Below are 57,671 nucleotides of genomic sequence, written 5' to 3' on the forward strand. Positions count from 1 at the left end.
CCAACAATAAAAACTTAAATGAAAATTCCTGATACTTCACGAAAGTACCTTTCTGCACTATCGATAATACATGAATAAAAATAATTGTTGCCGTAAAAAACAGCCCAATCAAGTATGCGATTATTGGGATACCAATAACGGTATAAGACAGTAAATAAAATACCATCAATACAACAAAAGGAATTAAGAATTTCAAGAAATGAAAATACATCCCAAATGTGTTGGTTTTTCTCTCACCTTTAAAAAAACTACCGCTAACATCTAAAATTGATAGAAAAGGAATAGCCAATGCAGCTATTCTAATACTTGACTCAACATCTGGCTTTTGATACATTTTTGCAATTAAAGGTGCCATAAAAAATAAAATAGTACCAACAATAATCGAACTAACAAGAATTAGCTTTATAGACTTAAAATATATATATTTTTTTTGCGATATTTCAGTTGTACTAGCAATCCATTTAACAATGGAGGTTTCGACGCCTAATTTGGCAATCATTGCTCCTATTGATAAAAATAAGAATGCTATTGAAAACACCCCTTGGACTTTTGCACCATACTTATTAGCTAAAATCCAAGTAAACAAAAAACCAAATCCATAACCAAAAACTCGGATAGAAAACACCTTTAAACCTTTATCTAAAATTTCCTTTTTATTTGAGTTTAAGCTGATCATTTTTAGTGTTTCTAAAATAGTTTGTTAAAGGTTTTGAACTTATAAACTAAAAATTTAACTCCTTGATTATTAATTTTTTACCAATTATCCCATTAAACTCGTCCTTATTTACTAAAAATAATTTAATCGTTTTGAATTCTTTAATTTGAGTATTCTTTTGAAAAGTTAATAAAATATATTGTTTACCATTATAAGTAATAAAATCAACGTAACTTTTATCTGAAATGAAATTTGAGTTTTTCTTTTTAAATCTCTCCGGCCTTAGTTCAAAATCTTTTTCAAATACAACTTTATGTATTCCAAAGGCTTTATCATCTAAAATCTCCTTATTAAATCCTTCTTCACATTCAAAAATCACAAAATCGTTCTTATTGTTTGAAAATAAAGTAAGTCCATTAATTGGTAAACCATTTAAAAATTCATGTCTTTTCTTTAAAGAGTTTCCTTGTTTTAAAATACTTATAACCAATTCTTCTTGATTTTGGATTGGAAAAGAGTTTGCTAACTTTATATGCTTTTTTAAAAATGTATTATCTTTTAAAGTTTCTATTTCATTTAGCCAAACTTGTTCATTAGACCTATCATCAAATGTATAGTTAGAATTAATATAATTAGCTAAAAAATTACTTGCCTTTACACTACCCACTATATTTAAATGCCCAGGATCCTTAAAATCATCCAAGTTTAAATTTAATTCTTTATAGTACTCATTAAGATTAAGGAAAGGAATATCTAATTGATTGCAAAACATATTTAACTCATCAAACAAATTATAATAATTATAATTAGATCTTAAATCTGGAGAAGAAATAATTAAGACTTTAATGTTATTTTTATTGGCTATTTCAATAAAATCTAATAGTTCTTTTTTAGAACTGTTAGATAACATAGTTTTCGTGGAGTCTCTTTTAATTTTTTGTTTCGTAAAATTCTTATATTTTAACCTTCCTTTACTTTTGCTAATAATATTATTGTAACCCAAAAACCCTGAATAATAAAGACCTTTATCTGTATCGATTTCCTCTCTTTTATCATAACTAAAAAAATCAACAGAGGACCATTCTTTATGGTTTCTAAACAACGGAAACAAAACTCCTAAATACTCACTTTTGTTGTAAATTTTACTGATTTCAGAATATTTGGAGAAATTAAAATTTGAAACAAAATCTAAAGCTCTAAGCTGATAGCCTTTTGCCTTATCTGTAGATGGAAAGGTCAATGATCCGCCATAAACTTCTAATATAACTAACTTTGGCTTTGTATACTTGAGCGATTCTTCTAAAACTAAATCAGTCAATGATAATCGCAAACCATCTGAACCCAAATTATAACTAATAACATTACATTTTTCATTAATAATATGAGGATTATAAGCTGTGTATGCATGGGAACTACCATAAAATATAATATCAATATCTGTTTTCTTTGCAAGTATTTTAAAATCCTCTGTAGTATTAACAAAATGATTTTTAGACGCGAAAACTTTATTAAAATGATTAAAAGTAATTAAGAATAATACTACAAGTATAGCAAATGATATAACAAATTTTTTCATATTCTAAAATTGAAAATAAATAAATTCTGAAACACTATCTTCACCATAGATTCCAAAAATTAATATGACAAAAATAATAGTCAGGTAAACACTATAGCGAAAAACGACCCCTTCTTTATTTAAAAGAGCAAAAATACTTTGTTTTTTATGATAATAATCAAAACCTATTAAACTAATAATCGATAAGATTGCAATTATAATTTCTCCTTGACTTAAACCTAATTCTACAATACTATGCTCATTTTTTGTACTCGCAGAATTACTTATTATATATATCGCATCTTTAAAACTATTTGCCCTAAAAAACACCCAAGCAAAGCAAACAGTAAAAAAAGTAATAGTCATAAATAACATATTTGAGCCAATACTTTTTAAGTTGAAATTAATAGATTTTAAAAAGTTATGAAGCTTTGGTTTAAAAGCTTTTTCAAGAACGATAATGATTCCGTGAATTGCACCCCAAATAACGAAGGTCATTGCGGCTCCGTGCCATAATCCACTCACAAAGAAAACAATAAACAGGTTTAAATAGGTTCTGTATTTTCCGTTTCGGCTTCCTCCCAAAGGAATGTACACATAATCTCTAAACCATGTTGATAGTGAGATATGCCAACGCCTCCAAAACTCTGTAATAGATTTTGAAAAATAAGGACTATCAAAATTCTTCATTAAATCAAAACCCATAGTTCTGGCTAACCCAATGGCAATATCAGAATAACCTGAAAAATCACAATAGATTTGGAAAGCAAAAAATACAGTCGCGATAATTAAGTCTAAACCACCATGATCTGTAGGATTATTATAAACCTGATTTACCAAAATAGCCAAACGGTCTGCAATTACCATTTTTTTAAACAGCCCAAAAGCTACTAGTAATAAGCCAGACTTTACCTGATAATAATTAAACTTATATGTTTTATAAAATTGAGGTAATAAATGAGAAGCTCTTTCTATTGGCCCAGCAACTAATTGTGGAAAAAACGCAACAAACGTAAAGAAGGATAAAGCATCTTTTGTTGGTTTTAATTGTTTTCGATAAATATCAATAGTATAACTTAACGTTTGAAACGTATAAAAACTAATACCAACTGGTAGTATAATATTTAATGTTGAAACTTCTAAATTGTCTCCAAAAAGTTTAAAAGAAGATACAAATGTATCAATGAAAAAGTTGGTGTATTTAAAATAAACTAAAAACCCCAAGTTAACCAATAAACTGACTAATAACAATCGTTTTCTTTTAGCATTTCCTTCAGTTTTATTAAGTTGTTTACCAACATAATAATCAACAAAAGAACTAAAGGCTATTAAAAAAAGAAATCGCCAATCCCACCAGCCATAAAAAAAATAACTAGCAACCAATAAAAATACGTTTCTTAATTTAAGATTATCGGAAACAAGCCAATATATAACAAAAAATATTGGAAAAAAGACAGCAAAATCTATAGAGTTAAATAGCATTATTTTTATCTATTTAATTAAACAATCATTCCAGCAGCAACCGTTTCATTGGTGGCATCATCAACTAAAATAATACTTCCTGTAGTTCTGTTTTCTCTGTAGGAATCGATCATTAATGGTTTAGTTGTGCGGATTCTAACTTTGGCAATATCATTCATATTAAGTTCAGAGTCTCCCGAAATACGATCTAAAGTATTTATGTCATATTTGTAAACCACCTCTTTTATCATAGCTGTTTGTTCATTAGATGTGTGTCTAATAGAATATTTGGCGCGCGGTTTTGCGGAACTATTATTTAACCAACATAACATAACTTCTATGTCTTGAGAAGGTTCTGGCTTGTTATTAGAGCGAACAATCATATCCCCACGACTAATATCAATATCATCCTCTAATGTTATGGAAACAGACATAGGCGCATAAGCCTCATCAAGCTCTTTATCATGAAGGTTTATGCTTTTTATTTTTGAAGTAAAACCAGAAGGCATAACAGTAATGCCATCTCCTTTTCTCAAAATACCACTGGCTACACGTCCAGCATAACCTCTATAGTCTATAAAACCATCTCGTTGTGGTCTTAAAACAGTTTGAACTGGGAAACGTGCATCTACTTTATTAATATCACTACTAATATGCATGGTTTCCAATGTGTGTAACATAGGAGCACCTTGATACCAAGACATATTTTTTGATTTATTTACCACATTATCACCTAATAAAGCTGACATTGGAATAAAACGAACATCTGTAACAAGCAGTTTAGAAGCTATTTCTTCAAATTCGATAACAATTCGGTTGTAAACATCTTCTGAAAAATCAACCAAATCCATTTTATTTATACACACAATAATATGTGGTATGTTTAATAGAGATGCAATAAAAGCATGTCTTTTAGTTTGTTCTATAACCCCATGCCTAGCATCAATTAATATGGTTGCTACATTGGCTGTTGATGCTCCAGTAACCATATTCCTTGTGTACTGAATATGACCAGGTGTGTCTGCAATAATAAATTTACGCTTGGGTGTTGTAAAATATCTGTAAGCCACATCAATAGTGATGCCTTGTTCGCGTTCGTCACGCAAACCGTCTGTAAACAAGGCTAAATCCACACCTTTATGTCCTTTTTTTCTGCTGGTGTTTTCAATAGCTTCTAACTGATCTTCAAAAATAGATTTTGAATCGTATAATAAACGCCCAATTAGGGTGCTTTTTCCATCATCAACACTTCCTGCTGTTGTAAAACGTAATAATTGATTGTTGTCTAACATGCTTCCTTTTTAAAATTTTTATTTGACCCTAATAAAACTTTAAGGGGTCAAATTGTATAAAAACCTTTCAACTGCGCTTAAGGTGAAATTTAAATATTGATTCCGTATTTTCTAGAAATATCCTTGACGCTTACGGTCTTCCATAGCTGATTCTGAACGCTTATCATCACTTCTGTTTCCGCGTTCGGTGTTACGCATACCAGCTACTTCTATGGCTATTTTTTCTAATGTATCAGCATCGGATTCATCACCTCCAGTAATGGTAATATCACCCAATGTTCTAAAACGTATTTTTTTAGTTACCACTTCTTCGTGATCTTCCAGAATTAAAAATTCGGAATTTGGTATCCATGTACCATCACGTTTAACAACCTCGCGTTCATGTGCAAAATATAAAGAAGGAATTGCAATATTCTCTCTTTTTATATAATTCCAAACATCCATTTCTGTCCAGTTACTAATAGGAAAAGCTCTAAAATGTTCTCCTTGAAAATGCTTCCCATTAAAAATATTCCATAATTCTGGGCGTTGGTTTTTAGGATCCCATTGACCAAAATCATCCCTATGTGAGAAAAAACGTTCTTTAGCACGTGCTTTTTCCTCATCACGACGTCCGCCTCCAATAGCACAATCTATTTTATTAGATTCTATGGCATCTAAAAGCGTTGTAATTTGAAGTGCATTTCTAGTTGCATTTTTACCTTTTTCTTCAGCCACACGACCATCATCAATAGATTCTTGAACAGAGCCTACAATGAGTTCAACGTTTAATTCTTTAATAATATCATCTCTAAATTGAATGGTTTCCGGAAAGTTATGACCCGTATCCACATGCATTAATGCAAACGGAATTTTGGCTGGATAAAATGCTTTTTTAGCTAAATGCGTGACTAATATAGAATCTTTACCGCCAGAAAACAAAATGGCTGGGTTCTCAAATTGTGCCCAAACTTCGCGCAAAATGAAAATAGCCTCGCTTTCTAACTCGTCTAAATAATTTAAATAATATTTACTCATTAAACTTTTTTTTATTTAAATAATATATCTCTAATTCTAAAACTACCTAATTTACCAGAACTCTTGTAATCTCTTCTTTTATAAATATATAGGTCAAGACTATCAAAATAGGTCATATTATTTAATACTTTATTCTCTATTATAAATTTACTATTTCCTATTTCTTTTATCTTAGGATTAAAAGAAAAATGTTGCGGCTTTTCTAATGTCCTATCATAAATAAGAATGGCCATACTATAAGCTAAAACTGTTTCATTTAATGTATCATCATTTAATTTAAAGACAAACCCAATAAGATTATCGTTTGTTTTTTGAATCCCAAATTTTTCAACTTTATAGTTTTCTAAAAAACTTTCGTTTATGTCTCTATAATCTATTAGGGAATCTTCAAAGTTTTCTGTGTCCGAATTAGGTAAAACTAGTTCCGTATTCGTTTTGTTGACCTCAAAATTCTCATTATTTTTATCTGATTTGCAGGCTATAAATGTAATAGTCATAAATAAAATAAAAAGTCCTTTTTTCATAATCTACAATTTTAATTTTAGGGCTATATAATCAACGATTCGTTGGGCCGCTGCTTCAACAGTTTCGTTTTCTGTTTTAATTTCTATTTCTGGGTTATCAGGCGCTTCATAAGGTGCTGAAATTCCAGTCATATTTTTTATTTCTCCTGCACGTGCTTTTTTATAAAGACCTTTTACATCACGACGTTCACATTCTTCTATACTCGTATTTATATAAACTTCGACAAAGTTAACATCTTTAACGATATTTCTAATGTTCTGACGGTCTTTTTTATATGGTGAAACAAAAGCCGCAAGCACCACTAAACCCGCTTCTACCATTAAATTAGCAGTTTCGGCAATTCTACGGATATTTTCTGTCCTATCTTCCGGTGAAAAAGTCAAATCCTTATTGATGCCATTTCTAATATTATCGCCATCTAGGCTATAGGTCTTTATACCTTGTTGAAATAATTTTTGCTCAACCACATTTGCAATAGTTGATTTACCGGAACCTGAAAGCCCTGTAAACCATATTAAAAAGGAGTTATGTCCGTTTTTCTGCCTTCTATCCTCTGTGCTTATTTGATACTCATGTGGTATGATGTTTTCTTTCATAATTAAGGGTTTTTTCTATTCGGTAATCCGTAATTAATTTTATACCAAACACGTTCATGGAAATAGTACAATAGCATCTTAGTAATAACTTCGGCAAATCCTATTTTTAAAGCAGCTAATGGATTGCCGGAAATGATCCAAGCCAACGTCATGGTATCCAATGTACCAACCAATCGCCACGTAACTGTTTTTGCTAAATGTCGTTTTCTGCTCTCAAGCGTTTCACCTTCTTTTGTTAAGTTTATTTTATACCAAACACGTTCATGCATATAATATAAAATAGTTTTGGTAGTAACTTCTGCTAACCCTATTTTTAGTCCTGCATATGGATCTCCTGTAATAATCCACGATAAAATAATGGTATCTATAGTTCCTATAAACCGCCAGGTTACTGTTTTTGCAATATGCCTTTTATAGGATATGTCGCCCATTATTTACTTACTAAAAAATAACTATTAAGTAAATTCTCTTTATTGTAAGCTAAGGGTTTATTGGTTTCTTTTGAAATAACTTTTAGTCCAACAGCGTTACAAATAGCATGGCCCGCAGCCGTATCCCACTCCATAGTTGGTGCATAACGCGGGTAAACATCTGCCTTACCTTCCGCAACTAAACAAAACTTTAAGGAACTCCCTTTTGAAACAATTTCCACTTCTTTTCCGCCTCCTTTTAAGCCATCTACAAAATCCAAAGTATCCTGATTCATGTGTGATCTGCTTCCAACTACCTCCACTATTTTAGAGTTATCACCTTTTGGTTGAAGTGGTTTTGCTAATTCTAAAACCTGATCCACAGTTACATCATGAGATTCTAAATCTGCTTTAAAAGCATCATTAGTTTCCACATTTGCATAGTATATAGTTTTTGTGGCAGGCACATAAATAACACCTAATACAGGTTGTCCATGTTTAACCAATGCAATATTAACGGTGAATTCACCATTACGTTTTATAAATTCTTTGGTGCCATCAACAGGATCTACAACCCAACAGGTTGTCCAATTTTTTCTTTCTGAATAATCTGTTTGTTTATTCTCTTCCGAAATTATGGGAATTTGAGTCGGTATTAAAAATGAATTTATAACATCATTAGCACGTTTATCAGCTTCGGTAAGTGGCGATTTATCATCTTTTATTTCAACTAAAAAAGCCGTGTCATAAACTTCCATAATAACTTTCCCAGCTGCTAATGATGCTGCTATTGCAATCTGTAATTGGCTCACTATCATTTTATTTAAAAATCAATACGCAAAACTAAACAATTTATATAATTGAAGCGGCTTACCTATCATTAATTTAAATATATACTATAAATTTGCAGTATATAAAATCTGCCTTTTTGAAAAAGAAAAACATCTTGTATTTATTGGGTTCTGGTAGAAGTGGTACCACACTATTGGCAACCATACTGAATAGTACCAACGATATAACCACTTCGGGAGAAGTACATCAGTTTTACACTTATTTACAAAACAAATCTACATGTTCCTGTGGTGATGTTGTTTGCGAATGTGATTTTTGGAGTGATGTAATAACCGATTTGAATGTAAGCGAAGATGAGATCCATACGTTTCAAAAAAAACAGAACAACGAGGAAGGACATCGGTATATCCTGTCAATTCTATTAGGTAGAAAGGCTAGTGCCGATTATATCGCATCGCAAGAAAGGCTATTTACTGCTATTTCTAATCACACCAATAAAAATTGGATTTTAGATTCCTCAAAGTATATTGGACGGTTTTTGTTATTAAATCAAATTCCAAGCTTAAAAGTGAAAGGTATTTATGTGGTTAGGGATGTTAGAGGTGTTATAAACTCATTTAATAAACAGGTTCAAACGCCTAAAAAACCCATTAATACTATTTTTTATTATTTACTAACTAATTTCTTTGGGCAATTGGTTTGTTGGATACATAAAGATGTAATTAAACTGAAATATGAAGATTTTATAGATAATCCTCATGATCACACCCAATATATTTACAGTAAACTTTTAGATCAAAATAATGATGATGTAACTCTAAATGATGTTTTTGAGATGCCTCATATTATTGGCGGTAATAGATTAAAGAGTAGTAAAACCATCAAAATAAAAAAGGATACTGCATGGAAAACCACCATTTCCAGACCAAAACAAATATTATATTATCTGCTTTGCTTACCATTTATGCTACTTAACCGTTACAAACTTTAATTTATGACTATTTACATTACATTGGATTATGAATTATTCTTTGGCTCGCAAAGTGGTGGAATTGATGATTGTATCATAAATCCAACCAACGAGCTTCTTAAAATTGTAGATCCATATAATGTGAAAATCGTCTTTTTTGTGGATGTTGGTTACATCGATAAACTAAATGAATTCAAGCAACAATATCCAGAATTACAGGAAGACTATAAAAAAATCACCTCTCAAATTAAGTCCCTTTCAGAAAATGGCCATGGTATAGAATTACATATTCATCCTCATTGGGAAAACACAGTTTATGACGGTGAAAAATGGGTTTTTGATACATCGCAATACAAACTTCAAGATTTTTCAAAAGAAGAAGCCTATGCCATTGTTAACAAATACACAACGCTTTTAAACAGTATTTCTGGTAATAAAGCCATTGCCTATAGAGCTGGCGGTTGGAGTGCGCAACCATTTTCTCATATTTCCGAAGCTTTAAAAGATGCTGGAATTCATATAGATAGTACCACATATCCAAAAGGTTATCATCAATCCAAGCACCAAGCTTACGATTTTAGAAATGTAGCCCAATACAAGACGGAATATAGGTTTGAAAACGATATAACCGTTGAAGATCCTAATGGTCACTTTACCGAATACCCCATTAGTTCTTATAGATTGAGCCCTGTTTTCTTTTGGCGCTTTGCTTTAGAAAAGATTAAAAAGGACAAAAAACATGTTTCTTTTGGTAATGGTTCTGCTATTTCAAAGCCTAAAATAGAAGTGATAAAATTAATGACACGCTTTTCAAATAGTGTCGTGTCTATTGATGGTTACAAAGCTTCTTATATGCCGAAGGCGTTTAAAAAGTACATAAAAAATACGGATAATGCGGGACACTTTGTTCTAATAGGACATCCCAAAGCGTTTACACCTTATTCTTTACAGGAGACGAAAAAATTTATTAAAAACACGTACAAAAACCATACGTTTAGTATTTTTAAGTAAGATTCACGCTATTTTTTCAGGCGCTCTTTAAAAACCAAGTATAAGAATTTAGAATTACCTACTAAATACCGTTTCCACATACGTTGTGGCTCTTGAGCAAATCTGTAGAACCATTCCAATCCGTTATTTTGCATCCATAAAGGTGCTCTTTTTACTAATCCTGAAACCACATCAAAACTTCCACCAACTCCCATGGTAAAGTTAACTTTTGATAAATGTTCTTTGTTTTGATATAAGAAATTTTCCTTTTTAGGCGAACTAATAGCAACAAATAATAATTGGGCTTCACTAGCTTCAATATCTTTGGCTATATCTTGTTCTTCTTCTTTTGAAAAATAACCGTTTCTATAACCAGCAATCAGGTCTTTACTATATTTTTTAGAATAATGATTGACTACTTTCGAGACAATCTCCTCTTTAGCACCTAAAAAGTAAACTTTATAATTTTCTTTATAAGCTAATTCAATCAGGTTCTCCATTAAATCGATACCTGCAACGCGTTCTTTTAAAGGTTTCCCTAAAACTTTAGATGCCCAAACAACAGCCATACCATCTGCGTTTATCAGATCGCAGTTATTAACGCTTTCTCGTAATTCGTCATCTGTTTGCATGGCAACAATTTTACCTGCATTTACAACTACATGTTGCAGTCTGTTACCTTGGGAAATAGATTCGTTTATCAACATAACCGTTTCTTGCATGGTGAAATTATCTACCTGTGTATTCAGAAACTTAACGCGTGTGGACATACTTATTTTTCTATTGAAAAAGGATTATCCAAAATAAGAATAATCCTTGACTATTTATTTAAATTTCGACATTAAGCCATAGCATTACAAAAATCTAAAACCACTTTATTACTATCTAGTTTTAAAGTTTTAAACTCTTTATGAGCTACTAAAAACACAACAATATCAGCCTTTTCTGCTGCTACTTTATAATCCGTTATTTTGAATACTTTGTGTTCTTCAATATTAGGTTCTACAATAAAGTATTCTTCATTATTAGCATTTTGAAGTACTTTTTGAGCAATATATTTTGCAGGCGACTCTCTTAAATCATCAATATTTGGTTTAAAAGCTAGACCCATTAATGCAATACTTGGTTTGCGTCCTTCTTTTAACTCAAATTCCAATTTAGCTGTTTGTACTTTTTCAGCACACCAAAACGATTTGTAGTTATTTATCTCTCGCGCCTTACCAATAATTTGAGATTCCATAGGATATTCAGCAACTATAAAATAGGGATCCACAGCAATACAATGACCTCCAACACCACAACCAGGCTGTAAGATATTAACTCTTGGGTGTTTATTAGCTAACGCAATAAGCTCCCAAACATTAATATCAGCCTTATCACAAATTAGTGATAATTCATTGGCAAACGCAATCTGTACGTCTCGTGATGAATTTTCAACTAGTTTACACATTTCAGCAGTTCGTGCGTTTGTTTTATGTAAATCACCTTCTATAAAATCGCGATAAAAATTAACGGCTTTATCTGTCGATTTTTGATCAACACCACCAATTACACGATCGTTATGAACCAATTCATACATGACATTTCCAGGAAGCACGCGTTCTGGGCAATAGGCAATATTAATTTTACCTTCTAATTCTGGTCTTTCAGAATAGATAAGGTGCATCATTTTCTCTGTAGTTCCAACAGGTGATGTGGATTCAATAATATATAAATCGTCTTCTTTTAATAATGGTAAAACAGCTTTAGTTGCAGCTTCAACAAACGAAATATCTGGTTCATTTTTAGCCTTAAAAGGCGTAGGAACAACAATTAAATATGTATTGGCTTCTACAGGTGTTGTTGCTGCTTTAAGGTAACCATTTGCTACAGCTTCTGCCACAGCAGTATCTAATTCTGGCTCTACAATATGAATTTTTCCAGCATTAATAGTTTCAACAACTTTCGGGTTTATATCAACACCGTGAACGTAGGTTTTATTTTTTGCAATTAATGCTGCTGTTGGTAGGCCAATATACCCTAAACCAATCATTACCACACTGGGAGTTTTACTCATAATTATAACTTTGAAATAAATTCAACAATTCGTTTACAAGCCAAGCCATCTCCATACGGATTATGCAACTTGCTCATTTGTGTATAGGCGTCTTTACTGTTTAACAACCTATTGGCTTCCGTAACAATTTTATTAGTATCTGTACCAACTAATAGTACGGTTCCAGCTTCTACAGCTTCCGGTCTTTCCGTAGTATCTCTCATTACTAGAACAGGTTTACCTAAACTTGGTGCTTCTTCTTGCACACCTCCACTATCCGTAATAATTAAAAAGGATTGACTCATTAACCAAACAAATGATGGGTAAGAAAGTGGTGCAATTAATTTAATGTTTTCAATACCTTCTAAAAGCTCATAAACTGGCTTTTGTACTTTTGGATTTAGGTGAACTGGATAAATAATTTGAACTTCTGGATTTTCTAATGCAATTTGTTTGAGTGCATTGCAAATATTAATAAATCCTTGCCCATGGTTTTCGCGTCTGTGACCAGTAACTAATACTAACCTTTTAGAAGAGTCTACCAGTGTTTTCAATTCTTCAACCTCATCATCAGAATACGATTCTGAAGTCACTTTGTTTGAACTATATTGAAGTGCATCAATTACCGTGTTTCCTGTTACTAAAATGGAAGATTTATTGATGTTCTCGTTTAATAAATTTTGCTCTGAAGTTGTTGTAGGTGCAAAATGATAATCTGAAACTGAACCTGCAATACTTCTATTTATTTCTTCTGGAAAAGGTGATCGTTTATTAAATGTTCGTAAACCAGCTTCTACATGACATACTTTAGCGCCAGAATAAAATGCTGCAATACTCGCTGCCATAGTCGTTGTAGTATCTCCATGAACATAAACATAATCCGGTTTAAATTCTTCTAAAACGGGTTTTAAACTTGTAATAATATCAGCCGTTAAGGTGTATAAATTTTGATTTGGCTTCATTAAATCTAAATCGAAGTCAGGTATAATTTCAAAAAAAGATAAAACCTGATCTAACATTTCCCTGTGTTGAGCCGTAATGCAAACTTTGGTTTCAAAAGTATCCGAGTTTATCAGAAATTCTTTAACTAAAGGAGCCATTTTGATAGCTTCAGGACGTGTTCCAAAAATGATTAGATTTTTCTTCATTCAAAAGACTTATATTAAATTCAATAAAGTTCTTACAGTCAGCAAAAATACCATAATAATTTGTTTATCCTATTTTAGATAACGAAGAATATATTTGATAAAGGGAACACTAAATGTTTTGTAAACAGTTTATTAGGCTAAAAAGCACCGATTTTTCTTCTAATCTTAAATTATGAACTATTTTAGTAGAAGATAACACAGAATATTGCGGTCTTTGAGCTGGAGTCGGATAGCCAGATGTTGGTATCGGTTTTACTGAAATATCATTTTGGGTGAAATTAAAAATGGCTTGTGCAAAGTCAAACCAACTTAAAACACCTTGATTACTGTAATGATATAAGCCGAATTTCTTATTGTGACTTAATATAATTTCCAAAACAACTTCTGCTAAATCTTTGGCATAGGTTGGACTGCCTAATTGGTCATTTACAACATGTAATTCATCTTTTTCAGAACCTAAACGCAACATGGTTTTCACAAAGTTATTTCCAAATTCAGAATATAACCACGACGTTCTAATTATAAAGTGATTCTCTAAAGCAGACTGAACATTCCTTTCGCCTTCCAGTTTAGATGCACCATAAACATTGATAGGATTTGGTGTATCCGTTTCTAAATAAGGTTCACGTTTAGAACCATCAAACACAAAGTCTGTGGAAATATGAATTAGAACAACGCCATATTTTTTGCAAGCTTCAGCTAAATTTTCAGCTCCTGTAGCATTGATTAAAAAGGCTTCCTCTTTTTCTACTTCAGCTTTATCAACTGCTGTATAAGCTGCACAATTTATGCAATAGTTAAAGCTATTAGATTGAAAGTATGTGTCTACTTGCTCTTGATTTGAAATATCTAAAGTAGCTTTAGTTGCAAAGGTAAAATTAAGAGCTTCATAATTATTGGCTTTATTTAACGCGAATAAAGACTTACCAAGCTGACCGTTAGAACCTGTAACTAAAACGTCTGTTTTCATTTGAAAAAAGCTTCAAATGTTGGCAGCAATTTGTCTTTATCTGATAAAAGCAACTCTTGTTCTGGTAGTTGCCAATCAATATTTAACGTTGGATCGTTATAAATAATTCCAGCTTCCGATTCTTTGTTGTAATAATTATCGCATTTATAAGCAAAAATAGCTGTATCACTCAAAACCACAAATCCATGAGCAAAGCCACGTGGTAGAAAAAATTGTTTTTTGTTCTCTTCAGATAATTCTAAAGCTTGAAACTCACCAAATGTATGGGAATCTTGTCGTACATCAACGGCAATGTCCAAAACACGACCTTTTATAACACGCACGAGTTTGGATTGAGCATAATTTCCAGTTTGAAAATGGAGTCCACGTAAAACGCCTTTTGTGGAAAAAGTCTCATTGTCTTGAATAAAATTGACATGTTGACCCGTTGCCTCAAAAAAGTTTTTCTGATTAAAGCTTTCAAAAAAATAGCCTCTTGAATCCTGAAAAATTTGTGGTTCAAGAATAAAGCAATCCTTTAATTTTGTTTCTGTAATTCCCATTATTTATTCAACATACCTAAAAGATTGATGCCATAACCACTTTTTAATAAAGGTTCTGCTAACGCTCTAAATTGATCTTCTGAAATATAACCCATTTCAAAAGCAGCGGCTTCAATGGAGCCGATTTTTAATCCTTGACGTTGTTCTATAACTTCCACAAATTGTGCTGCCTGCAAAAGCGAATCAAACGTACCGGTATCTAACCAAGCTGTTCCTCTATCCAGAATACTAACACTTAATTTTCCTTGTTCTAAATAGGCTTTATTAACGTCCGTTATTTCCAGCTCACCTCGATGACTGGGTTTGATGTTTTTTGCGACTTCAATAACGGAATTATCATAAAAATAAATACCAGGAACGGCATAGTTAGATTTTGGTTTTTCGGGTTTTTCTTCAATAGACATAACTTGTCCATCATCATTAAAATCTACAACGCCATAACGTTCTGGGTCATTCACGCGATACGCATAAATAATACCACCATCCGGATTATTATTACTCTGAAGCAACTTAGCCAAACCAGAACCATAGAAAATATTATCACCAAGAATTAATGCGACTTTATCTTTTTGAATAAAATCCTCAGCTATTAAAAACGCTTCAGCTAATCCATTAGGATGCTCTTGAACGGCATATTCAAAGGTGCAACCAAACCTCTTACCATCGCCTAATAACTCTTGAAATAAGGGTAAATCTTTAGGTGTAGAAATAATGAGAATTTCGTGTATTCCAGCATACATTAAGGTTGATAACGGATAATAAATCATGGGCTTGTCATAAACAGGCATGAGCTGTTTACTAACCGATAACGTTAATGGATGTAACCGTGTTCCTGATCCTCCTGCTAGAATAATCCCTTTCATCTATTTTTTATATTTATCAAAATACCAATTAATTGTTTTCTTAATGCCTGATTCAAAATTTTCATCAGCTTTCCAGCCTAAATTAGATTCAATTTTTGATGCATCTATCGCATAGCGAAAATCATGACCAGGTCTATCAGAAACAAAGGTAATTTGTTCCTTATAAGCTGTGTTTTTTGGTTTTAATTCGTCTAGTGCTTCACAGATAGTATGAGCTATTTCCAAATTATTTCGTTCATTTTTTCCACCAATATTATAGGTTTCTCCGGCTTTTCCGGTTTGATATGCTAGGTAAATTCCTTTGCAGTGATCCAAAACATATAACCAATCACGAATGTTTTTACCATCGCCATAAATTGGAATATTTTCTCCAGCAATAGCTTTTCTAATTATGGTAGGAATCAACTTTTCATCATGCTGTTTTGGCCCGTAATTATTGGAGCAGTTTGTAGTTACGACATTCATTCCATAGGTATGAAAATAACTACGAACAATAAAATCTGACGATGCTTTCGATGCACTGTATGGACTATTTGGTGCATAGGGTGTGGTTTCTGTAAACAAGCCTGTTTTGCCTAATGTTCCGTAAACCTCATCGGTTGAAATATGTAAAAACCTATTATTCTCACAACCTAATTTTAATTGATTTGGACCATTCATCCAGTGCTTTTTGGCAACATCTAATAGATTAAAGGTTCCAAAAACGTTTGTCTCAATAAAGGTATCCGGGTTTTTGATGGAATTATCTACATGAGATTCTGCTGCAAAATGGATAACACCATTAAACTGATGCTCTTGGAATAGTTTTTCAACTAATTCTCTATCACAAATATCACCTTCAACAAAATGGTATTTATCATTATTAGCTATTTCCGTTAAATTAGAAAGCTCACCTGCATAAGTGAGCTTGTCTAAATTTACAATGGATATATCTTGAAAATTCTCAAGCAAATGAACTATAAAATTTGAGCCAATAAACCCAGCACCTCCAGTTATTAATAACGTGTTATGCTTCATAGTTTTTGACATATTTAACGGTTTTTCTTGTTACGTAAATTACACATAATAGTAAAAAACCAAATAATGGAAATAGCAAAGAATATCGGTCAGACCATTTTTTAGTTTTTTCACCTATCTTTTGAAAGTTTGAAATAACATCAAAATAGACATCTTCATCTACTCTTTTCTCTTGTAATTCTTTTAATTGGTTTCTTAAAACAATTTCTTTTTCTAACAACTCATATTCTTTAGTGTTAGACCGATCTTTACCTAATGAAAAGCTTTCGCCTCCCAAATTAAACTCTTTAGCTTTCGATTTTGAATCACTTTCTAATACGTTAATATAAACCTTTTGTAAGGAATCTACTTGAGTTAATTGCGTTACAATGTTGTTCTTTTGAATGGTAAGTAACGAATCTCTCTTTTTCTTTTTCTTAATAGAATAGTCATTAGTAAATGCTCTGTTTACACCACCTTCCAGCTTGGTAAATATATTGTCATGATAGGCAAGCACGGATATTTTAAATAAGTCACCGCTATAAATACTCCTATTATTTATAAATTCTTCATAACTGACATCGTAGCGTCTAACACTATCCAAGGTTTTTAAAAACGCATAATATTCAACCATTTTTTCGTTTTCTGTTTCAGGCCCCGGTTCAATTTCAAAACCTGCTATTTCAGTAGCTTCTTCTTCACTAATTTCAAAAATATCAGCAATAGTTTCATAATTCCGATTACCCAACAGCGCATTGTAATAGCCTACATTAGTAACAAATTGAAACTTAGAATCAAAATAAGGTCTTACCAACATAGATGAACTATATACCGTTGGTCTGCTGCGCTCCAAAACATAACCAAGTATACCGGCTAAAAGCATAACGATAACAATGATTTTAATGTTAACGATAACAGCTTTTAAAGTATAAATAAAAACAGAAAAAATAGCTATAAAAATAGAAGCTATAAATTTAATTAACCTATTAAAAGCATTCCCTATTACATGAAACAACTGCCCTAAGTCAACTTCTTCCGAATCATTATTAGGCTTATTAGAGTTTTGAGGATTCTCGTTCATATCTATCTACTGATTATTAAAAATTTGTTGTAATATTTTTCTAGTTATTAAATAGGTTGGTTTTACACCTGATGTTCCTAATCCGCCTGATGCTAAAGTTCCGCCTGTTTCTAATGGATTATCACTAGCATAATAGGCGTAACGTACTTTAACGTCTGGATTAATCGTTTTTCTTACTTTGGAAGCCGATTGAATTGCCTTTTGATAATGAGCACCTTCCATTTCCAAACCAATAACATGCCACGTGGAATTATAGAAAAACCTCAAAATATCTTTATTTTGTAATGATGTTCCTAAAACCGTTATCATAGAACCTTCAAAAACAGCCAAACCATGACCATCTAAATCTGCCTTTGATAATTCATTTACAAACGGATAATTATCAGCTGTACCTTCAAAAATATGTGCAGAAGGTATCATAATATCGCCTTTTCCACCTTCCAAAATACCTGCTTTACCCATTATTGAAACGGATGCCACATTTAAATGAATACTTTCATTATCAATCTGAGCCGGTTTTAACAACTCATCAATGGTTTCATAGGCTTGCTCTCCGAAAGCATAATCCATAACAAATATAATAGGTTTTTCGGATTTCTTATCGGTTTTAGCTATTTCTAAATCAGTTTTCGATAAATCTAACTTTTCCGTATCAAAAATCTGCACATCTATGTTGGTTCCAGAAGCGTCTGGTATATAAATCATGCCATTTTCTAAAGCTTGCTTCGTTACCTTGTCTCGTAAGGATTCGTTTTCTTTTTTACTTATTTCTTCGTAAACCTGAAAAATGGTTTTTTTATTTAGCAAACTTTTTAATGCTGTAGGGGCATAAAGCGTATTCATAACACTATGCATATTGGCACTAATTATATGAATTGGTCTTTCTAAAAGATTATTTTTATGTAAAATATTTTTAATATTATCTGCCCATATTTCACCATGAATATGATGACCTAAACGCTCTCTTAAAACAGGACTAAACGTAATGGTACGCTTATTATTATTTATAACTTCCTCAATGGCAAGCTTTCCTAACCAATAAACAATATGCAATAAACGTTCTGGTTGTTCTGGCGTTTGAAATTGTTCGTAAACAAAACGCAACTCATCAAATGTTCTTCCTAAAATATTTGCCGTATGTGTTATGGCAATTTCGCGCTCGTTTTGCGTTAGTTTCTTTTTAGCTAAAACAGCTTTTTCTAACTTAATCCAGTCGCGCGTGGTACCACCAGATTCATCAATTAAAACGCGTTTGCTTATTTTATGAGACTCTACAAACAAAAAGGTCAAGTGGGTTAGAATATCATAAATTTCTGAACGACCTCTTGTAATTTCAATATTCATTTGTTCATCGTCAATGCGATAACAATTTCTGCGCCTTTTTGGAGGAATAATAGCTTTAAAATGGGAATTACCATAACCTTCATCACTAGTCAGGTTAATAAACATACACTCTTCAATGCCTTGAGGTAATCTATCAATAACATATAAAAGACCTTCTAATTCTGCTTTTTCATCACCAATAGATCCATAAATTTCAGGGCGCAAAAGTAATAAAGCCTCACGAAGCGTTTCACCCGAAACACCCATAGGCTTATAAAAACCACGATTAAATAAATGTCTCATGGTAATGTACATTCTTTCTATTGCATTTGAGCTTTCTTGAGCTCTCGTTCTAGCATGATGCTTTTTCTTGTTCATAAAAATTGTTTAATTATCAAATATACTATTATTTAATCAAATTCAAATCGTAGATTTTATCCGCAATTTCCCTATCGTTTGATAAGCGTGGTAATTTATTCTGACCGCCTAATTTCCCTATGGATTTCATATAATCTTGAAAACCATTTTTGGTAATCATTGTTATTTTTAACGGCTGTAAAACACCACCTTTTATTAAATCGAAATAATAACTATTTTGATTCTGTAAAGCCGCATCAATTTTAGTAGCCAATTGAGAAACGTCTGCCACGTCATTTTCAAACTCTATAAACCACTCATGAAATGGTAATCCCGATTCTGGCGTAATTTGAGGTGCAACCGTAAATTCGGAAATTTGAAAATTTGTTCCTTCAATGGCTTCTTTTAAAGCTTGTTCCACTTCCTTCCCTATAACATGTTCTCCAAAAGCAGAAATAAAATGCTTTATTCTACCAGAAACAATTACGCGAAAAGGTTTTATTGATGTAAACATAATTGTATCGCCAACATTGTATGCCCAAAGTCCTGCATTTGTTGAAATAATCATCACATAATTAACACCAATTTTCACATCTTTAAGGGTTAATCTGGTTGGATTCGCGTCAAAAAATGTATCAGCTGAAATAAATTCATAAAAGATGCCAGCATTTAAAAGCAATAACATGCCTTTTTCATCTTGCTTATCTTGATAGGCGAAAAACCCTTCGCTTGCTGGATATAATTCAATGCTATCAACTTTTCGGCCAATTAAGTTTTCAAATTTAGCACGATAGGGTTCATAATTTACACCTCCAAAAATAAAAAGGTTGAAGTTTCTAAAAACATCACCCACTTTCTGACCTGTTTTTTCTTGAATTTTCTCAAAATACATTTGAACCCAAGACGGAATTCCAGAAATAACGGTCATATTTTCTGGAAGCGTTTCTTTAACAATGGCTTCCACCTTGGTTTCCCAATCTTCAATACAATTGGTTTCCCATGAAGGCATGCGATTTTTCTGAAGATATTCCGGTACAAAATGTGCTACAATTCCTGATAGTCGACCTAATTGAACACCGTTCTGCTCATGTAAAACAGGACTTCCTTGTAGAAATATCATTTTTCCAGATACGAATTGTGAATTTCCCGTTTCATGAATGTAGGATAAAATAGCATTTCGAGCAGCCGTAACGTGGGTTGGCATACTTTCTTTGGTTAATGGAATATATTTAGCACCCGATGTGGTTCCAGATGTTTTGGCAAAATACAAGGGTTTTCCTATCCATAATACATTTGATTCTCCTGCAACAACACGTTCTACGTAAGGTTTTAAGTCTTCATAATCGCGAATAGGTACACGTTTTATAAAATCGGTATGATTGTTAATGCTTATAAAATCATGATCAGCTCCAAAGGCTGTGGAAGTCGCTTGACTTATGAGTTCCTGAAACACCTGTTCTTGGGTTTCAATAGGATTATCAATCCACTTTTTCTCTTTTCTAATAATATAACTTGCGAATGGCTTCGCCAATAAAGCTTTTAGTGAAAACATTATTTGAAATCTATAAAATTAGTCGGATTAATAGGGTATCCATCACTCCATAATTCAAAATGCAAATGTGGCCCAGTAGTAATTGAACCTGTATTGCCAGTTGTGGCTATCACTTCGCCTGCCGTTACAACATCACCTTGTACTTTAGTAAGCATGGTATTATGTTTATAAACCGAAATTAAACTTTGGCTATGTTCTAAAATAATAACGTAACCAGCTTCGGTTGTCCAATCGGCAAAAATTACCGTTCCATCAGCAGTTGCTTTAACTGGTGTACCTTTTTCAGCTACAATATCCACAGCAAAATGTTTTTCTTCCACATTGTATTCTTGAGAAATAGTTCCAGAAACAGGTGGAAATAGTATAAAGCTGGAATTGAGTTTTGCCGATTCAAATAAATTGTATTTATCTTCTTTTTTTACTTTTTCTCGTAAAATAGAATCCTCTTTCGTTGGCGATAAATCTATAGTTTTAGCCTCTTGTCTTGTAGCTTCAATAATAGAATCTTTGTTAAAATCTACTTTATCAACTTCACCATACAACACCTTTTTTATAGATGAAAAATACTGCTCATTTATTGCAATAACTTGTTGTAGCGAATCGGTTTTATAATTTAACTCTGTTGCACGTTTTTTAAGTGCCACAGATGAGTAACCAGGAATATATTCTCGAAGTGGTGTAAAAGCAATTAAGATGGTCGTGGCAACAATTAAAAAAATGGCCGATAATGATAATAGAACAAACACATTCAGTCGTGTTAATTTTAAGGAAATACGCTCTTCAAAAGTGTCCTCGTTTAAAATAACCAAACGATACTTATTAAGTAGTTTCTTGGTAAACTTTCTGGATTTCTTCTTTTTATTAGCCATAGGTTCCACAAAATTACTTAAAAATATGGCACTATCGTATTTAGTTCATGCTAAAGTTGGTGTTAAAACGTTTATATTAAACTTTAATTATTAACTTTGTACTTTAAAATAACATACGATGATTTCATTAAGTATATTTTTAGCCCCAGGACCATGGCAAATAGTTTTAATTGTCGTGATTGTTTTACTACTTTTTGGTGGTAAAAAAATCCCTGAATTAATGCGTGGTCTAGGTAGCGGAATTAAAGAATTTAAGGACGCAAGCAAAGAAGAAGAAACTGATAAAAAAGAGTAATCTTTTTTAGTACATACGAAAAAACCCAACCTGTTATCAAGTTGGGTTTTTTTGTATCTTATTGTGATTGTATTTTAATTAAATTTTATAGATTTAATTATAGCTTCCAACTCAAACATATAATCCCGTTTACTAACCGATGGTGCAAAAGCAAAACCTTCAACCACTAGAAGTCGGTTGTTAGCTTTATCATCAATTATATAGTTAACAAATGGTCCAGACATAAAGGCATTTTTAACATCCCAAATACCTCTGGTTTCATAAGCAAATTTATCATTAATGGTGGTTTTAGCTAAAAAAGGTGTGTAGGCATCTTCAGTTATCATAAACGAGCCGTCTAAAGGTCCTGGAATATGCTTTTTCCCAATAGAATCTCGAATTTTTATTATTTGACCAACAACGCTGTCATTGTCTTTAATACTTCCATAAGGAAGCTCATACAATAAAACATTGGTGGTTCCTGTGGTAATATCTTTACGAATCCAGTAGAATTTCCCCTCCTCCGTTGCAATTCTGTAGGCAGATGGGAAGTTTATAGATATGCCTAAATTTTCTTTAATGGTATTGTTTTTATGAAGCGATAATTTAATGCGTCGTTGCTGCTCTTTTATTTCTTCATTTTTTAAAGCCATCACAATTTGGCCCGCATTATCTCTTAATTGTTGCGAAATTTCTTCATCTGTTTTACCTGTTACAACCACCACGCGTTGTGGTCTAGCAAACAAATCTTTTGCGATTTTCACTTTTGCAGAATCACTTTTTTCAATTTTTAAAACAATCCGACTTTGTCGTGCAAAACCCGTAAAAACAACTGGTGGTAATTGACTTAAAATAAAAAGCGGTTCGTCTTGTGGTAAGCCGTGAACTGGAGCAGCCAAAATATTCCGAAGTGTCTCTCCTACTTGACCTTCCCATAATTCATTATCTACAACAACCGACAGATTATTGATTTTTCCCGAAGATTGGGATAAAAGACGTTTATTTGAAGATTTGCTGTCGTTACAGGACGTCATTACAATTAATGACATGAAAATAAGTAATATTTTTTGCATGATGGTACCTAGTTTATACTGATTAGCCTTTGGAAAGTTTTAATGACATTCCTGGTTTTAAATTGTTACCACTAATATCGTTCCAATCTCGAATATTTTGAACAGAAACGCCTGGAAATTTTTGTGAAATACTCCAAAGCGAATCACCACTCTTAACAATATATGTGTTTGGTGTTGATTTTGAAGCACTTGAATTATTTGAACTGCTAGCCTGCGTAGCAGGATTTCTTGGATAAATAGTTAAACGTTGTCCAATACGTAAATTATTACTCCGTAAACCATTCCATTGTTTTATTTGACTTACGCGAACACCATATTTTCTCGCTATTAAGCCCAAATAATCTCCGGATTTTACGCGATATCGTTCCTTACTTTGACTATCAAAAAATTGTGGTAATGGTTTTTCCCGTTCATCCAATTCAGCTTTTGCAGACGTATAGATAGTATCCTCATTGGTTACAAATGTTCCAACAGCTGTTAGTGGTAGTCGTAATGAATAGTTTTCCTCTGCAATAAATGGAATGATATCTAATTTATAAGACGGGTTTAAAAACTGTAACTCTTCTATATTAACACCTGTAGCCTCTGAAACTTGATCTAAAGTAATCATTTGCTTTACATGAATTGTATCGGTTTCAAAATGATGAAATGCTGGTTTTTCAGCAACTAAACCGTGTTCTTCAGCATATTCAATAATATACATGGTAGCCAAAAATGCGGGAAGATATCCTGCTGTTTCACGTGGTAAATTATGACGAATATTCCAGTAATTTTCATAACCACCTGATCGCCTAATAGCTTTTAATACATTTCCTGGTCCCGAATTATAGGCTGCTAATGCTAAATCCCAATCGCCAAACATAGAATATAAAGCCGACAAATATTTAGCTGCTGCTTTGGTGGATTTTATGGGATCGCTACGTTCATCTACATAACTACTCACATTTAAACCATATTCTTTTCCCGTAGCAAACATAAATTGCCATAAACCCGTTGCACCAACACGCGATCTTGCTCGTGGTTTTAAAGCGGATTCTACAATGGCTAAATACTTAACTTCTAAAGGCACATCTTGCGCATCTAGTTCTTGTTCAAACATGGGGAAATAGAAATGACTCAAACCCATTAATCTCTCAAAATGAACACGTCTGTTTTTTAAAAACGATTTAATAACACTTTCTAAAGATGGATTGTACGCAATATTAAATGGCGTTCTGGCATTCAATCGTTCTAAACGGGCTTTTAATGTATCAGTCGGTAAATCTGGATAATAAACTTCCTTGTAATCTAATTTGGAAATAGCTGTGTAAAGTGTATCATACAAAGTGTTACTATATAATTCTTCCCGCCATTTTTCATCTAATTCTGCAGCAAATTTTAAATCTTTAAGCGATTTAATATCAACAGAGTCTGTTTCTATTTCAATCTGCTTTTTATAAAATTGTTGACCATCAATAATAGTATCAACTTCGTAAGACTCGCCAGCAATTAATTGCTCTTCAGGAATATGCGTTTTTATAATTTTCTTGGGAATAGAATCTTGTGCGTAGGTTATTCCCACAGCAAAAAACACTGCAGAAAGACTTAAACGTATGTTATTTTTAGTAAAACAATTCACGTATTTAGGTTTTAAAATTTGGGGTGATATTATTTATATTAATCTAAAATGGCAGCAATTCCGGGAAGGGTTTTACCTTCAAGACTCTCTAACATAGCGCCTCCTCCAGTGCTCACGTAACTAACTTGATCCTCAAATCCAAACTGCTTAACAGCAGCAACCGAATCGCCTCCACCTACTAACGAGAAAGCACCTTCTTTTGTTGCCTCTGCAATGGCATAGCCTAAAGCTATAGTCCCTTTTGCAAAGTTTGGCATTTCAAAAACACCAAGTGGACCATTCCACAAAATAGTTTTAGAATTTTTAACCACAGTGGCAAAAATTTCTTCGGTTACTGGGCCTATATCTAATCCCATCCAACCATCAGGAATTTCATTGACTGCACATGTGTTAGTATGTGCATTATTATCAAAAGCATCAGCAATGATGGCGTCAACTGGTAAATGAACTTCTACATTTTTACGTTTAGCTTTTTCTAAAATGGTATTAGCGAACTCCAATTTATCATCTTCGACTAGCGAATTTCCTATCTTACCGCCTTGTGCTTTAATAAAGGTAAAGGTCATACCACCTCCAATAATTAGATGATCAATCTTATCTAAAATATTATCAATAATGGTAATTTTACTCGACACTTTGGCGCCTCCTAAAATAGCACAAACAGGCTTTTCACCAGTATTCATCACTTTATCAATACTTTTTATTTCTTGGGCTAATAAATAACCAAAACACTTGTTGTCTGGGAAAAATTTAGCCACAATAGTTGTTGATGCATGTGCTCTATGAGCGGTTCCAAACGCATCATTTACATAAATATCGCCTAATTTAGACAATTGTTCTGCAAATTCCTCATTACCAGCAGTTTCTTCTTCATGAAAACGTAAATTTTCTAAAAGAATAATTTGTCCTGGTTTTAAATTATTTACAGCATTTTCAGCTTCTTCACCAACGCAATTAGGAACAAAAAGAACTTCAACACCTAAAATATCTTCAACTTTATCCACAATATGCTTTAATGAAAATTTATCCTCAACACCTTTTGGCCTTCCCAAATGCGACATTAAAATACAACTTCCGCCGTCTTCCAAAATCTTAATAATGGTAGGTTTAGCCGCAAGAATTCGGGTGGTATCACCAACATGAAGATTGTCATCTAAAGGCACATTAAAATCTACACGAATTAAGGCCTTTTTGTTTTCAAAATTAAAATCGTCCAATGTTCTCATAATGCAATTGTGGTATAAATTATTCCTGTTAAAATATGATTTAATATCATGGATTCACAAATATATATTTTTCAGCCAATAATGACTTAACTTTTAGACTTACTTTAATAGTATTCTATATAATTAAAAGCGGTTTTCTTTTAAAGTATGCTTCACAAAAAATGAAAAAAAATATGTAGGTTTGCCGTATGCTATTTAGTGATATTCTAGGTCAGGAACATATAAAAAATCATTTAACACAAAGTGCTGATAACGGCCGAATTCCGCATGCGCAATTGTTTGTAGGGCCCGAAGGTTCAGGTACTTTACCAATGGCTATTGCCTATGCGCAATATATACTTTGTAGTAATATACAAGGTGAAAATACCACGGGAAATGAATCTTGTAATATAAAGTTTAAGAATTTTGGACATCCAGATTTACATTTTGCCTTTCCTGTAGCAGCGAATCAAAAAATTAAAAAACATCCTGTTTCTAGTCATTTTTTGGAAGAATGGCGCGAACTATTAAACCAACAACCGTATGGCAATCTATTTGATTGGTATAAAAAATTAGGCGTTGAAAACAAACAAGGACGAATAGGTGTTGATGAAGCACAAGAAATTGTAAAAGACTTAACCTTAAAGTCTTATGAAGGTGGTTATAAAATAACCATTATTTGGATGGCTGAAAAAATGAACACCGAAGCGGCCAATAAATTGCTGAAATTAATTGAAGAACCACCAAATAAAACCATTTTCATTTTAATTGCTGAAGATGAAGAGCAACTTATCAGCACTATTAAATCGCGTTGTCAAGTATTACATTTCCCACCATTACCGGAAGATGTTATTACCGAAGGTTTAATAAATAGCTATCAAATTGAAGCATCTATTGCTGCAAAAATAGCACATCAAGCACACGGAAATTACAATAAAGCCTGTGATTTAGTATATCATGACAGCGAAGATACCCAATTTGAAACTTGGTTTATTTTCTGGATCCGAAGTGCATTTAAAGCAAAAGGAAACAAAGCTGCTATTCACGATTTAATTTCGTGGAGCGAAGATATTGCCAAAACAGGTCGTGAAACACAAAAGCAATTTTTGCAATTTTGTTTGAATTTTTTCCGTCAAGCCATGCTACTAAATTATGGCGCGGAAGACTTGGTTTATTTAGAGCCCAAAACAGATGGTTTTAAATTGGAAAATTTTGCCCCTTTTGTTCATGGAAATAATATTCTAGATATTTCAAATGAAATTCAAGATGCTATTTATCATATTGAACGTAATGGAAATGCTAAAATTATTCTAACGGATTTATCTATAAAACTAACCCGTTTATTGCATAAAAAAGCCAGCTAAATTAATAGCTGGCTTTATAATATTGTCAGTTTTTAAACCTTATTCTGGTTTTTTATAATCCGCATTTAATGCATCTAAAATCTCTTTAGTCAGATCATTTTTATCATCACCATACATCACACTTCCTGCTTCATTGCTACCTAAAATGTATGTGTAGCCGTTTTTCTTACCGTAATCTTTTACGTACTCACGTACTTTTTTAATCAGGGTATCAATCGTTTGTTGGCTTTCCTCTTGAATCTTACTCTCCTCCAATTGGATACGTTGCTGCAACATTTGTTGTTTCTGTCCTAAAGCTTGATATTCAGCTTGCGCTTGATCTTGTTTCATGCTTTGTGCTTTTAATTGAAATGCTTGTGCTTCTTGTTGAAACGCTTGACCAATACTATCGGTTCTTTTTTCAAAAGCATCAATTTTAGTTTTGAATTCTGCTTCAATGTCAATTTTTTCTTGGTAGTCATTCACCAAGTCCTTATTATTTACAAAACCAATTTTTTGATTTTCCGTGTTACAAGACACGGCAGTTAAAAATAATAAGAATACTACGAATATGTTTTTCATGATCTGATTTTTAATTTTTTTAAATCGGCACAAATGTAATAAAGTAAATAGTTTGTTTTTAAAAAAGGTGCAATTTTTACGCTATAAACATAAATTATAACAAATTAATAATCTATAACAAAAATTGATTGAAAACGACTTGTTTATACGATGCTTTAAAAAGAGTTGAAAGTTTTTGAAGCACAGAATATGCAGAAGCCTTAAAAATGGGCTTATTTCGCCTTAAATTGCGTTTTAAGCCTTTTTTACAACATAAATAAGCGAAGAATAGGCGCCAGACCGTTTAGCCGCGCGATTAGAACGAAATCCAATTCTAAATGCCTTTAAAAAATTCATTTTCCCTGTTTTATATTTTTCAGAAAGTAGACTAACATAATATGCATCAAAAATCATGGGTTTTGTTTCCACAATTTTTAAACCCTGTTTCTCCATTAATTGCTTCATGCCTTTTTCTGAAAAATGCCAAAGATGTCTTGGCACATCATAGGCTGCCCAAAAATTCTGGTAGTATTCAGCATCGTAACTATTATAATTAGGAACAGCAATAATCAAAGTTCCGGAATTTCTTAATAGTCTTTTATATGAAATGATCTGTTCTTGAAAATCTGGCAAATGTTCTAATACATGCCAAAGGGTAATAACCTCAAAACTTTCATTTTTTAAATTAGAAAGTTCATGTGCATCTTGAACGGCATCCTGTGTTTTACCATTTGCTATTTTACGTGCTTCTGCATTAGGTTCAATTCCAGAAACTGTCCAATTATTCTGTTGCGCTGCTTGCAAAAAATCGCCAGTTCCACAACCAATATCTAATAACGATTTATCTGAAGTAGTATAAGAATTAATTAATTTCAGTTTGCGTTTTAGCGCAATGGAACGAATAGCATGGTACGCTTTTTCAAAGAGGTTTCGTTTAGAATCTGTGTGGGAAATATAATCTTCACTTTTATAATAAGCAGGTAAGTCTTCTAAATTAGGTTGTGGTGTTGTTACCAAAATTTCAAATTCTGGATGCCTTTCTAATTGAAATATTTCATTGGAAACGGAATAATCTTTAACCTGAAAATCTATTCTATTCGTACTCACTTCTATTCTTTTACTATGCTTAATATTATGATTTTTGAAGAAAACACTCCGAACGTTCCACGTGGAACATTAAAAAATTAGCGTCCTAAATAAACTAATAATACCGAAATATCACTTGGTGAAACACCACTAATTCGAGATGCTTGAGAAATAGTAACTGGTTGAATTTTATTCAACTTACCACGTGCCTCCATACTCATAGATTGCATGTTTGTATAATCAAAATTCTTCGGTATTTTTATATTTTCTAGCCTCGTTAACTTATCCGCATTGTTCTTTTCCTTATTAATATACCCAGCGTATTTAACTTGAATTTCGGCCTGCTCTATTTCTTCCGTATCCAAATTCTGTTCTATAATATACGCATCAACACTTGCCACTTTACGCATATCATGTATGGTGATATTCGGTCTAGCAAATATTTTAAACATCTTATCAGATTGTGACATAGGTGCAGAATCATTCGCTTCCAAAATCGGATTTATCTCTTCTGGCTTAACACTAGTTTCTTTAAAAAAGTCAACAAAAGCTTCCGCCTTACTATGCTTTTCCTCCATACGTTTTAAACGCTTTTCTGATGCCAAACCTAAATCGAAAGCCATAGGTGTTAATCGGATATCCGCATTATCTTGACGCAACAATGTTCTATATTCCGCGCGAGATGTAAACATTCTATAAGGCTCTTCGGTTCCCTTGGTAATCAAATCGTCCACCAAAACACCTATATACGCTTCACTTCTTGTTAGTATAAAAGGATCACGTTCTTGAACTTTTAAGCTGGCATTAATTCCTGCCATTAATCCCTGAGAAGCGGCTTCCTCATAACCCGTAGTTCCATTAATTTGGCCTGCGAAATATAAACCTTCAACTAACTTGGTTTCTAATGTGTGTTGTAATTGTGTTGGTGGAAAATAATCGTATTCAATAGCATATCCTGGACGGAAAAATTTCACATTTTCAAAACCAGCAACCGAACGCAATGCTTTAAATTGGACATCCTCTGGCAAGGATGTTGAGAAGCCATTTACATAATATTCTACGGTATCCCAACCTTCCGGCTCCACAAATAATTGATGTCTATCTTTATCGGCAAACCTATTAATTTTATCTTCAATAGACGGACAATATCGCGGCCCTAAACTTTGAATCCGTCCGTTAAACATGGGAGACCTATCAAAACCTTCACGCAGTAAATCATGAACCTCATTACTAGTATATGTTAGATGACAAGAGCGTTGTTTAGTTAACGGTTTAGTAACATCTAAATACGAGAATTTTTCTGGAACAGCATCACCTGGTTGCTCAACCATTTTAGAAAAATCTAATGAACGTCCATCTACTCGAGGCGGTGTTCCTGTTTTCATTCTACCAGATTCAAAACCTAATTGAACAAGTTGCTCCGTGATTCCGGTTGCAGCTCTTTCGCCCGCTCGTCCACCACCAAAATTTTTGTCACCAATATGAATTAAACCATTTAAAAAAGTACCATTCGTTAGAACAACACTTTTGGTTCTTATCTCTATTCCTAACGACGTTTTTACACCAACAACTTTATGATTTTCTACTATTAATCCTGAAACCATTTCCTGATAGAAATCCAAATTTTTAGTTTGCTCTAACATATTCCGCCAATCTTCAGCAAAACGCATCCGGTCACTTTGAACCCGTGGACTCCACATAGCAGGTCCTTTAGACTTGTTTAGCATTTTAAACTGAATAGCAGACGTATCACTTACAATACCACTATAACCTCCCAGCGCATCAATTTCACGAACAATCTGACCTTTAGCAATTCCACCCATAGCAGGATTGCATGACATTTGCGCAATATTTTGCAAATTCATGGTTATAAGAAGCGTTTTACTTCCCATATTGGCAGCAGAAGCAGCAGCCTCACTTCCAGCGTGACCTCCTCCTACTACAATTACATCGTAAACTTCGTTAAACATGTCTACTGGATTTATATGATTGAATTGTTCCACGTGGAACAATGAATTTATAGTTTTACTTTTATCTTAGAGTTTAAAAAGAATTCCAAAATTAAAAGTCTGCAAATATACGATATATTATGAGATATCTTTTAGCACCTTCAGATAGTGATTTTCCATACTTCGCATGGCTTCAGATTCAGCTTCCGATTTATCTTTATAACCACAATAATGTAACACACCATGAACCATAACCCGATGCAACTCATCACTAAAAGACGCCTTGAAATCTTGCGCATTATCAGCTACACGTTCAGTGGAAATATAAATATCCCCCTGTATGACATTTCCTACAGTATAATCAAAACTGATAACATCGGTTAGGGTGTCGTGATCGAGATATTCCACATTTAAATTATGTAAATAATCATCATCACAAAAAATATAGTTGATTTCACCCAACTCAAAATTTTCAGAAACAATCACACGTTCTATCCAAGTTTGCAGTATTTGAATATTATCTATTTCAAAATCGTTTTCGTAATTAAAACTAATCATTGGCTTTTTTAAAATACTCTTGAACTTTCTTTTTATAAACTGGCTGCAAAGGTAAACTTTGGCGATTTAAAATCTCAATGGTATTGAAATATTGTTTAGCCGTGGGAATTTGATTATTCGTATTATTTTGAAATTCTTCACGATTTGTATTCGCTTTACGTTTCGTATCTTCACCTTGCTCCAGGGCTGCATTTTCCATTTTCAATAATTGATGCTGTAAATTCATCATTTTTTGAAGCGTTTGATTGGTAAAACCTTTATTCAATAAATCCATTTCCACGTCTTCCATCTGCTTTAAAATTGCATTACCAATACCATTTTTTCCTTCCTTGGCCAATTTATCTTGTAAAGCTTGACGGATTTCTTGCTGCTGCTGATATATTCTAAACAACTCCCCTTTACTAATTTCGCTGCCTTCACCTTCACCCATTTGGCTTCCTTCTTGATTGCCATTTTTACCTTCTTTTCCAGGCTTACCTTCTTGCCCACTTTTACCATCTTCACCAGGTTTATCGCCTTCTTTTTTGCCTTTTTCACCCTTCTCGCCTTCACCTTCGTCTTTGGGTTCACCTTTTTCACCCTTCTTCATGCCATCTTGCATTTCCTTATTCAATTCTTCCTGACTCTTTATAATATCTGGTAATCCTTGTTCAGGTTTTCCACCACTACCAGCTCCAGATGCTTGCATTTGCATCTGCATCTGATTCATAATATCACTTAAAAAATTAGCTAAATTATTAGCGGCTGTTATGGTGTATTGTTGATTAGCTATACCTTGATACAATCTATTTTCCGAAAATTGCTCCAGCGATTTATCGATATTAAAAAACACGTCTGATATTTCCTTATTTACCGATTCTGATAATTTAGGTTGACGCAATGATAAAGCAAAAAGACTATCATCCACGTGAGAGAAATGTTCTTTTAAATCGTTCTGTTTCCGTAAATAGGTGGCATATTTATTATGGTTAATTTCAATGCCTTTAAACCGTTCCATTAAATTTTCTTGATCGAATGAAAACAAGATAAGGTTATCTAAAATCTGACGCAACATATCCAGATCCTCCTGCATCTGCTCGCCTCCTCCAGATTGCATGGCCATCTTCATTTTCTCACCCATTTGTTTCATTTTCTCAGCAGCTTGCTTTTGCTTCTTTTGAGCATTTTGCTGATTCTTTTCAGCATCTTCATCCTGATTTTGTCCTTCGTTTTCTTCTTTTTCGCCTAACTCATCAGAGGCTTCCTTTTGATCTTTTTTAATGGATTCTTCCTGCTTCTCATCATTTGGAACATCCATAGGTTGTTTCAAATCCTGATTATCTTTTTGCAATTCTTCTAAAGACTTCTGAAAATCTTCAAACTTTTCGTTCAAATCATCTTGTGATTCTTTGGTGTTTTTTTCTTTTGTCTCTTCAGCTAATTTCTCCTGTTCCTCTGCTAATTTTTCGAGATCTTGTTGTAGCTTTTCTAATTTTTTAGCCACATAATATCGCTTCGTCAATTCCAATAATTGTTCTAAACTCCGCTTCTGATTTTTATTTTGTTTGGCTAGTTCTTCAAGTTTTTCACTTAATTCTTCTTTATTGATTTTCTCTTGAAGTTTCTCCAACTCTTCCAAAAGTTTCTCATCCTTTTTAAGCTGCTCTTCATTTTCCTTTAAACGTTCCTTTAAATCTTCTTTAAAAATATCTTCTTCTTTATTTTCTTTTTGAAATTCCTCTAAATTTTCTTCTAATTTCTTATTGAAATTTTTCATCATGTCTTCCTGTTGCTTCTGACGCTTCAAAAAGTTTTCAAATTTCTTTTTATCATTGAAATTCAATTCGGATTTTTCTTTTTGTGTTTTAGAAAATTCTTCAAGCTCTTTTTCGCGCTCGCTCATTTTCTCCAAAGATTTATTTAAATCCTTAATGGTTTCATTTTGTTGTTGCAACTGTTTGTCTTCAGTTTCCGCTTGTGTTAACTTTCTATAGCTATAGGTCTTACTTTTGGTGCTTTTAAAATTGCTAATAACATCATTATCAAATACTTGAAAGTATAAATCATAACTCACACCTTCAATAAGTTCCAAATTATTAGGAAAAGCGGTTATAAATTCACCAATATTCCCATTGGAAATAGGAATAGCTTCTGTTTTACGCTGTTTTTCATCAGCAGACGGATAGTAAACCAATTGCAACTTGCGTAAGCCATAATCATCCGTTGCTTGCCCATAGAAATACATGCTTTGTTGATTCATGCTGTCAATTTCCATCTTTACGCGAAGTTCTGGATAATCATCTTTTATAACATCAATAGAAAATGCCAAACGTTCATAATCTTTTAAAGAATTATTACTAGTAGATATGGTATAATCAAACGCATTATACACTGTTTTTGTTAGGTTGAAATCACCTGTATTTTCAGTTGCAAATTGTAACGTATCGGTTGTATACAATTGTACATTCTCCGTTGCTTTTGTTTGTAAGTTCCAGGATACTTTGGTGCCTTGAGGAATAACGGCATTTCCGGTTCCTGTTAATACTTCATCTACTTTATTAATGTAGGATGGATAATCTAAAACCATCTCGAACCCCATAATTGATGGGACTTCAGAAACTTTTAGCACATACGGCTTTGAGGTTACCGAATTGGCATTAAGTTGGAATTCTATATCATTTTTTAAGCGACTAAAAACAAACTCGAAATCGCCAGCACCTTTTTGTTGCAGAAAATAGGTTTCATTATTATAGGTGATTTTAGCATTTTCAGGAATCACATTTCCTACGGTTTTCACGTGTAACGTAAAGTCTTTGTTTTCCGTTGTCGTTAAATTTTCATTCACTACAAAAAACTGAAAAGGCGCAGGTGGTTCATACGCCGTATTATGGTTAACAACGCGATTATAACTATCGCTAAACCAACTTATTTGTCCTGATAAAACCGATAATAAAATAATAACTATAGGAATAGCAGCATATTTTACATAGCGTAAATTCTGCTTGAAATTGATGGCCAATTTAAAAGGAATAGGCTGTAATTCTTCAGATTTCTGATTGATACTTGCCAGTAATAATTCAGATTCAACACCTTGCTCTTTCAACTGTAAAACATTCAGCAATTTATCATTGACTTCAGGGAAATGTGTACCGATAATTTTGGAAGCTTGCACGTAATCTATTCCTTTTTTTAATTTAAATAGTTGCGCTAAAGGCATGGCTATAAATTTGATAAATAAGCCGATTTCAACTGCAACAAAAACCCAAAATAAAATAGTTCTAGACGTGGTATTTAGCCAAAAAACATATTCAACGAATAGCGTAAATAGAAAGTATAGAAATCCAATAGCAAAAAATAATATGCTACCTTTTATAAGCTCGTTTGTGTAATAACGCCTTACAAAAGCTTCTAATTTCTGAAGAATGATATTAAAATGAGACACGTTTTTTATTGATTTTCTTTTCAACCTACTAAACTACAATTTTTTTTGGTCGATAATAATCTATAATTGATAACATTATGTTAACAAAAGCGTCTTGAAAACAGGGTTTTACTCCAATTTGCACCAAATTTGATAAAAACATCAGGCTTTTATAAGTCACAATATTGAATTTATCCGCTTCTCTGTCGCTTTATGCTAATTTCTTTGCGGTTTGTTAATTGCTATTCTATCTTTGCGCTATCAAAACAAAAAACATGTCAAAACCCGTACGCGTGCGCTTTGCACCAAGTCCAACAGGACCTTTACATATAGGTGGTGTTCGCACAGCCCTTTTCAACTATTTATTTGCTAAAAAACACAACGGAACGTTTATACTTCGTATTGAAGATACGGATCAAAATCGTTTTGTTGAAGGTGCAGAAAACTACATTGAAGAATCTTTAAAATGGTGTGGTATTACGGTTGACGAAGGTGTAAATACCAACGAGAAATTTGGCCCATACAGACAAAGTGAGCGTAAAGAGATTTATAAAAAATATGCAGATCAGTTAATTGCGAATGGCAAAGCTTATTATGCATTTGATGCCGCAGACGATTTAGACACACACCGAAAAAATCATGAAGCTGAAGGGAAAACCTTTATTTACAATTGGCATAATCGTGAAAAAGGCCGTTTGGTAAACTCGCTCGTGCTGTCTGCTGAAGAAACGCAAGCAAAACTAGATGCTGGTGATGATTATGTGATTCGTTTTTTATCACCTCAAGATGAAACACTGCATTTAACAGATATAATTCGTGGTAAAATGACCATTGATACCAATATTTTAGATGATAAAGTATTGTTTAAAAGTGATGGTTTACCAACCTATCATTTAGCCAATATTGTGGACGACCATTTAATGGAAATTTCCCATGTTATTCGTGGCGAAGAATGGTTACCATCTTTAGCATTGCATTATCAATTATATGATGCTTTTGGTTGGGAAAAGCCTGAATTTGCACATTTACCATTGATTTTAAAACCAACCGGAAAAGGAAAGTTAAGCAAGCGCGATGGCGATAAACTCGGTTTTCCTGTATTTCCATTGGCCTATAAAGATCATCAAACAGGCGATGTGTCTTTAGGCTATCGCGAAGCTGGTTATTTTCCAGAAGCTGTTGTCAACTTCCTAGCCTTTTTAGGTTGGAATCCAGGAACAGAACAGGAAATTTTTAGCATGGACGAGCTGATTGCTGCCTTCGATTTAAACCGTGTGAATAAAGCAGGAGCCCGTTTTGATCCAGACAAAACCAAATGGTTTAACCACCATTATATGCAAGAGCAATATAATGATGATTTAGCTATTACGTTCAAGCAAATTCAACCAGAATTAGCCGAAATTGATGTGAATTATGTAGAACTCGTAGTCGCACTGATTAAAGAACGCGCAACCTTTGTTACTGATTTTTGGGCATTAAGTCACTTTTTCTTCCAAACGCCAACCGATTTAGACGAAAAAGCGGTTAAAAAAGCATGGAAAGAGGATTCTCCAGAACTTATGACGCAAGTCGTTTCAGTTATTGAATCTGTGGAGGATTTTACAGTTGAAAACCTTCAAACTGAATTAAAAGGTTGGATTACCAAAAACGAAATAGGTTTTGGTAAAGTCATGATGCCCTTGCGACTCGCGTTAGTTGGCGCCTTACAAGGACCTGAAGTGTTTGATATTATGTATTTAATTGGTAAAGAAGAAACCAAACGTCGTATTGAGAATTTGGTGAATACGTTAGGATAATTTTTAATAATAAGAAGATTGGAGTTTATACTGGATTGTTAAGTCTTGATGATTTTCAACGTTCTAAAATTCATTTTTATTTATGGATATCATGGATATTCAAAGTTACCGCTTATCGAAAAGTATTAAATTATATTTAAATAATTAGTACATTCAAAATTATTAAACTTAACCTAAAAATATCTATGAGAAATATTTTAATCTTCATGGGGTTTTTACTCGTTTCAAATTTTTATATTCAAAGTCAAAATGTTGTTTTTGAATTTCAAAATAGTGAAAAAATTGAAAGCTATTTAGTAGAGCATCAACTAAAATTTAATAACAATGATATAGTCATTTTTAAGGTATTTGAAGATTTTTTTAAGTTTAATAATGATGGCTATTTAATAGGTCCTGTTGTACATGTTTTCAATAAAGATGGCTTGTATTTAGAGTATATTAAAATAGCTGATATAATTGATAAGCTCGCTAACTTTAAAAGAATCAGAAACAAACCTAAAAAAGAAGCCTTACACATTGATAGCTGGTTTAACGGACTTGTTAATTATAAAACCTTACAACCTTTAGTAAAGCAACAAAATACAGACTACTATTTTGTGTTGAGTTGGGCTAAATTCTTTAATAAACCTGAAAATATAGATGCTGTTTTCAAATGGTATGAAGTTTTAGAGCGTCAAAAATTAAAAGGTGAAAATATTCAAATTGTTTTATTGAATATGGATTTTCAAGATTCCTGGGAATTATCACCTGAAAAGAAAGAAGATTTACTTAAACAGGCTAATAAATGAGAACTTTAATAGTATTCCTATTTTTTTGTTTCTATTTACCAACTTCTGCACAGAATTATGCGCCAGAACAAACTGAAAATATAAAAATAGCCTATCTACCTATAAATGAATTAGAGGAACAAATAAACAGCTCCAAAAGTGCTATAAAAATTATTTATTTTTATAGCACTACGTGTTCCGCGACTTTAGAATTTAACCCGATTATCAATGATTATTATTTGAAAAATAAAGATAAATTTGAACTATTTGTTATTTCACGAGAATCAAAAAGAAATCAAGAAACATTATATAATGATCTATTTTACGAAGGTTTTTACTTTCCTGTTTATTTAACTAACAAAAAATCATTTTCAACTATTATAAAAACCTTGTGTTCAGATTGTAATGAAGATGTTATGAGTGATTCTAGCTTTTATATTTTGGATGCTGACAATACGTTATTAGCTCAAAGTCATTATGATTTAACAGCAGATGAAAAGAAGAATTTGCTAATTAAATACATTGAGTAATACTTTACAGTACTACTTGAAATCTCATGAAATCTGTTTATTTGAGATTCCTCACTTTCACTCTAAATGCAGCTTTTAAAACGAAATCATAGCCGTAAACGCCAACATAGATTGGTTTCCTTTAAACTTATTTGGGTTTCCTGTTTGGTCTAAATTATTATCATTTAGCTTATCCAACGTGTTTAAAAACCCGTAAATATATTGCGCTTTAAGTCTAAAGTGGCTAAATCCAGCTGATAATCCAATAGCACCATCCACATTAAAACGGCTTATTTCTTTTATGTCTTTTGCTAACAGGTTGGTGTAATTCGCAATAAAATAATTTTCTTGATTTTGATCATCAAGTTCCAATTCACCATTAAATTGCAACATAGGTCCAACATCAATAGTTAAAAAGCTTCCTATTAATTTCACATGCATTAATAAAGCTATTTGAGCGGTAAAAACTTTATAGTCTATAAATTCCTCATTGGAGAGTAAAACAGGTTTTGCAGCTATTCCTAAATGGTTTTCAGCGAGTTGAATGGTATAACTCACATTGTACCATTTGTTAGGTAAATCTACCGTTGCTGAAGCACCAGCCATCCAACCGTTGCCCTTTTTCGTGGTGAAATTATCAGTTAAAATATCATATTGGGTAATACCACCAGAAATCCCGATACCATTAACAATTTTGTAGTTTTTAGGCTGCGCAAAACCTATTGTAACAAAACTAATACAAATGGCGACTAATAGAATACCTGATTTTGAGTATAACATGATTTATGTGTCTGTTTGTAACAAACCTATGAAAAAAATAGGATAAATATTTCTTTTTCTAGATAACCACGTCATTCCGAATAGATTTATTTTCAAATAACACCTTACCAACAAAATATACATTAAATTAGTAAATCCATTTTAACCTTTAAAAATCACTCTATGTTATTATTTGTTCCCTTTATATTAGTAGGTCTTTTTATTCTATTCTCCTCCTTTTTTATGGTGAAGCAACAAACGGCTGCCATTATTGAACGTTTTGGAAAATTTCACAGTATTCGCCAATCTGGTTTACACATGAAAATTCCTTTAGTAGATAAAGTTGCAGGCCGATTGAGTTTAAAAATTCAACAATTAGATGTTATTATTGAAACCAAGACTTTGGATGATGTATTTGTAAAACTGAAAGTTTCTGTACAGTATAAAGTAGTAACGGAAAAAGTATATGATGCCTTTTACAAGCTAGATTATCCGCATGATCAAATTACGAGTTACGTATTTGATGTGGTGCGTGCTGAAGTACCAAAAATGAAGTTAGATGATGTTTTTGTTAAAAAAGATGATATTGCATTAGCCGTAAAAGCAGAATTAAATGATGCGATGATGGATTATGGTTTTGATATTATTAGAACTTTAGTAACCGATATTGATCCAGATGCACAAGTAAAAATAGCTATGAACCGTATTAATGCTGCAGATAGAGAAAAAACAGCTGCGCAATATGAAGGTGATGCACAACGTATTTTAATTGTTGAAAAAGCCAAAGCGGAAGCTGAAAGTAAACGATTACAAGGTCAAGGTATTGCAGATCAACGTCGTGAAATAGCACGTGGTTTGGAGGAATCTGTTGACGTGTTAAATCGTGTTGGTATTAATAGTCAAGAAGCATCAGCATTGATAGTTGTAACCCAACATTATGATACCTTGCAAGCTATAGGTAGTGAAACGAACAGTAATTTAATTTTACTTCCAAATTCACCACAAGCAGGTAGCCAAATGCTAAATGATATGGTAGCTAGTTTTACGGCTAGTAACCAAATTGGTGAAGCCATGAAAAACAATAAAAAAAATAAAGAATAAGGTCTTCAAAAATTGATTTAATTCTTTTTTAAGAGGAACATATAGCCATTAAAACTTCAGATTGAAAACTTCAGAATTACAAAATTCAATCGGCTTTATGTTCCTCTTTATATTTCTTGATAATATCCTTCAGACTTTCCAAATAATTTTCTAAATCCTTAACATCAATATCTGGGTTTTGTTGACTAGGAATGGTCATAGGCATTTCATCTAAATGCTCATAAACTTCTGGGTAGTTGGTTTCAATATCGCGCGTTACAGTCGCAATTTCCGTAAGTAAATCTTTTGATTTTTTCATAATTATTATATTTGATTAGAGTGGATATAAGGTATTACAATATCCATAAATAACAAAAGAAATTCTGTTAGCTATTTGTTAATTTGACTTAAATGGATGACGTTCTTCCCACGTTTTTGACGGATTCATCAACCTGAAAATATTTTTAAGTATCACATTCATAAACCAATTGGTATGTTTTAAATACATGACCATATCTTTCGGTTTTGCACCAATAGAACTTTTTATTTCCATAGCAGTTCTGGCATAAACAATGGATTTAAATTGATTATTAATACCAAATTCAGCCATATCATACAACATATTTAAATACAGCTGATGCTTATATTGATACTCGGAGCTATAGCCTAAAAAGTAGGTTTCCAATTGCTCGTTATTTAGAATTAGGGTGTAAAATCCAACCAATTCATTTTGAATATAATATCCAAACACCTTAAAGTTTTCACCTAATTGTTTTTTGAAGGTATAAAAATGATTTTCTGGTAATATGAAGCTATTTATTTTAGCGTTGTTGGAAACGTTTTTATATAATTTATAGAGTGTTTCCGATTGGTTAAAAACTGCCGCTTCATCCAATTCCTTGGTGATCATTTTTTTAGATTTTTTTCTTGCTGATTTATAACGATCTCGATATTTTTTATGCAAATCTGAAATATAATCATCAAAATGCGCCCAATGTTCAGGAAGGTTCATTACCATGTTTGGTTGCACAATCAATTGATGGAAACCTGATGTATTTAGTGTATTTTTAGTTTGCAGAATGGTATCTGTTAGGAAATAATCTTTTAATAAAATAGCTCTAATTTTTTTATTAAAAACAGTCTTAATTTTACGTTTTAGGACATCAACAGCTTTTAATAATGTTGACATAAATTCTTCATTTGTCATAGCATCAGACTTAAAATGCATTCCATGCTGACCTGTATGTGTTAAATTCCCTACCACCAATATATTTCCTCTCAAAATCTTTGAAATCTGATTTTTAAAACGCTCTTGAAAACAAGAATCTTCTTGGTTTCGGAACATGTCATTAAGGTATAATTTAACGCGTTGCATTACGGCAATACCAACTAATTCTTGTTCTATATAAAATCCGAAATAATAAAGCGTAATATTTTTTGGAGCAGCTACTTCTAAAGCTTTTAAATATGTAGTTTGCAGAAAAATATCATGTACAACCAATGCATCCCAAACTAGTGGTAAATCATTTGCAGATGTAAATAGTTTTGTTTCTATCAAAGTATCATGAAAAAAGACTGATTGTAGCAATCAGTCTTTAAGGTTATATAATCATTACAAATTAATTCCAGCCACAAACAATACCTCCCATTATGGTTAAACTGATTATCCAATAACCACTATTAATGAAAATGTATTTCCAGCTTTTACGTTCAAATAAAGCATTAATGGCCAAAATAGGAAATACAAATAACACGCCAGCCATACAACCGTGTAAAGCACCATGTTTAAAGGTTCTAAATGCTAAACCATAATCGTCCATAAAAGCTGTATATGATGGTAAAGCTTTTGTAACATCTCCACCAATCATACCTAAAGCTCCTGTTTGATGAATGGTTAAAAATTGTAAAATAAAGGCAATTAAAACCGAAAATATAAACGTGAGAATAAAAATTACAAACATGTTTCCACCTTTTAAAGATTCCGAAGTTAAACCAGATTCACGCATCCAAGCGTTTCCAAATGTTTTTGGGTTGTACCAAATAAAACCCAAAATTAACGGAACCAAAGCAGCAACCAAAATGGCCAAAAAATTAATATCCATAGTTAGTTATTTAAAAATTAGTATTTTAAAGATAGATGAAAATTATGATTTATAATTTTAACTGGATAAAAATCAAAAAAAACCTTGAAACAATTCATGCTTCAAGGTTTAAAATTACACTATATTTTTTGTGTTTATAACGCTTTTGCTTCAGCTACCAACAAGTCATTTTTGTCATCTAAAGCTTTAGCTATAAAATCATTAATTTCTGAATTTCGTTCTAATCCATTATTCAGTAAAACACCTAATGTTATCATGGTAATAATTCGCGTTCCTACCTTTTTTGCAGACGTTCCAAACAAGGGTTCAACATCACTATAGGATACATTTTGTGCCAATTCCTCAATTTCGGATTTTGCTTTTTCGCGATCGTCATCTTTCATTCTATCATACTTTTTCCCGTATGATTTTATCTGCTCAATAGCTGGTCTATTAGATTGTTGCTTTTGTTTTTGAGCTGGTTGATTTACATCATTTTTGGGTTTTTGTTTTGCCCAAGTATCTCGTAATCCAACCGTTTTATTGAAAACTAATTTTTCTGAAGAACTATCATCATCCACATTAAAATAACCCAAACGTTGAAATTGGAACCGCTCTCCTACTTTCGCTTCTAGCAAACTTGGTTCTACAAAAGCATCAATAATTTTTAAAGATTCTGGATTTATAAATTCCATAAAATCTTTATCAGCATGATTATCTGGAGCTTCATCTAAAAACAATCTATCATACTCGCGAACTTCCGCTTTAATAGCATGCTTTATAGACACCCAATGCAAGGTTCCTTTTACTTTTTTCTCGGTATCTTCAGAATAGGTAGCATGAATTTCTGTAACGTTTCCATCAGCATCTTTCACTACTACTTCTGCTTTGATGATGTAGGCATTTTTCAAGCGGACTTCACCTCCTAATTTCAATCGGAAAAACTTACTGCTTGCTTCTTCTTTAAAATCGTCTTTTTCAATATATAACTCACGTGAAAAAGGTACTTTTCTAAAACCTGCCGAATCATCTTCCTGATTATTTTCAGCTTCCAACCACTCCTCTTTTCCTTCTGGATAATTAGTGATAACCAACTTAACAGGATCTAAAACAGCCATCACTCGCGGTGCCGTTTTATTTAAATCCTCACGAATACAGAATTCTAAAAGCGATACATCAATAACGTTATCACGTTTGGCTACACCTACTTTATCAATAAACTGCCTGATAGAATCTGGTGTGTAACCACGACGACGCAAACCTGAAATGGTTGGCATTCGTGGATCGTCCCAACCCGTTACAGCACCTTGCTCAACCAATTTAAGCAACTTACGTTTACTCATAATGGTATAACTTAAGTTCAATCGGGCAAATTCACGTTGTTTAGGAAGCATTGGTAAGGCTTCTGGTTGGTATTTATACACTTGCTCCTTGAACCAGTCGTAAAGCTCTCTATGCGGCTTAAATTCAAGGGAACATAAAGAGTGTGAAATTTGTTCCATATAATCACTTTCACCATGTGTCCAGTCGTACATGGGATAAATACACCAATCGTTTCCTGTTCTGTGGTGTGATTTCTTTAAAATACGATACATCAACGGATCACGCATCAACATATTTGGATGTTGCATATCTATTTTTGCACGCAACACATGAGAACCTTCTGGAAATTCGCCAGCTTTCATGCGCTGAAATAAATCCTGATTTTCTTCAATACTACGATTTCGGTATGGACCATCAACACCAGGTTGTGTTGGTGTGCCTTTCTGTTCTGCCATAGCTTCACTGGATTGTGAATCTACATAGGCTTTTCCTTCTTTGATTAATGCTACTGCCCAATCATATAACTGCTGAAAATAATCAGATGAATACAATTCATTAGCCCATTGATAGCCTAACCATGCAATATCACGTTTGATAGCATCTACATATTCCTGCTCTTCTTTGGCTGGATTGGTATCATCAAAACGTAAGTTTACAGGTGCTTGGTATTTTTCACCCAAGCCAAAACTAATACCAATAGCTTTGGTGTGACCAATATGTAAATAACCATTCGGTTCTGGTGGAAAACGAAAGCGAAGTGCTTCTTTTTCTAATCCATTCCTTAAATCTTCTTCTATAATATGCTCAATAAAATTGAGTGATTTTGTTTCTTCAGACATACGCTGTTCTCTATTCGAAATATGAAGCACAAAATTAGGTAATTTTAGACTAATTGTAACATTTGAATGATTTTTCACACCTATAATTAAAACTTATACCATGCAACACAGAAATTACGAATGTCCAAAATGCCATAATCGGACTTACGATATGGATCAAATGCAGGCAACAGGCGGTTTATTTACAAAACTTTTTAACATCCAGAATAAAAAATTTACGTCTGTAACATGTCAAAAATGTACGTATACCGAATTTTATAAATCGAAAACTAGTAGCATTAGTAATATATTTGACTTCTTTACAAATTAAATAACTTTACGATATTAATTTCTTTCAGAATTTCTCTTGAAGTCACCTTCTGAATAGTATTTTTGCAATATGGGAACAATTAAAGTGGAAAATATTCGGGTTTTTGCCAATCATGGTTGCTTAAAGGAAGAAACCAAAATTGGTAGTGATTACCGTGTGGATTTAGAGATAAAAGCCAATTTACAAACATCAGCCAAGACAGATTTACTTCAAGATACGGTTGACTATGTATTTCTAAATAAGGTGATTCGTGAAGAAATGGCACAACCTTCCTATTTACTAGAAACGGTTGCCAAACGTATTTTAAATCGCATTTTTAAAGAAGATACCATGGTTAGTAAAGCCACGGTTTGGGTCAGTAAAATTAATCCACCTATTGGAGGCGATGTGGAAATGGTAACAATAAAAATGAGTGACAAGCGAAAAAAGCAAAAGTAAGTAGCGAAACACTTATATTTTTTTTACATTTGCCACCACGTTAGAAATAACAAGATACCTTTTTTCAAAGGTATTTAAGGTGTCGTGGCCGAGTGGCTAGGCAGTGGTCTGCAACACCATCTACAGCGGTTCGAATCCGCTCGACACCTCTAAAAAAGAGTTACTTTTAAAGTAGCTCTTTTTTTTTGTTTTAAATTTTTAGAAAATTTTGAGTAATGTGGTTACAGCGGCTCGAGGCTTATTAATTGACACCTCAAAGAACCTTCAACTTATGTTAGAGGTTTTTTTCTAATTTTTAAGAAAAATTAATTAAAGATAAACCATCTACAGCGGTTCTCCCGAAATTTCGGGACGCTCGACACCTCTAAAAAAAGGGTTACTTTAAAAGTAGCTCTTTTTTTTGTTTTAAATTTTTAGAAAACTTTGAGTAATGTGGTTACAGCGGCTCGAGGCTTATTAATTGACACCTTAAAGAACCTTCAACTTATATTAGAGGTTTTTTTCTAATTTTTAAGAAAAATTAATTAAAGATAAACCAACTACAGCGGTTCTCCCGAAATTTCGGGACGCTCGACAATTTTAAAGGTTTTGGGATTAAGACCTAACAGGTTTCTAAAACCTGTTAGGTCTTTAAGTAAACAAGCTTATTAAATAGCGACGTATTACTTGGTTGTCACTTCACAAAAGCAGCGAAAACCTGTGTAGGTATTTGGTAATATAATTTGAGTTTCAGATTTCCAATTCTCACCAAAATATTGATCATCACCAGTAATTTCCGAAATATTATAGCTAACATATTTCTTTTTAGGATGTTTCTTTATTTTTAATTCTAATGGATTATCTGCTTCATAAGCTTTAAAACGCTTTGAAGCTTTAAAATATGCTTCAGCCTTTTCAAATTCTATAGTGGTTGGCAGCCTATAGAGAACCATTTTATTGTTCTCTGGAAAATTTGTATCCCATAAAAGTTGAACCCTTTCTGAACGCCATTTACAGTAATATTCTGCCTGTTTTCGAGTAATATGAAGCATTGGAAAGAACTGGTATTTGGGGTTTTTGCTATACTTATCAATCCAATTACCATCCACATTAGAACCGTTAGAAACAATTAAAGTAATAGGCGATTTTTCGTTATTAGATTCCAAACTATAAAATAATTCCTGATACATGTTGTTCGTTATAGGCGACTTATCTATAAACAAACTATCATTAATTTTAAGCGTTCCTGGTGGAATTAACGCTGTTTGTGCATTTATAAATTGAAAGCTGCATAGAATAAGTAGATATAATAAAAATTGATTATTTGTAGATTGCATGCTGTAAATTTTTGGGAGTTGATAACTTAAATTCAAGTTGATTAGAACCAATTATTCTGATTTAAAAATTTCAATAGCATCAAACTTATGCTTTAAACGTTCTTTTTCTTTCGGAAAAAACCCTTGTAGAAGCAGTAAAATACCAAAACCCATAATGACTAATGATACAATCTTCTTTGTTTTAAAAATGCGTCTGGGTGTGAGTTTATTTTTAAGCGTTTTTGCCGCCAGTATTTTAAGTAAATCCATAATAAAATAAACAACCAAAATAGTTCCTAAAAACACAAATAAACCTTGTTCAGTTTCTGTTAGCGAGTTCCCTATTACAATAAAACCTAGCCAACCCAATAACACACCAATATTGATGAAATTGAGTAAAAACCCTTTAATAAAGAGCTTTCCGAAGTTCTTTTTTAATTCAACCGTATGAAATTCGCGCACAATATCCCGAAAGGATTTGGCGGTTTTTGTAAAGGATATAAAACCGTAAACTGCCAACAAAACACCTCCAAAGATCAGGAAGTTTGGATCGTCTTTAATTTTATCAAGAAGTTTAGTGGTACTGTAGTATGCAACTACTATAAATAAAATATCGGCTAGAATAACACCAAAATCAAATATTAAAGCACTTTTAATACCTTTAGTAGCACTGGTTTCTAGAAGAACAAAAAACACAGGGCCAATGGTAAAAGATAATAGTATTCCGAAAGGAATAGCTGCTAAAATATCGTCAGTCATAAATTTTGAAAAGCAATTTCTACAAATTTATGAAAATCCTAGGTATTAATCCTTACGAATTATTTTTCCGCCAAAAACAGTATTTTCTTCAACCAATTTCGGATTTCCATATATATAAACGCTACCTCCAGCACGTACTTTGGCCTCCACTTTTTCAGACGCTTTAACATGTGCTTCACCAGCTGCTCGGATAACAACTTTTGCTGTTTCACTTTCTAATTCCTTTCCAAGAAAAGAACCACCTGTTGATAAATCGATATCCTGATTTTTAGTATTTCCACTCACGCGAATAACACCGCCTGTTACGGCTTTAGCTTCTAAAAACGTGATATCTTGAACCATGAGTTTAATGCTGCCACCTTCTTGCGCACTTAATTGAATTTCAAACTGATTAAAAACCTCATTAGATCCTACAAAGGCACCTTCATTCACATCAATCAAATCAATTTGTTTGTAGTATAATTCAACAGTTGTTTCGTCACCATCGAATAATTTTTCGATTGACATTCTAACTTTTAGTTTACCATTTTTATTAACAATAACAACATCTTCCGTGTTTTTTCCTTTGATGATAATTTTATTTTCATCAGATTTTATTAGGGCGACTTCTATCCTATCGTAAACTTTAAGTTCATTAAAATCGCCTAGCATTTTTTCAGTTTGTGCTTGACTTATTTGGGTTGTTGCTACGATTAAAACGAGTGCAAAAAGAAATTTTTTCATGGTCATTGAGGATTATTTTATATTAAAAATACACGTTGCAAAAACTATTCCTGATGTTTTCCTATTAGGTAAAAATCTAAATGTTTTTTAACTAAATCTGTATTTTTAACTTTAACAACGACCTCATCACCCAATTGGTACATGGTTTTAGAATTTTTTCCAATTAATGCATAATGATCTTCATCAAATTGGTAATGATCGTCTTTCATATCACGAACACTCACCATGCCTTCACATTTGTTTTCAATAATTTCTATATAAATTCCCCAATCGGTTACACCTGAAATAACACCTACAAAATTTTCATCTTTATGATCTTCCATAAAGCGAATTTGCATGTATTTAATAGAATCACGTTCCGCTTTAGTAGCTAAATTTTCCATGTTACTGGAATGGTTGCATTTATCTTCATAAATATCTGCGTTTGCAGATGGTTGACCATCTAAATACAGTTGTAATAATCTGTGTGCCATAATATCTGGATAACGACGAATTGGCGATGTAAAGTGACTGTAATAATCAAAAGCTAATCCGTAGTGACCAATATTTCGTGTGGTATATTCGGCTTTACTCATCGTACGTATGGTTAACGTATCTACTAAATTCTGCTCTTTTTTACCGACTACTTCACTTAATAAATTGTTTAGCGTAGATGAAATAGATTTTTTATCATTGAAATTCAATTTATAACCAAAACGGCTCACCACATTTTGAAGTGCAGCTAGTTTACTATCATCTGGTTCATCATGAACGCGATAAATAAAGGTTTTTTTCTGTTTACCAACAAACTCCGAAACTTTTCGGTTTGCTAACAACATGAATTCTTCAATCATTTTGTTGGCATCTTTACTCGTTTTAAAGAATACGCCAACTGGATTTGCATCTTGATCTAAATTGAATTTTACTTCTACTTTATCAAAAGAAATAGCGCCTGAACGCATCCGTTTTGATCGCATTTTTTTAGCAAAAGCATCCATTTTTAAAACAGCTTGTGCTATTTCTGGCGTTGTTTGATATACTTTTCCTGAGATGGCTACATCTGCAGGTATGGTTGTATCTATTTTTTTAGGATTATTAGACACCTCGTCTGCGCTCATGGCGTTATTGTGCTCAATGATAGCTTGTGCTTCTTCATAAGCAAAACGTGCGTCTGAATAAGTAACGGTTCTACCAAACCATTCGTCTACCACTTCGGCTTTATCGTTCATTTTAAAAACGGCCGAAAACGTATATTTCTCTTCATTAGGACGTAATGAACAGGCATTGTTTGATAGTACTTCTGGTAACATAGGTACCACGCGATCTACTAAATAAACCGATGTTGCACGCTCATAGGCTTCATCATCTAAAATAGTTCCTGGTTGCAAGTAATGCGATACATCAGCAATGTGAATTCCTATTTCATAAAGTCCATTATCCAACACTTTAAATGATAGGGCATCATCAAAATCCTTGGCATCTTTCGGGTCAATGGTAAAGGTTAAATCCTCACGCATATCCCGACGTTTAGCAATTTCTTCTTTCGTTATAGAAGTATCAATTTTATTGGCAAAATCTTCTATTTCTTTCGGAAATTCTAATGGCAACCCATATTCAGCTAAAATGGCATGAATTTCGGTATTGTGTTCACCTGGCCTTCCTAAAACTTCTATAACTTTTCCGTTAGGAGAATCGGCTTTTTCTGGCCATTCTTCTAATGAAACTAATACTTTATCGCCATCTTTGGCATTCTTGGTTTTGTTGATTGGTACAAAAATATCTGTGTACATTTTGTTACTATCAACTACTACAAAGGCGTAGTTTTTATTCAGTTGAATAACACCAACATATTCCGTTTTAGCACGTTTTATAATTTGGGTAATTTCGCCTTCACGCTTACCGCCTTTTAATCGTTTGTATGCGTAGAATTCCACCTCATCACCATGAAGGGCTTTATTCATATTGTTTGAAGCAATGTAAACATCGTCTTCAAAATCGTCTGAAATAATATAACCGGCTCCTCTGGATGCCATATCCACACGACCAGTATGGTACTCGGTAGACATAATGGCTTTAAATTTTCCGCGCTCTACTTCTTCAATCTCTTGTTTTGCTTTGAGTTGTTGCAGTTTTTTTATAATCTGATTGCGACTACTAGCGTCATTAACGCCAATTTTAGAAGCAATTTGTTTATAATTAAAGGATTGGTTTCTGTCTTTTTTTAATATACTTAAGATTGTATTAGTCAGGTTGGAAATCTTATTATTAGAAGGTTTCCTGTGTTTCTTTTTTGTCATTTAAATTGTAATAATTTTATTCCTTTGAATCCCGATAGCTATCAGGAAGGAATCTTATAGTTTTATAAAAATAATACATTTAAGGAAGAGATTAACGCTTTCACTTTAAATATTAGCAGTGAATAGGTTACTAAACGTATTAAGTTGGTGCAAAGCTACGGTTTTAATATTAAATGCATGTTGCTTTAATATTATGTTAACGTAAAAAGGCTCACAAATACATGTGAGCCATTAATTCTAATTTTAAAATATACTATTCAATAATCAGCTTTTTAGAGCTTTTACCTTTGTTGGTTTTTATTTCAATCACATAGGTTCCACTTGATAATTTTGACGTATTGATAGTTGTTTCTGTAGCTATTAAAACCACTTGACCTAATGTGTTGTATATAGTTGCTATTTCTAAAATTAAACCTGTTTCTAGCTGAATAGTTACGTGATTTTTTGTTGGGTTAGGGTATAATTTAAAACTTGTTAGTGTTTCTTCTTGAGTTGATAAAACTTCGGTTAAATCAAAAACTCTTACATGACTTGAGTAATAAGGTGAACTAACAGCAACGATACTACCATCAACTGATAAGCTGATACGCTCTCCTAAATAATCCTCTTCTGCTTCACCATTTATACCATTACCTACCTCTGTCCAATTTCCGGATTGGAATTTATAAATACGAACCTGACCAGAATTTTCAGCATTTTCTGAAGTAGAAGGTGCTCCTATAGCAATGATACTACCATCAGATGATAAACTTACTTCCCATCCTGTTTCGTCACCCATAATTTCCCCTTCAATATCATTACCCATTTGAGTCCAAGTATCAGCTTGTTGTTGATAAATACGGACATACCCTAAATTTTCATCATCACCTTTATACCCAAATGCAATAATACGTCCATCAGCTGATAAACTTCTTGAAGATGAAAATAAATTATAATTAAAACCTCTTATAAATGTCCAAATTCCAGATTGGTTTTCATAAAGTGCATCCCTATTATTAACTGTATCATAACCTGCATATTTTATTACAAGTCTATTTCCATCTTTTGATAAATCAGCACTAAAAATAGTATCAAAAGGAAAAGGTGATGAAGTATTAGCGGTAAAATCTGATCCAATTTGTGTCCAAATACCTGATATATTATTAAAAATACGAACAATACCTGACCTAATTAATCCATTATATGGCATACATATTGCTAGAACAGTTCCATCACCCGATAATCTTACAATACTGTTAGAATAAGATTGTTCCATAATATTATTAATATCCGCTCCTATTTGTGTCCAGACACCTAAAATATTTTCAAAAATACGAAGTTGTACAAATCTATCTCCATTAACATCTAAAGCTGTTCCGCTAATAGCAACAATATTACCATCATCTGATATGCTTACTGATCTTCCAAAAAAACTATTTCCGGTTGGACCATCTAGATCATCACCAATTTGAATCCAGTTTTCTGAAACATTTTTATAAATACGAACCTGACCTGAATTAGTACCATTTGCGTCATTTTGATTAGCACCAATAGCGATAATAGTTCCATCAGCCGATAAACTAATAGAATTACCAAAATAATCACCTACAGCTTCACCATCAATATTTTGGCCAATTTGTATTTGAGAGAATGAAAAGATTGGTAAAAACAGGAGTACAATTAAATATTTCATAATGTAAATTTGAGTGTTGTAGTTTGAGTGTTGTAGTTTGATGGTTAAATTAGAAATAAAAAAATTAGCAGCTTTTTTAGTTATCCACATATATATAGATAATCATCTTTTTCTTTTAAAATTTAAAAAAAATAATGATGGTTATTATAGTGTGTTAATAGAGGTATAACTTTATTCATTTATATTTTGATTACACGTAGTTTACAATTTATTGATACGTAGTTAACATGTTATATAACCTTAAAGCATTCATTTTTAGATGAATTTTAAAAGCTATTAACAACTGTTAATAACTGATGTTAATAGTAAAAAGCTGACAAGTATTTTACATTTTGGTGTTTATAAACATCCGTTGCATGTCTTAAAAGTTGTCCAAAAAAAATGGCTAACTTTTTAGGTTTATTCGGTTGGGTTTTCACTTAAAAAAATTAATCGAATATTAAAAATTTACCTATTAGAATTTAATGAACAGTTATTAACAAGTTATGAGGTACTAAACAGGTACTTATTAATAATTTCATGTTTTGATTATGAAATTAATTTAAGAGTCTTGCAATCAATTAGTTATATTTTTATATATTTACTACACAGAAATTATCCCTCACACTAATTTCTTTATCTAGTTAAAATAGCATTATAAATTTTTACAAACGTTTTAATCCATTTTAAAATGAAAAAATGCTACACCTATTTTTTAACCATGTCTTTTTTTTTACTTTTTAGTCCATTGGTCCTGGCACAATATACCAGTATTCCAGATGCTGAATTTGAACAATTATTAATAACCGAATCTATTGATAGCGAAGGCATATTAGATGGTCAAGTATTAACCAGTGATGTGGCAGTTGTAACGAGTTTGGATATTTCTAGTACGTTTATTACCGATTTATCTGGTATTCAAGCTTTTTCGTCGCTTATAACTTTAGAGGCTTTAGGTCAATCTAACTTAATAAATATAGACTTATCTGGTTTAGCTGCTTTAGAAAGTATAAACTTCTGGTTATGTACTAATGTAAATGCTTTAAACGTAACAGGCTGCAGCAATTTAAAAAATTTGAATATATCTTTTACGGCAATTCCAACTTTAGATTTAAGCACTAATAATTTACTAGAAGAAATTTATTTTGAGCGCGCTAGTAATTTATCCGATTTAGATTTAAGTGGTAAAACCAATCTTACCATATTATATGGTGATGAATCGGCTATTGAAACCATAGATATTACAGGTTGTTCCGCTTTATCAACTATTAGTATAAACGAAACATCCGTCCAAGCATTAGACTTAAGTGGAAATACCGCTATTACCAGTTTAGGTTTTTATAGAACGGGTTTAAGAACTGTTAATTTAGCTAACTGTACTAATTTAACGTCTTTAGATTTTACTTGGAATAATTATATTAACAGTATAGATTTATCCAATTGTATCAGCTTAACTGATATTGGTTTTTTAGATAGTTCTTCCATTTCTGCATTAGATACAGACGATTTATTAAATTTAGAAACCCTAACATTCGATAATGCAGGCGTAACAAGTTTGGATTTACGTAATAATACTAATTTAACTACTTTGGGATTTTATGATTCCAGTATTTCTAATTTAGATTTACGAAACGGCAATAATACCAGTTTGGATTTAACTGTTTATTTTACCAATATAGATTGCATTAGTGTAGACGATGTTGATTATGCAACCAACAATTGGCCCGATGTTGTCGTTTACAGTACAGACTGCTCTACATTAAGTTTAAATGAAATTCAAACTGAATCTTTAAAATTATACCCTAATCCGAGTTCTGAATTTTTACAAATATCAGGTTTAAAACAACAAGTTCCATACACTATTTTTGATAGTCATGGAAAAAATGTGGTTTCAGGAGTTATGCAACCTGATGAAAAAATTGCCATTAATAAACTTCATTCTGGTTTATATTTTTTTCAAATTGACCAATTAACTCCTTTTAAATTCATAAAAAAATAACACGTATTCATCAGGTGACTATATATAAAGATGTCCTTTTATTTTTTTACCTTTAACCAGATACTAAAAGTTATAAAAAATGAAAATATCTATAGGAAACGATCACGCAGGAACCGATTATAAATTAGCGGTTATTAAACATTTAGAAGCAAAAGGTCATCATGTTACTAACTACGGAACAGATTCTAATGATAGTGTAGATTATCCAGATTATGTACATCCTGTTGCGGAAGATGTTGAAAATAAAAAAGCTGATTTTGGGATTATTATCTGCGGATCTGGTAATGGAGCCAACATGACGGCTAATAAACATCAAGGTGTGCGTTCAGCATTATGTTGGACCAAAGAAATTACAGCTTTAGCCAGACAACATAACGATGCGAATATTTTAAGTATTCCAGCACGATATACAGCGGTTCAGCAAGCCATACAAATGGTTGATACGTTTTTAGAAACGGCTTTTGAAGGTGGCAGACACCAAAACCGTGTGGATAAAATACCAGCATCTTGCTAAATGGACCCTTCGCATGTACACAATCACCAGCATCCTGATTTGAGAGGTAGAAATTTATTGATTTCTATTTTTCTGAACATCCTTATTACCATAGCACAAGTTATTGGTGGTTTAGTATCTGGAAGTTTGTCGTTGTTAAGTGATGCGCTGCATAATTTTAGCGATGTTATTTCATTAATTATTAGTTACGTCGCTTCCAAACTTACCAAGCAAAAAGCCTCGGCAAGTAGAACGTTTGGTTTTAAACGCGCCGAAATTTTGGCCGCTTTTATAAATGCATCTACACTGGTAATTGTGGCTGTCATTTTAATTATTGAAGCAGTAAAACGTTTTTTTAATCCACAGGAAATTGAATCGTCTCTCGTTATTTGGTTATCTATTGTTGCTATTTTAGGCAATGGTTTTTCGGTGTTATTACTTAAAAGGGATTCCAAATCAAACCTTAATATGCGTTCAGCTTATTTGCATCTTATTACTGATATGCTGGCAAGTGTGGCCGTTTTAATTGGTGGATTATTGATGAAATATTACCAGTTATATTGGGTAGATAGCGTATTAACCTTTTTAATTGCCGTGTATTTAATTTGGGTTGGTTGGGATTTATTAAAAACATCCACCAAAATGATTATGCTTTTTACACCAGATCATATCAACATTGAAGAGGTGGTAAAAACAGTCAATCAGATTCCGAAAGTTAAAAAATTACACCATGTTCATATTTGGAATTTAAGTGATGATGAACTGCATTTAGAAGCGCATTTAGATTTATACGAAAACATATCCATAACCGAATTTGATAACTTGTTAATAACCATAGAAAACGTATTGCACGACGAGTTTAATATTAATCACGTTACCATTCAACCAGAATATGATAAAGCCGATCCTAAAGAAATAATTGTTCAAGACTAACCAAGTTAATACCTATGAAACAGCTTGCTTTACTTTGTGTTTTAGTAGTTTTTAGTTCCTGCTCGCACGTTACTGAAAATATTATAGATGAAGCGTTTCCAGAGCCAGAAGGTTTGGAAATAGGCGTTAAAAACAATACAAATTTAACCTTTTTACGTACTGAAATCGTGGCAGCTAATGGTAATTTGGTATTTCAACAAATAGCACCTAATAGTTATTCTGGTTTTTATGAAATGTCTGCTATTTATTCTGAAGTAGAAATAACAGTTCAAACAGAAAATGGTTATTATTCTTATATACCAACCAGTTATAATCAAGATACGCGCGTCACTAAAGGACGTTTTTATTTTGAAGTATCTATAATCACGCCCGGTAATACATTAGTTGTCACTAGAAAATCCTTTTAACAATGTTAGAAATTAAGACCAAAATATTTCAAGAATTAACACGTGATGAATTGTATCAATTATTGCAACTTCGCAGTGAAGTATTTGTAGTAGAACAAGATTGTGTGTATCAAGATATTGATGGAAAAGACGATAAAGCCCTACATGTTTTAGGTTTTAAAAATGATAAAATAGTTGCGTATACGCGCATATTTAAACCCGGTTTTTATTTTGATGACGCTAGTATTGGTCGTGTGGTTGTGAAAAATTCTGAACGCAAACACCAATATGGTTATGATATTATGAAAGCATCTATTGAAGCCATAAAAAACACCTATAACGAGACCACTATTAAGATTTCCGCACAAACGTATTTAAAAAAATTCTATACTAATTTAGGGTTTCAGGAAGTTGGCGAAGGGTATTTAGAAGATGGTATTCCACATATTGGAATGATTAAAACCTAATTTTTTCCACCAACATAGGTCAGTAATATTTCTACACGTCTGTCAAATTTGGCTTCACCACCTAATGGGAATCTACCACGCATACCAACGAATTTCATGCGTTTTTTTTCAACTCCTTTCCGCGCTAAATAATCGTAAATATATTTAGCTCTAGTTACCGATAAATTTTGCTTATTTGTTGCTCTATCAACGGCATCACGACGATTTTGTGTACAACACACATGTCCTTGAATGGTAAAATAAATATCGTCGCGTTCTTTGAGTGTTTCAGCAATTTCCTCTAATGTTTTTTTAGATTCCGGAAGTAAATAACTATAACCTGTTTTGAATAAAATATTTTCTAATAAGAATTTATCACCAGCTTTCACATCGCCTTTTAAAGATTCTGAAAAATCCTTTTTCTTGGGTTTTATTAAATCGGCTTCTGTTCTTGGCGGGGAATAAGGTTTTACACGAATTTCAACCTTGCGGTTTAAGCCACGAATTTTTGCTATATTTTCTTCATCTAAAACTTTTAATAACACTTCGCCTTTGCCATCTACATTGGTAATTTTAGTTTCATCAAACTCATTATTCGAAAAAATGGTTTTGATGGAATTGGCTCGGTATTGCGAGAGTTTTAGGTTGTAGGAATCGGTTCCGGTATCATCGGTAAAGCCGTAAATGGAAATTTTTTCAATATCTAAAGATTCAATTTCAGAAAGGAATAATAGCAACCTGCTTTCTTCAGTTGGTAATACGATATATTCATCAGTTTCAAAAAATACAATATGCCTGCGCTCTTCTTGTGAAAAAAGCCAGTTGAAACCAATAAAAAATAGGATGACTATTCTTGTTTTCATTACTAAAAGGGCATATAAATCTCAATATATTTAAATTATTTTAAATAACCATTATAAGTACTTGGATTCGATAATATGGTGGCTGCTTTTTTGATTTCTAAATTATGAACTTTATAATAATCATATAAACCTTCACGGTAGACGTAACGCTTAACAATTTCGTCTGTTAAAAGGGTTAGTAAATCATCTTTATTCTCATCAATGGCGAGCGCTTTGGAGTTATTTAAATTACTAATTAATGTGTTGTAATCTTTTTGAATGTTATCATCTAGTTGTTCCTTTTCAGCACTTTTTAAGACATCTGCCAAAGCTTTTTCGGTTTCGGTAACGTAGTTGAAGTTATTCGTTTTTAAATAGCTTTTAAAGGCATTAAAATCGGCATTAGATAATTCAAAATCTGTCACATTCAAATTTGGATGCTTGTAGTAATATTCGGTTGCATAATCAAATATTAAAAAGTCGTTTTGAATGGCATTTGTAATGGCTGAATTTTCAATAACATTTAACGTTTCATCCGGTAAAACACCGCCACCATCAAAAACCTTACGGCCATTTTTGGTTTTAAACTCGTTGTATTTATCCTTTTCAATGCGTACAGCGTTGTTATTATCATCACGATGCCAATAATCTAATGCTTGAATACAACGCCCAGAAGGCGTGTAATAACGGGAAATGGTAATTTTAAGCTGTGTACCATAAGACAAGGGTTTTGGTCGTTGCACAAGGCCTTTTCCAAAACTTCTAGAACCTACAATTACAGCTCGATCTAAATCTTGTAAGGAACCTGATACAATTTCACTTGCTGATGCGCTTCCGCCATTAATAAGAACCACTAGCGGAATTTCCGTATCAATTGGCTCCTTTTGAGTGTAATATTCA

General features: G+C 32.6%; 55 protein-coding genes and 1 tRNA gene (2 of these 56 only partly in view). 16 read left to right on the forward strand and 40 right to left on the reverse strand.

Annotated features, from left to right (window positions below):
• The 9 genes from ES675_RS02760 to cysQ all read right to left on the reverse strand — a co-directional run.
• On the reverse strand, positions 1-676 hold the 5' portion of the coding sequence (locus tag ES675_RS02760; RefSeq protein WP_148367236.1) for a flippase. It extends 623 nt beyond the left edge of the window; the window shows 676 of its 1,299 coding nt (coding positions 1-676); the start codon lies at positions 674-676; the stop codon falls past the left edge of the window.
• 46 nt (positions 677-722) lie between these two features.
• Complete coding sequence (locus tag ES675_RS02765; protein WP_148367237.1) at positions 723-2,231, reverse strand: hypothetical protein; 1,509 nt, start codon at positions 2,229-2,231, stop codon at positions 723-725.
• 3 nt (positions 2,232-2,234) lie between these two features.
• Positions 2,235-3,692, reverse strand: a complete 1,458-nt coding sequence (locus tag ES675_RS02770) for an MBOAT family O-acyltransferase (protein ID WP_148367239.1) — start codon at positions 3,690-3,692, stop codon at positions 2,235-2,237.
• Positions 3,693-3,709: 17 nt separating this feature from the next.
• The gene (locus ES675_RS02775) at positions 3,710-4,963 is read right to left on the reverse strand and encodes a sulfate adenylyltransferase subunit 1 (protein ID WP_066254123.1); all 1,254 of its coding nucleotides are present in this window, start codon (positions 4,961-4,963) and stop codon (positions 3,710-3,712) included.
• 111 nt (positions 4,964-5,074) lie between these two features.
• Positions 5,075-5,980: a sulfate adenylyltransferase subunit CysD gene (gene cysD / locus ES675_RS02780; RefSeq protein ID WP_066254126.1), complete on the reverse strand. Its 906-nt coding sequence runs from the start codon at positions 5,978-5,980 to the stop codon at positions 5,075-5,077.
• An 11-nt stretch (positions 5,981-5,991) separates the two neighbouring features.
• A complete protein-coding gene (locus ES675_RS02785) occupies positions 5,992-6,504 on the reverse strand; it encodes a hypothetical protein (protein ID WP_066254129.1) in 513 nt (170 codons plus the stop codon).
• 3 nt (positions 6,505-6,507) lie between these two features.
• Positions 6,508-7,101, reverse strand: a complete 594-nt coding sequence (gene cysC, locus ES675_RS02790; protein ID WP_066254132.1) for an adenylyl-sulfate kinase — start codon at positions 7,099-7,101, stop codon at positions 6,508-6,510.
• A 2-nt stretch (positions 7,102-7,103) separates the two neighbouring features.
• Positions 7,104-7,532: a DUF2061 domain-containing protein gene (locus ES675_RS02795; RefSeq protein ID WP_066254135.1), complete on the reverse strand. Its 429-nt coding sequence runs from the start codon at positions 7,530-7,532 to the stop codon at positions 7,104-7,106.
• Entirely contained in the window at positions 7,532-8,329 is a 798-nt protein-coding gene (cysQ, locus tag ES675_RS02800) for a 3'(2'),5'-bisphosphate nucleotidase CysQ (RefSeq protein ID WP_066254138.1), read from the reverse strand. Before cysQ ends, ES675_RS02795 begins: the two co-directional genes overlap by 1 nt.
• A gap of 110 nt (positions 8,330-8,439) precedes the next feature.
• On the opposite strand from cysQ, the gene ES675_RS02805 reads away from it, so the two are divergent.
• Both ES675_RS02805 and ES675_RS02810 read left to right on the forward strand, forming a co-directional pair.
• Positions 8,440-9,294: a sulfotransferase gene (locus ES675_RS02805; RefSeq protein WP_066254141.1), complete on the forward strand. Its 855-nt coding sequence runs from the start codon at positions 8,440-8,442 to the stop codon at positions 9,292-9,294.
• Between the two features lie 3 nt (positions 9,295-9,297).
• Positions 9,298-10,284: a polysaccharide deacetylase family protein gene (locus ES675_RS02810; RefSeq protein WP_066254146.1), complete on the forward strand. Its 987-nt coding sequence runs from the start codon at positions 9,298-9,300 to the stop codon at positions 10,282-10,284.
• Positions 10,285-10,292: 8 nt separating this feature from the next.
• On the opposite strand, the gene ES675_RS02815 is transcribed toward ES675_RS02810, so the two are convergent.
• The 11 genes from ES675_RS02815 to ES675_RS02865 form a co-directional block, all read right to left on the reverse strand.
• A complete protein-coding gene (locus tag ES675_RS02815; RefSeq protein ID WP_066254149.1) occupies positions 10,293-11,033 on the reverse strand; it encodes a WecB/TagA/CpsF family glycosyltransferase in 741 nt (246 codons plus the stop codon).
• Between the two features lie 71 nt (positions 11,034-11,104).
• Complete coding sequence (gene wecC / locus ES675_RS02820; RefSeq protein ID WP_066254152.1) at positions 11,105-12,319, reverse strand: UDP-N-acetyl-D-mannosamine dehydrogenase; 1,215 nt, start codon at positions 12,317-12,319, stop codon at positions 11,105-11,107.
• 2 nt (positions 12,320-12,321) lie between these two features.
• Positions 12,322-13,446, reverse strand: coding sequence for a non-hydrolyzing UDP-N-acetylglucosamine 2-epimerase (gene wecB, locus ES675_RS02825; protein ID WP_066254155.1), 1,125 nt, complete (start codon positions 13,444-13,446; stop codon positions 12,322-12,324).
• Positions 13,447-13,555: 109 nt separating this feature from the next.
• Positions 13,556-14,416 carry a dTDP-4-dehydrorhamnose reductase gene (gene rfbD / locus ES675_RS02830; RefSeq protein ID WP_066254158.1) on the reverse strand — a complete coding sequence of 287 codons (861 nt, stop codon included), beginning with the start codon at positions 14,414-14,416 and terminating at the stop codon, positions 13,556-13,558.
• Positions 14,413-14,958 (reverse strand): dTDP-4-dehydrorhamnose 3,5-epimerase, encoded by a 546-nt coding sequence (gene rfbC / locus ES675_RS02835; RefSeq protein ID WP_066254161.1) that lies wholly within the window; start codon positions 14,956-14,958, stop codon positions 14,413-14,415. The genes rfbD and rfbC overlap by 4 nt, the downstream gene beginning before the upstream one ends.
• Positions 14,958-15,821, reverse strand: coding sequence for a glucose-1-phosphate thymidylyltransferase RfbA (gene rfbA / locus ES675_RS02840; protein WP_066254163.1), 864 nt, complete (start codon positions 15,819-15,821; stop codon positions 14,958-14,960). The genes rfbC and rfbA overlap by 1 nt, the downstream gene beginning before the upstream one ends.
• Entirely contained in the window at positions 15,822-16,838 is a 1,017-nt protein-coding gene (gene rfbB / locus ES675_RS02845; RefSeq protein ID WP_066254226.1) for a dTDP-glucose 4,6-dehydratase, read from the reverse strand.
• Positions 16,828-17,898, reverse strand: coding sequence for a hypothetical protein (locus tag ES675_RS02850; protein WP_066254166.1), 1,071 nt, complete (start codon positions 17,896-17,898; stop codon positions 16,828-16,830). The genes rfbB and ES675_RS02850 overlap by 11 nt, the downstream gene beginning before the upstream one ends.
• Before the next feature lie 6 nt (positions 17,899-17,904).
• Positions 17,905-19,599: a DUF6909 family protein gene (locus ES675_RS02855; RefSeq protein WP_066254170.1), complete on the reverse strand. Its 1,695-nt coding sequence runs from the start codon at positions 19,597-19,599 to the stop codon at positions 17,905-17,907.
• Positions 19,600-19,627: 28 nt separating this feature from the next.
• On the reverse strand, positions 19,628-21,130 hold the full coding sequence (locus ES675_RS02860; RefSeq protein ID WP_066254173.1) for a GH3 family domain-containing protein: 1,503 nt from the start codon (positions 21,128-21,130) through the stop codon (positions 19,628-19,630).
• Entirely contained in the window at positions 21,130-21,999 is an 870-nt protein-coding gene (locus tag ES675_RS02865) for a M23 family metallopeptidase (protein WP_066254176.1), read from the reverse strand. Before ES675_RS02865 ends, ES675_RS02860 begins: the two co-directional genes overlap by 1 nt.
• A 118-nt stretch (positions 22,000-22,117) precedes the next feature.
• Between ES675_RS02865 and ES675_RS02870 the strand changes: the two genes are divergently transcribed.
• The gene (locus ES675_RS02870) at positions 22,118-22,294 is read left to right on the forward strand and encodes a twin-arginine translocase TatA/TatE family subunit (RefSeq protein ID WP_066254180.1); all 177 of its coding nucleotides are present in this window, start codon (positions 22,118-22,120) and stop codon (positions 22,292-22,294) included.
• 74 nt (positions 22,295-22,368) lie between these two features.
• Here ES675_RS02870 and ES675_RS02875 read toward each other — a convergent pair whose 3' ends face one another.
• The 3 genes from ES675_RS02875 to ES675_RS02885 are packed head-to-tail and all read right to left on the reverse strand — an operon-like array spanning position 22,369 to position 26,190.
• On the reverse strand, positions 22,369-23,346 hold the full coding sequence (locus tag ES675_RS02875) for a DUF4837 family protein (protein ID WP_066254182.1): 978 nt from the start codon (positions 23,344-23,346) through the stop codon (positions 22,369-22,371).
• A gap of 22 nt (positions 23,347-23,368) precedes the next feature.
• A complete protein-coding gene (locus tag ES675_RS02880; protein ID WP_082985967.1) occupies positions 23,369-24,964 on the reverse strand; it encodes a lytic transglycosylase domain-containing protein in 1,596 nt (531 codons plus the stop codon).
• Between the two features lie 38 nt (positions 24,965-25,002).
• Positions 25,003-26,190: a phosphoglycerate kinase gene (locus ES675_RS02885; protein WP_066254185.1), complete on the reverse strand. Its 1,188-nt coding sequence runs from the start codon at positions 26,188-26,190 to the stop codon at positions 25,003-25,005.
• A 188-nt stretch (positions 26,191-26,378) separates the two neighbouring features.
• Between ES675_RS02885 and ES675_RS02890 the strand changes: the two genes are divergently transcribed.
• Positions 26,379-27,533 carry a DNA polymerase III subunit gene (locus tag ES675_RS02890; protein WP_066254187.1) on the forward strand — a complete coding sequence of 385 codons (1,155 nt, stop codon included), beginning with the start codon at positions 26,379-26,381 and terminating at the stop codon, positions 27,531-27,533.
• A gap of 39 nt (positions 27,534-27,572) precedes the next feature.
• Here the strand turns inward: ES675_RS02890 and ES675_RS02895 are convergent, their stop codons facing one another.
• The 5 genes from ES675_RS02895 to ES675_RS02915 all read right to left on the reverse strand — a co-directional run bounded on the left by ES675_RS02895 (position 27,573) and on the right by ES675_RS02915 (position 35,087).
• Positions 27,573-28,094: an OmpH family outer membrane protein gene (locus tag ES675_RS02895; protein ID WP_066254190.1), complete on the reverse strand. Its 522-nt coding sequence runs from the start codon at positions 28,092-28,094 to the stop codon at positions 27,573-27,575.
• A gap of 234 nt (positions 28,095-28,328) precedes the next feature.
• Positions 28,329-29,186 carry a class I SAM-dependent methyltransferase gene (locus ES675_RS02900; RefSeq protein ID WP_066254194.1) on the reverse strand — a complete coding sequence of 286 codons (858 nt, stop codon included), beginning with the start codon at positions 29,184-29,186 and terminating at the stop codon, positions 28,329-28,331.
• Between the two features lie 71 nt (positions 29,187-29,257).
• Entirely contained in the window at positions 29,258-31,129 is a 1,872-nt protein-coding gene (mnmG, locus tag ES675_RS02905; protein WP_066254235.1) for a tRNA uridine-5-carboxymethylaminomethyl(34) synthesis enzyme MnmG, read from the reverse strand.
• A gap of 117 nt (positions 31,130-31,246) precedes the next feature.
• Positions 31,247-31,666, reverse strand: a complete 420-nt coding sequence (gene ybeY / locus ES675_RS02910) for an rRNA maturation RNase YbeY (RefSeq protein WP_066254196.1) — start codon at positions 31,664-31,666, stop codon at positions 31,247-31,249.
• Positions 31,659-35,087 carry a DUF4175 family protein gene (locus ES675_RS02915; RefSeq protein ID WP_066254238.1) on the reverse strand — a complete coding sequence of 1,143 codons (3,429 nt, stop codon included), beginning with the start codon at positions 35,085-35,087 and terminating at the stop codon, positions 31,659-31,661. The genes ybeY and ES675_RS02915 overlap by 8 nt, the downstream gene beginning before the upstream one ends.
• Positions 35,088-35,341: 254 nt before the next feature.
• Between ES675_RS02915 and gltX the strand changes: the two genes are divergently transcribed.
• The 3 genes from gltX to ES675_RS02930 all read left to right on the forward strand — a co-directional run bounded on the left by gltX (position 35,342) and on the right by ES675_RS02930 (position 38,159).
• Positions 35,342-36,862: a glutamate--tRNA ligase gene (gene gltX, locus ES675_RS02920; RefSeq protein WP_066254199.1), complete on the forward strand. Its 1,521-nt coding sequence runs from the start codon at positions 35,342-35,344 to the stop codon at positions 36,860-36,862.
• Positions 36,863-37,047: 185 nt separating this feature from the next.
• Positions 37,048-37,650, forward strand: a complete 603-nt coding sequence (locus ES675_RS02925) for a hypothetical protein (RefSeq protein ID WP_148367243.1) — start codon at positions 37,048-37,050, stop codon at positions 37,648-37,650.
• Positions 37,647-38,159: a hypothetical protein gene (locus ES675_RS02930; protein ID WP_148367245.1), complete on the forward strand. Its 513-nt coding sequence runs from the start codon at positions 37,647-37,649 to the stop codon at positions 38,157-38,159. Before ES675_RS02925 ends, ES675_RS02930 begins: the two co-directional genes overlap by 4 nt.
• A gap of 75 nt (positions 38,160-38,234) precedes the next feature.
• Here ES675_RS02930 and ES675_RS02935 read toward each other — a convergent pair whose 3' ends face one another.
• Entirely contained in the window at positions 38,235-38,918 is a 684-nt protein-coding gene (locus ES675_RS02935; protein WP_066254207.1) for a hypothetical protein, read from the reverse strand.
• A gap of 162 nt (positions 38,919-39,080) precedes the next feature.
• On the opposite strand from ES675_RS02935, the gene ES675_RS02940 reads away from it, so the two are divergent.
• Positions 39,081-39,998, forward strand: a complete 918-nt coding sequence (locus ES675_RS02940) for an SPFH domain-containing protein (RefSeq protein ID WP_066254212.1) — start codon at positions 39,081-39,083, stop codon at positions 39,996-39,998.
• Positions 39,999-40,083: 85 nt separating this feature from the next.
• Here the strand turns inward: ES675_RS02940 and ES675_RS02945 are convergent, their stop codons facing one another.
• The 4 genes from ES675_RS02945 to ES675_RS02960 form a co-directional block, all read right to left on the reverse strand.
• Positions 40,084-40,296 (reverse strand): hypothetical protein, encoded by a 213-nt coding sequence (locus tag ES675_RS02945; RefSeq protein WP_066254216.1) that lies wholly within the window; start codon positions 40,294-40,296, stop codon positions 40,084-40,086.
• A 78-nt stretch (positions 40,297-40,374) separates the two neighbouring features.
• On the reverse strand, positions 40,375-41,535 hold the full coding sequence (locus ES675_RS02950) for a GNAT family N-acetyltransferase (protein ID WP_148367247.1): 1,161 nt from the start codon (positions 41,533-41,535) through the stop codon (positions 40,375-40,377).
• A gap of 61 nt (positions 41,536-41,596) precedes the next feature.
• Positions 41,597-42,079, reverse strand: a complete 483-nt coding sequence (locus tag ES675_RS02955) for a DUF1761 domain-containing protein (RefSeq protein ID WP_066254219.1) — start codon at positions 42,077-42,079, stop codon at positions 41,597-41,599.
• 134 nt (positions 42,080-42,213) lie between these two features.
• Positions 42,214-44,220 carry a glutamine--tRNA ligase/YqeY domain fusion protein gene (locus tag ES675_RS02960; protein WP_066254222.1) on the reverse strand — a complete coding sequence of 669 codons (2,007 nt, stop codon included), beginning with the start codon at positions 44,218-44,220 and terminating at the stop codon, positions 42,214-42,216.
• A gap of 100 nt (positions 44,221-44,320) precedes the next feature.
• On the opposite strand from ES675_RS02960, the gene ES675_RS02965 reads away from it, so the two are divergent.
• The 3 genes from ES675_RS02965 (at position 44,321) to ES675_RS02975 (ending at position 45,117) form a co-directional block, all read left to right on the forward strand.
• Complete coding sequence (locus tag ES675_RS02965) at positions 44,321-44,530, forward strand: zinc ribbon domain-containing protein (RefSeq protein WP_082985968.1); 210 nt, start codon at positions 44,321-44,323, stop codon at positions 44,528-44,530.
• Between the two features lie 69 nt (positions 44,531-44,599).
• The gene (gene folB / locus ES675_RS02970; RefSeq protein WP_148367249.1) at positions 44,600-44,968 is read left to right on the forward strand and encodes a dihydroneopterin aldolase; all 369 of its coding nucleotides are present in this window, start codon (positions 44,600-44,602) and stop codon (positions 44,966-44,968) included.
• Between the two features lie 78 nt (positions 44,969-45,046).
• Positions 45,047-45,117: transfer RNA gene (locus ES675_RS02975), tRNA-Cys, on the forward strand.
• A gap of 513 nt (positions 45,118-45,630) precedes the next feature.
• Here ES675_RS02975 and ES675_RS02980 read toward each other — a convergent pair.
• The 5 genes from ES675_RS02980 to ES675_RS03000 form a co-directional block, all read right to left on the reverse strand.
• Complete coding sequence (locus tag ES675_RS02980) at positions 45,631-46,284, reverse strand: SUMF1/EgtB/PvdO family nonheme iron enzyme (protein WP_066254493.1); 654 nt, start codon at positions 46,282-46,284, stop codon at positions 45,631-45,633.
• A 51-nt stretch (positions 46,285-46,335) separates the two neighbouring features.
• The gene (locus ES675_RS02985) at positions 46,336-47,022 is read right to left on the reverse strand and encodes a LysE family translocator (RefSeq protein ID WP_066254490.1); all 687 of its coding nucleotides are present in this window, start codon (positions 47,020-47,022) and stop codon (positions 46,336-46,338) included.
• Between the two features lie 45 nt (positions 47,023-47,067).
• The gene (locus tag ES675_RS02990; RefSeq protein ID WP_066254506.1) at positions 47,068-47,745 is read right to left on the reverse strand and encodes a head GIN domain-containing protein; all 678 of its coding nucleotides are present in this window, start codon (positions 47,743-47,745) and stop codon (positions 47,068-47,070) included.
• A gap of 44 nt (positions 47,746-47,789) precedes the next feature.
• Entirely contained in the window at positions 47,790-50,021 is a 2,232-nt protein-coding gene (gene rnr / locus ES675_RS02995; protein WP_066254488.1) for a ribonuclease R, read from the reverse strand.
• Positions 50,022-50,274: 253 nt separating this feature from the next.
• On the reverse strand, positions 50,275-51,693 hold the full coding sequence (locus ES675_RS03000; RefSeq protein WP_066254484.1) for a T9SS type A sorting domain-containing protein: 1,419 nt from the start codon (positions 51,691-51,693) through the stop codon (positions 50,275-50,277).
• Between the two features lie 700 nt (positions 51,694-52,393).
• On the opposite strand from ES675_RS03000, the gene ES675_RS03005 reads away from it, so the two are divergent.
• From ES675_RS03005 to ES675_RS03025, 5 genes are all read left to right on the forward strand, one after another.
• Entirely contained in the window at positions 52,394-53,671 is a 1,278-nt protein-coding gene (locus ES675_RS03005; protein ID WP_197503504.1) for a T9SS type A sorting domain-containing protein, read from the forward strand.
• Positions 53,672-53,750: 79 nt separating this feature from the next.
• On the forward strand, positions 53,751-54,185 hold the full coding sequence (rpiB, locus tag ES675_RS03010) for a ribose 5-phosphate isomerase B (protein ID WP_066254473.1): 435 nt from the start codon (positions 53,751-53,753) through the stop codon (positions 54,183-54,185).
• The gene (locus ES675_RS03015) at positions 54,186-55,097 is read left to right on the forward strand and encodes a cation diffusion facilitator family transporter (protein ID WP_066254471.1); all 912 of its coding nucleotides are present in this window, start codon (positions 54,186-54,188) and stop codon (positions 55,095-55,097) included.
• Between the two features lie 14 nt (positions 55,098-55,111).
• Complete coding sequence (locus tag ES675_RS03020; protein WP_066254468.1) at positions 55,112-55,504, forward strand: hypothetical protein; 393 nt, start codon at positions 55,112-55,114, stop codon at positions 55,502-55,504.
• Positions 55,505-55,506: 2 nt separating this feature from the next.
• Positions 55,507-55,950: a GNAT family N-acetyltransferase gene (locus ES675_RS03025; RefSeq protein ID WP_066254465.1), complete on the forward strand. Its 444-nt coding sequence runs from the start codon at positions 55,507-55,509 to the stop codon at positions 55,948-55,950.
• Here ES675_RS03025 and ES675_RS03030 read toward each other — a convergent pair.
• Both ES675_RS03030 and ES675_RS03035 read right to left on the reverse strand, forming a co-directional pair.
• A complete protein-coding gene (locus ES675_RS03030) occupies positions 55,947-56,792 on the reverse strand; it encodes an OmpA family protein (RefSeq protein ID WP_066254461.1) in 846 nt (281 codons plus the stop codon). The two genes, ES675_RS03025 and ES675_RS03030, sit on opposite strands and share 4 nt — an antisense overlap.
• 35 nt (positions 56,793-56,827) lie before the next feature.
• Positions 56,828-57,671, reverse strand: partial view of a S41 family peptidase gene (locus ES675_RS03035; protein ID WP_066254458.1) — the 3' portion only. 791 nt of this gene lie beyond the right edge of the window; the window shows 844 of its 1,635 coding nt (coding positions 792-1,635); the start codon falls outside the window, past its right edge; its stop codon occupies positions 56,828-56,830.

It is taken from the genome of Algorimicrobium algoritergicola, from assembly GCF_008086165.1.
Lineage (GTDB): Bacteria > Bacteroidota > Bacteroidia > Flavobacteriales > Flavobacteriaceae > Algorimicrobium > Algorimicrobium algoritergicola.

Bases quoted from the DNA above. Each gene is read 5' to 3' on its own strand.
- folB (WP_148367249.1), top strand. From the start codon at position 44,600: ATGGGAACAATTAAAGTGGAAAATATTCGGGTTTTTGCCAATCATGGT.
- ES675_RS02815 (WP_066254149.1), bottom strand. From the start codon at position 11,033: ATGTCCACACGCGTTAAGTTTCTGAATACACAGGTAGATAATTTCACC.
- ES675_RS02960 (WP_066254222.1), bottom strand. From the start codon at position 44,220: ATGTCTGAAGAAACAAAATCACTCAATTTTATTGAGCATATTATAGAA.
- ES675_RS03005 (WP_197503504.1), top strand. From the start codon at position 52,394: ATGTCTTTTTTTTTACTTTTTAGTCCATTGGTCCTGGCACAATATACC.
- rfbD (WP_066254158.1), bottom strand. From the start codon at position 14,416: ATGAAAACAGACGTTTTAGTTACAGGTTCTAACGGTCAGCTTGGTAAG.
- ES675_RS02930 (WP_148367245.1), top strand. From the start codon at position 37,647: ATGAGAACTTTAATAGTATTCCTATTTTTTTGTTTCTATTTACCAACT.
- wecC (WP_066254152.1), bottom strand. From the start codon at position 12,319: ATGAGTAAAACTCCCAGTGTGGTAATGATTGGTTTAGGGTATATTGGC.
- ES675_RS02870 (WP_066254180.1), top strand. From the start codon at position 22,118: ATGATTTCATTAAGTATATTTTTAGCCCCAGGACCATGGCAAATAGTT.
- rpiB (WP_066254473.1), top strand. From the start codon at position 53,751: ATGAAAATATCTATAGGAAACGATCACGCAGGAACCGATTATAAATTA.
- ES675_RS02985 (WP_066254490.1), bottom strand. From the start codon at position 47,022: ATGACTGACGATATTTTAGCAGCTATTCCTTTCGGAATACTATTATCT.
- ES675_RS02945 (WP_066254216.1), bottom strand. From the start codon at position 40,296: ATGAAAAAATCAAAAGATTTACTTACGGAAATTGCGACTGTAACGCGC.
- ES675_RS02955 (WP_066254219.1), bottom strand. From the start codon at position 42,079: ATGGATATTAATTTTTTGGCCATTTTGGTTGCTGCTTTGGTTCCGTTA.
- ES675_RS02795 (WP_066254135.1), bottom strand. From the start codon at position 7,532: ATGGGCGACATATCCTATAAAAGGCATATTGCAAAAACAGTAACCTGG.
- ES675_RS03030 (WP_066254461.1), bottom strand. From the start codon at position 56,792: ATGAAAACAAGAATAGTCATCCTATTTTTTATTGGTTTCAACTGGCTT.
- ES675_RS02890 (WP_066254187.1), top strand. From the start codon at position 26,379: ATGCTATTTAGTGATATTCTAGGTCAGGAACATATAAAAAATCATTTA.
- ES675_RS02855 (WP_066254170.1), bottom strand. From the start codon at position 19,599: ATGAACAAGAAAAAGCATCATGCTAGAACGAGAGCTCAAGAAAGCTCA.
- ES675_RS02895 (WP_066254190.1), bottom strand. From the start codon at position 28,094: ATGAAAAACATATTCGTAGTATTCTTATTATTTTTAACTGCCGTGTCT.
- ES675_RS02785 (WP_066254129.1), bottom strand. From the start codon at position 6,504: ATGAAAAAAGGACTTTTTATTTTATTTATGACTATTACATTTATAGCC.
- ES675_RS03015 (WP_066254471.1), top strand. From the start codon at position 54,186: ATGGACCCTTCGCATGTACACAATCACCAGCATCCTGATTTGAGAGGT.
- ES675_RS03020 (WP_066254468.1), top strand. From the start codon at position 55,112: ATGAAACAGCTTGCTTTACTTTGTGTTTTAGTAGTTTTTAGTTCCTGC.
- cysD (WP_066254126.1), bottom strand. From the start codon at position 5,980: ATGAGTAAATATTATTTAAATTATTTAGACGAGTTAGAAAGCGAGGCT.
- mnmG (WP_066254235.1), bottom strand. From the start codon at position 31,129: ATGTTTAACGAAGTTTACGATGTAATTGTAGTAGGAGGAGGTCACGCT.
- ES675_RS02810 (WP_066254146.1), top strand. From the start codon at position 9,298: ATGACTATTTACATTACATTGGATTATGAATTATTCTTTGGCTCGCAA.
- cysQ (WP_066254138.1), bottom strand. From the start codon at position 8,329: ATGATAGTGAGCCAATTACAGATTGCAATAGCAGCATCATTAGCAGCT.
- rfbA (WP_066254163.1), bottom strand. From the start codon at position 15,821: ATGAAAGGGATTATTCTAGCAGGAGGATCAGGAACACGGTTACATCCA.
- rfbC (WP_066254161.1), bottom strand. From the start codon at position 14,958: ATGGGAATTACAGAAACAAAATTAAAGGATTGCTTTATTCTTGAACCA.
- ES675_RS02885 (WP_066254185.1), bottom strand. From the start codon at position 26,190: ATGAGAACATTGGACGATTTTAATTTTGAAAACAAAAAGGCCTTAATT.
- rnr (WP_066254488.1), bottom strand. From the start codon at position 50,021: ATGACAAAAAAGAAACACAGGAAACCTTCTAATAATAAGATTTCCAAC.
- rfbB (WP_066254226.1), bottom strand. From the start codon at position 16,838: ATGAAGCATAACACGTTATTAATAACTGGAGGTGCTGGGTTTATTGGC.
- ybeY (WP_066254196.1), bottom strand. From the start codon at position 31,666: ATGATTAGTTTTAATTACGAAAACGATTTTGAAATAGATAATATTCAA.
- ES675_RS02965 (WP_082985968.1), top strand. From the start codon at position 44,321: ATGCAACACAGAAATTACGAATGTCCAAAATGCCATAATCGGACTTAC.
- cysC (WP_066254132.1), bottom strand. From the start codon at position 7,101: ATGAAAGAAAACATCATACCACATGAGTATCAAATAAGCACAGAGGAT.
- gltX (WP_066254199.1), top strand. From the start codon at position 35,342: ATGTCAAAACCCGTACGCGTGCGCTTTGCACCAAGTCCAACAGGACCT.
- ES675_RS02980 (WP_066254493.1), bottom strand. From the start codon at position 46,284: ATGCAATCTACAAATAATCAATTTTTATTATATCTACTTATTCTATGC.
- ES675_RS02875 (WP_066254182.1), bottom strand. From the start codon at position 23,346: ATGCAAAAAATATTACTTATTTTCATGTCATTAATTGTAATGACGTCC.
- ES675_RS02770 (WP_148367239.1), bottom strand. From the start codon at position 3,692: ATGCTATTTAACTCTATAGATTTTGCTGTCTTTTTTCCAATATTTTTT.
- ES675_RS02860 (WP_066254173.1), bottom strand. From the start codon at position 21,130: ATGTTTTCACTAAAAGCTTTATTGGCGAAGCCATTCGCAAGTTATATT.
- ES675_RS02775 (WP_066254123.1), bottom strand. From the start codon at position 4,963: ATGTTAGACAACAATCAATTATTACGTTTTACAACAGCAGGAAGTGTT.
- ES675_RS02865 (WP_066254176.1), bottom strand. From the start codon at position 21,999: ATGGCTAATAAAAAGAAGAAATCCAGAAAGTTTACCAAGAAACTACTT.
- ES675_RS02935 (WP_066254207.1), bottom strand. From the start codon at position 38,918: ATGTTATACTCAAAATCAGGTATTCTATTAGTCGCCATTTGTATTAGT.
- ES675_RS02850 (WP_066254166.1), bottom strand. From the start codon at position 17,898: ATGAACGAGAATCCTCAAAACTCTAATAAGCCTAATAATGATTCGGAA.
- wecB (WP_066254155.1), bottom strand. From the start codon at position 13,446: ATGAAGAAAAATCTAATCATTTTTGGAACACGTCCTGAAGCTATCAAA.
- ES675_RS02990 (WP_066254506.1), bottom strand. From the start codon at position 47,745: ATGAAAAAATTTCTTTTTGCACTCGTTTTAATCGTAGCAACAACCCAA.
- ES675_RS03000 (WP_066254484.1), bottom strand. From the start codon at position 51,693: ATGAAATATTTAATTGTACTCCTGTTTTTACCAATCTTTTCATTCTCT.
- ES675_RS02925 (WP_148367243.1), top strand. From the start codon at position 37,048: ATGAGAAATATTTTAATCTTCATGGGGTTTTTACTCGTTTCAAATTTT.
- ES675_RS02765 (WP_148367237.1), bottom strand. From the start codon at position 2,231: ATGAAAAAATTTGTTATATCATTTGCTATACTTGTAGTATTATTCTTA.
- ES675_RS03025 (WP_066254465.1), top strand. From the start codon at position 55,507: ATGTTAGAAATTAAGACCAAAATATTTCAAGAATTAACACGTGATGAA.
- ES675_RS02940 (WP_066254212.1), top strand. From the start codon at position 39,081: ATGTTATTATTTGTTCCCTTTATATTAGTAGGTCTTTTTATTCTATTC.